The 42,702-nt window shown below is 67.9% G+C and carries 39 protein-coding genes and 1 pseudogene; 27 read left to right on the top strand and 13 right to left on the bottom strand.

Going from position 1 to position 42,702, the window contains the following annotated elements:
* The 7 genes and pseudogenes from ACFDR9_RS11200 to ACFDR9_RS11170 all read left to right on the top strand — a co-directional run.
* Positions 1-872: pseudogene (locus ACFDR9_RS11200) on the top strand (RNB domain-containing ribonuclease); the annotation flags it as partial.
* A gap of 102 nt (positions 873-974) precedes the next feature.
* Entirely contained in the window at positions 975-1,862 is an 888-nt protein-coding gene (locus ACFDR9_RS11195) for a TonB family protein (protein WP_409031050.1), read from the top strand.
* Positions 1,859-2,689: a shikimate dehydrogenase gene (gene aroE, locus ACFDR9_RS11190; RefSeq protein ID WP_017877322.1), complete on the top strand. Its 831-nt coding sequence runs from the start codon at positions 1,859-1,861 to the stop codon at positions 2,687-2,689. Before ACFDR9_RS11195 ends, aroE begins: the two co-directional genes overlap by 4 nt.
* Positions 2,686-3,408 carry a monofunctional biosynthetic peptidoglycan transglycosylase gene (gene mtgA, locus ACFDR9_RS11185; RefSeq protein WP_017877321.1) on the top strand — a complete coding sequence of 241 codons (723 nt, stop codon included), beginning with the start codon at positions 2,686-2,688 and terminating at the stop codon, positions 3,406-3,408. Before aroE ends, mtgA begins: the two co-directional genes overlap by 4 nt.
* Before the next feature lie 100 nt (positions 3,409-3,508).
* Positions 3,509-3,910, top strand: a complete 402-nt coding sequence (locus ACFDR9_RS11180) for a DUF4124 domain-containing protein (protein WP_409031049.1) — start codon at positions 3,509-3,511, stop codon at positions 3,908-3,910.
* A gap of 143 nt (positions 3,911-4,053) precedes the next feature.
* Positions 4,054-5,022 carry a magnesium/cobalt transporter CorA gene (gene corA, locus ACFDR9_RS11175; protein ID WP_409031048.1) on the top strand — a complete coding sequence of 323 codons (969 nt, stop codon included), beginning with the start codon at positions 4,054-4,056 and terminating at the stop codon, positions 5,020-5,022.
* Between the two features lie 322 nt (positions 5,023-5,344).
* Positions 5,345-5,707: a hypothetical protein gene (locus tag ACFDR9_RS11170; protein WP_017877318.1), complete on the top strand. Its 363-nt coding sequence runs from the start codon at positions 5,345-5,347 to the stop codon at positions 5,705-5,707.
* A 15-nt stretch (positions 5,708-5,722) separates the two neighbouring features.
* Here ACFDR9_RS11170 and ACFDR9_RS11165 read toward each other — a convergent pair whose 3' ends face one another.
* The 8 genes from ACFDR9_RS11165 to ACFDR9_RS11130 all read right to left on the bottom strand — a co-directional run bounded on the left by ACFDR9_RS11165 (position 5,723) and on the right by ACFDR9_RS11130 (position 15,283).
* On the bottom strand, positions 5,723-6,994 hold the full coding sequence (locus ACFDR9_RS11165) for an NRAMP family divalent metal transporter (protein ID WP_051068380.1): 1,272 nt from the start codon (positions 6,992-6,994) through the stop codon (positions 5,723-5,725).
* A gap of 304 nt (positions 6,995-7,298) precedes the next feature.
* Entirely contained in the window at positions 7,299-8,030 is a 732-nt protein-coding gene (locus tag ACFDR9_RS11160) for an SDR family oxidoreductase (RefSeq protein WP_409031047.1), read from the bottom strand.
* A 10-nt stretch (positions 8,031-8,040) separates the two neighbouring features.
* Complete coding sequence (locus tag ACFDR9_RS11155) at positions 8,041-9,618, bottom strand: FGGY-family carbohydrate kinase (RefSeq protein WP_409031046.1); 1,578 nt, start codon at positions 9,616-9,618, stop codon at positions 8,041-8,043.
* A gap of 2 nt (positions 9,619-9,620) precedes the next feature.
* The gene (locus ACFDR9_RS11150) at positions 9,621-10,718 is read right to left on the bottom strand and encodes an erythritol/L-threitol dehydrogenase (protein ID WP_017877314.1); all 1,098 of its coding nucleotides are present in this window, start codon (positions 10,716-10,718) and stop codon (positions 9,621-9,623) included.
* A gap of 83 nt (positions 10,719-10,801) precedes the next feature.
* On the bottom strand, positions 10,802-11,794 hold the full coding sequence (locus tag ACFDR9_RS11145; protein ID WP_409031045.1) for an ABC transporter permease: 993 nt from the start codon (positions 11,792-11,794) through the stop codon (positions 10,802-10,804).
* Positions 11,772-13,271, bottom strand: a complete 1,500-nt coding sequence (locus ACFDR9_RS11140) for a sugar ABC transporter ATP-binding protein (RefSeq protein ID WP_409031044.1) — start codon at positions 13,269-13,271, stop codon at positions 11,772-11,774. The genes ACFDR9_RS11145 and ACFDR9_RS11140 overlap by 23 nt, the downstream gene beginning before the upstream one ends.
* 60 nt (positions 13,272-13,331) lie before the next feature.
* The gene (locus ACFDR9_RS11135; protein WP_017877311.1) at positions 13,332-14,255 is read right to left on the bottom strand and encodes a substrate-binding domain-containing protein; all 924 of its coding nucleotides are present in this window, start codon (positions 14,253-14,255) and stop codon (positions 13,332-13,334) included.
* Between the two features lie 146 nt (positions 14,256-14,401).
* Entirely contained in the window at positions 14,402-15,283 is an 882-nt protein-coding gene (locus ACFDR9_RS11130) for an AraC family transcriptional regulator (protein WP_409031043.1), read from the bottom strand.
* Positions 15,284-15,713: 430 nt separating this feature from the next.
* Between ACFDR9_RS11130 and ACFDR9_RS11125 the strand changes: the two genes are divergently transcribed.
* Together ACFDR9_RS11125 and ACFDR9_RS11120 are read left to right on the top strand one after the other, a co-directional pair.
* Entirely contained in the window at positions 15,714-16,376 is a 663-nt protein-coding gene (locus ACFDR9_RS11125) for an HAD family hydrolase (RefSeq protein ID WP_409031042.1), read from the top strand.
* A 101-nt stretch (positions 16,377-16,477) separates the two neighbouring features.
* Positions 16,478-16,957: a hypothetical protein gene (locus ACFDR9_RS11120; protein WP_409031041.1), complete on the top strand. Its 480-nt coding sequence runs from the start codon at positions 16,478-16,480 to the stop codon at positions 16,955-16,957.
* Between the two features lies 1 nt (position 16,958).
* Here ACFDR9_RS11120 and ACFDR9_RS11115 read toward each other — a convergent pair whose 3' ends face one another.
* A complete protein-coding gene (locus ACFDR9_RS11115) occupies positions 16,959-17,861 on the bottom strand; it encodes a DMT family transporter (protein WP_409031040.1) in 903 nt (300 codons plus the stop codon).
* Between the two features lie 205 nt (positions 17,862-18,066).
* Here ACFDR9_RS11115 and ACFDR9_RS11110 point away from each other — a divergent pair, with 205 nt between their 5' ends.
* The 4 genes from ACFDR9_RS11110 (at position 18,067) to ACFDR9_RS11095 (ending at position 21,270) form a co-directional block, all read left to right on the top strand.
* Entirely contained in the window at positions 18,067-18,852 is a 786-nt protein-coding gene (locus ACFDR9_RS11110) for an AraC family transcriptional regulator (protein WP_409031039.1), read from the top strand.
* Positions 18,853-18,961: 109 nt separating this feature from the next.
* Positions 18,962-19,600, top strand: coding sequence for a glutathione S-transferase family protein (locus tag ACFDR9_RS11105; protein WP_409031038.1), 639 nt, complete (start codon positions 18,962-18,964; stop codon positions 19,598-19,600).
* 180 nt (positions 19,601-19,780) lie between these two features.
* Complete coding sequence (locus ACFDR9_RS11100; RefSeq protein WP_409031037.1) at positions 19,781-20,644, top strand: pyridoxamine 5'-phosphate oxidase family protein; 864 nt, start codon at positions 19,781-19,783, stop codon at positions 20,642-20,644.
* Positions 20,645-20,709: 65 nt separating this feature from the next.
* Complete coding sequence (locus ACFDR9_RS11095; RefSeq protein ID WP_409031036.1) at positions 20,710-21,270, top strand: TetR/AcrR family transcriptional regulator; 561 nt, start codon at positions 20,710-20,712, stop codon at positions 21,268-21,270.
* Positions 21,271-21,381: 111 nt separating this feature from the next.
* Here ACFDR9_RS11095 and hemL read toward each other — a convergent pair whose 3' ends face one another.
* Together hemL and ACFDR9_RS11085 are read right to left on the bottom strand one after the other, a co-directional pair.
* Positions 21,382-22,671, bottom strand: coding sequence for a glutamate-1-semialdehyde 2,1-aminomutase (gene hemL, locus ACFDR9_RS11090; protein ID WP_409031035.1), 1,290 nt, complete (start codon positions 22,669-22,671; stop codon positions 21,382-21,384).
* 52 nt (positions 22,672-22,723) lie between these two features.
* Entirely contained in the window at positions 22,724-23,566 is an 843-nt protein-coding gene (locus ACFDR9_RS11085) for a hydroxymethylpyrimidine/phosphomethylpyrimidine kinase (RefSeq protein ID WP_409031034.1), read from the bottom strand.
* A gap of 96 nt (positions 23,567-23,662) precedes the next feature.
* On the opposite strand from ACFDR9_RS11085, the gene ACFDR9_RS11080 reads away from it, so the two are divergent.
* The 6 genes from ACFDR9_RS11080 (at position 23,663) to ACFDR9_RS11055 (ending at position 33,355) form a co-directional block, all read left to right on the top strand.
* Entirely contained in the window at positions 23,663-23,815 is a 153-nt protein-coding gene (locus tag ACFDR9_RS11080) for a rubredoxin (RefSeq protein ID WP_026133007.1), read from the top strand.
* A gap of 83 nt (positions 23,816-23,898) precedes the next feature.
* A complete protein-coding gene (locus ACFDR9_RS11075) occupies positions 23,899-24,309 on the top strand; it encodes a PleD family two-component system response regulator (protein WP_051068312.1) in 411 nt (136 codons plus the stop codon).
* Positions 24,310-24,396: 87 nt separating this feature from the next.
* Positions 24,397-24,762 carry a response regulator transcription factor gene (locus ACFDR9_RS11070; RefSeq protein ID WP_017877298.1) on the top strand — a complete coding sequence of 122 codons (366 nt, stop codon included), beginning with the start codon at positions 24,397-24,399 and terminating at the stop codon, positions 24,760-24,762.
* 2 nt (positions 24,763-24,764) lie between these two features.
* Positions 24,765-25,325, top strand: coding sequence for a chemotaxis protein CheW (locus tag ACFDR9_RS11065; RefSeq protein ID WP_409031033.1), 561 nt, complete (start codon positions 24,765-24,767; stop codon positions 25,323-25,325).
* An 81-nt stretch (positions 25,326-25,406) separates the two neighbouring features.
* The gene (locus ACFDR9_RS11060) at positions 25,407-27,707 is read left to right on the top strand and encodes a methyl-accepting chemotaxis protein (RefSeq protein ID WP_232429710.1); all 2,301 of its coding nucleotides are present in this window, start codon (positions 25,407-25,409) and stop codon (positions 27,705-27,707) included.
* Positions 27,708-27,742: 35 nt separating this feature from the next.
* On the top strand, positions 27,743-33,355 hold the full coding sequence (locus ACFDR9_RS11055; RefSeq protein ID WP_409031032.1) for an Hpt domain-containing protein: 5,613 nt from the start codon (positions 27,743-27,745) through the stop codon (positions 33,353-33,355).
* A gap of 64 nt (positions 33,356-33,419) precedes the next feature.
* Here ACFDR9_RS11055 and ACFDR9_RS11050 read toward each other — a convergent pair whose 3' ends face one another.
* Positions 33,420-34,889, bottom strand: a complete 1,470-nt coding sequence (locus ACFDR9_RS11050; RefSeq protein WP_409031031.1) for a cryptochrome/photolyase family protein — start codon at positions 34,887-34,889, stop codon at positions 33,420-33,422.
* 191 nt (positions 34,890-35,080) lie between these two features.
* Between ACFDR9_RS11050 and ACFDR9_RS11045 the strand changes: the two genes are divergently transcribed.
* The 6 genes from ACFDR9_RS11045 (at position 35,081) to ACFDR9_RS11020 (ending at position 39,932) form a co-directional block, all read left to right on the top strand.
* A complete protein-coding gene (locus tag ACFDR9_RS11045; RefSeq protein WP_026133006.1) occupies positions 35,081-35,740 on the top strand; it encodes a YqgE/AlgH family protein in 660 nt (219 codons plus the stop codon).
* A gap of 75 nt (positions 35,741-35,815) precedes the next feature.
* Positions 35,816-36,208: a Holliday junction resolvase RuvX gene (ruvX, locus tag ACFDR9_RS11040; RefSeq protein ID WP_026133005.1), complete on the top strand. Its 393-nt coding sequence runs from the start codon at positions 35,816-35,818 to the stop codon at positions 36,206-36,208.
* Positions 36,192-36,710 carry a bifunctional pyr operon transcriptional regulator/uracil phosphoribosyltransferase PyrR gene (gene pyrR / locus ACFDR9_RS11035; protein ID WP_017877291.1) on the top strand — a complete coding sequence of 173 codons (519 nt, stop codon included), beginning with the start codon at positions 36,192-36,194 and terminating at the stop codon, positions 36,708-36,710. Before ruvX ends, pyrR begins: the two co-directional genes overlap by 17 nt.
* A gap of 9 nt (positions 36,711-36,719) precedes the next feature.
* A complete protein-coding gene (locus tag ACFDR9_RS11030) occupies positions 36,720-37,685 on the top strand; it encodes an aspartate carbamoyltransferase catalytic subunit (RefSeq protein ID WP_017877290.1) in 966 nt (321 codons plus the stop codon).
* Complete coding sequence (locus ACFDR9_RS11025; protein WP_017877289.1) at positions 37,682-38,980, top strand: dihydroorotase; 1,299 nt, start codon at positions 37,682-37,684, stop codon at positions 38,978-38,980. The genes ACFDR9_RS11030 and ACFDR9_RS11025 overlap by 4 nt, the downstream gene beginning before the upstream one ends.
* A 184-nt stretch (positions 38,981-39,164) precedes the next feature.
* Positions 39,165-39,932: a lysophospholipid acyltransferase family protein gene (locus tag ACFDR9_RS11020; RefSeq protein ID WP_409031030.1), complete on the top strand. Its 768-nt coding sequence runs from the start codon at positions 39,165-39,167 to the stop codon at positions 39,930-39,932.
* 52 nt (positions 39,933-39,984) lie between these two features.
* Here the strand turns inward: ACFDR9_RS11020 and ACFDR9_RS11015 are convergent, their stop codons facing one another.
* The gene (locus ACFDR9_RS11015) at positions 39,985-40,842 is read right to left on the bottom strand and encodes a symmetrical bis(5'-nucleosyl)-tetraphosphatase (RefSeq protein WP_409031029.1); all 858 of its coding nucleotides are present in this window, start codon (positions 40,840-40,842) and stop codon (positions 39,985-39,987) included.
* Positions 40,843-40,970: 128 nt separating this feature from the next.
* On the opposite strand from ACFDR9_RS11015, the gene rfbB reads away from it, so the two are divergent.
* Together rfbB and rfbA are read left to right on the top strand one after the other, a co-directional pair.
* Positions 40,971-42,047, top strand: a complete 1,077-nt coding sequence (gene rfbB / locus ACFDR9_RS11010) for a dTDP-glucose 4,6-dehydratase (RefSeq protein WP_409031028.1) — start codon at positions 40,971-40,973, stop codon at positions 42,045-42,047.
* A partial coding sequence (gene rfbA, locus ACFDR9_RS11005; RefSeq protein ID WP_409031027.1) for a glucose-1-phosphate thymidylyltransferase RfbA occupies positions 42,044-42,702 on the top strand: 659 nt, incomplete at its 3' end. The genes rfbB and rfbA, both read left to right, overlap by 4 nt.

The following is a 42,702-nucleotide window of genomic DNA, read 5'->3' as shown; positions in this document are numbered from 1 at the left end:
GAAAAAGGCGTGGGGGTTTTGGCCGGAGGCGGGAGAAGAACAACGGGGTAGATTGAACTTTTGGTGTAAAAACCAACGTAGGCGTGGGGGCGCGCCAAAAGCGCGGCGCGCCGCTCGACAAGATCGTCGCCGAACTGATGATTTTCGCCAACAGCAGCTGGGGCAAGCTGATGCACGAGCACGGCGTGCCCGGCATCTACCGCGCCCAGGGCGGCGGCAGCGGCAACGGCTGGGCCGCCAAGATGCAGGTGCGCATGGTCACGCACGCGGCGCCGCACCAGGGCCTGGGCGTCGACCAGTACGCCTGGAGCACCTCGCCGCTGCGCCGCTACACCGACCTGGTCAACCAGTGGCAAATCATCGCCTGCGCCGAGCACGGCGTGACGGCGCCGCTGGTGGCGCCGTTCAAGCCGCGCGACGCCAATCTGTTCGCCATCGTGTCGGCCTTCGACGCCGCCTACGCGGCCTACGGCGATTTCCAGTCGAACATGGAACGCTACTGGTGCCTGCGCTGGCTGGGCCAGGAAACCGCCCGCCAGGTCGAGGCCGTGGTGTTGAAGGACGAGCTGCTGCGCCTGGTCGACATTCCGCTGGTGATCAAGCTGCCGGGCATGCCGCAGGTGGCGCGCGGCGCCTCGGTCACCCTCGACATCCTGCGCTGGGACGAGGTCGACCTGTCGATCGAGGTGCGGCTGCTGGACATCGCGGCGGCGCCGGAGTTGGCGGCGGACGCCGAGCTGGACTATGAGGACGAGGCCGACCAGGACGGCGCCGCCGCCGCCGCCGAAACCTTGCAGGAGGCCGGCCAGGGCGCCGACGCCGACGCCGAACTGGCCAGCGCCGCCGCCGGCACCGAGCCGGCCGTGGAGTAAAGCCGTGGGCGCCGCGAAAAACCCGGAAGGGCGCGGCGCCAATCACGTAGAATCCCCACTATCGCTATTCTTCCGAAGTAACGAACCGATGCCTGCTTGCGCGTGACGTATTTTCAACAAAACCGTTTCCTGATCATCGCCGTCGCGATTTCGCTGCTGGCGCACGGCGCTTTGCTGGGAGTGCGCTTCGTCGCGCCCGCGCCGCCGCCGCTGGCGCCCACCGATCCCGGCTTGGAAGTGATCCTGGTCAACGCCAAGCACAAGAAAAAGCCGCTCAAGGCGGATGCGCTGGCGCAGGCCAACCTGGACGGCGGCGGCCAGGCCGACGCCGGCCGCGCCAAGTCGCCGCTGCCCGACATGCGCAAGATGGAAACCGGCGACAGCGTCAAGTCGAGCAAGCGCAGCATCGCCGATCTGGAGCAGCGCCAGCGCGACCTGATGACGCAGGTGCACCAGCCGACGCCGTACCGGGCCGCCCCGATCACCGAAAAAAACCCGCCCGACCCGACCCCGAAGGGCGCCGACCTGCTTGAAACGAGCAAGGCGATCGCCCGCATGAGCGCCGAAATCAACCAGACCATCGAAGACCAGAACAAGCGCCCGCGCAAGACCTTCATCACGCCCAGCACGCAGGAGGTCGGTTATGCGATGTATTACAAGACCATGCAAAAGCGCGTCGAGGAAATCGGCACGCTCAATTTCCCGCAGCAAAACGGCCGCAAGATGTACGGCGAGCTGGTGGTCTACATCCCGATTTTCCAGGACGGTACGATTTATATGAAGGACGGCGGCGTGCGCATCGAGAAAGGTTCGGGCAACCCGGCGCTCGACGCCGCCGCGCTGGCGATCGTGCGGCGCGCGGCGCCGTTCGGGCGTTTCCCGCCGAATATGTTATCTAGCGACAAGGATGATCTGTGGGTTATCATCACGCGGTTCAAATTTACCCGTGAAGAAAAAATGGAAGCCAATCTGACTGGTAGCGCGCATTGAGCGGCGCCGCCCGCTATGCTGTGTTCGGCAACCCGATCGCGCACAGTAAATCGCCCGAGATCCACGCCGCCTACGCCGCCCAGACCGGCCAGGACATCGCCTACGAGCGCATGCTGGCGCCGCTGGACGGCTTCGCCGCCGCCGCGCGCGCCTTCTTCGCCGCCGGCGGCCAGGGCGCCAACGTGACGGTGCCGTTCAAGCTGGAGGCGTGCAAGCTGGCCACCGCGCTGACGGTGCGGGCGCAGGCGGCCGGCGCCGTCAACACCCTGAGCTTCATCGACAATGAGATCCACGGCGACAACACCGACGGCGACGGCCTGGTCGCCGACATCATGCGCAACGCCGGCGTCGACATCGCCGGCAAGCGCGTGCTGCTGCTGGGCGCGGGCGGGGCCGCGCGCGGCGTCGTGCTGCCGCTGCTGGAGCAGCGCCCGGCGCAATTGCTAATCGCCAACCGCACGCGCGCCACCGCCGACGCGCTGGTGTTGCAGTTCGCGCCGCTGGCCGGCGCCGCCGGGTTGCTGCAAGCCTGCGAATTCGACCAGCCGGACGCGCCCTTCGACCTGATCATCAACGCCACCTCGGCGAGCCTGGGCGGGGAACTGCCGCCGCTGGCGCCGGCGCTGTTCGCCAGCCACACGCTGGCGCTGGACATGATGTACGGCGCCCAGCCGACGGTATTCATGCGATTTGCCGCCGCCCACGGCGCCCAGGTGCGCGACGGCCTGGGCATGCTGGTCGAACAGGCCGCCGAAGCCTTCCTGGTCTGGCGCGGCGTGCGCCCCGACACCGCCGCGGTGCTGGCGCGACTGCGCGCGGCGCTATGAGCAAGGCGCGCAAGACGGCGCCGCGCGGCGGCATCGGCGGGTGGATCAAGTGGATTTTCCTGCTGCCGGTGAGCGCCTTCCTGGTGATCCAGTTGTATTTCCTTTTGCAAATTTGCTGGTGGGTCAAGCACGACCCGGACAGCACCGCCTTCATGCGCGAGCAATTGTCGGTGTTGCAGGAGAAAAACCCGAACGCCGAGCTGAAGCACACCTGGGTGCCGTACCAAGGCATCTCGAACAACCTCAAGCGCGCCATCATCGCCTCGGAGGACGCCAACTTCTCCGGGCACGAAGGGGTCGACTGGGAGGCGCTGCAAAAGGCCTACGAAAAGAATACCCGCAAGCACAAGGTGGTGTCGGGCGGCTCGACGATCACCCAGCAACTGGCGAAGAACCTGTTCCTGTCCGGCTCGCGCAGCTATTTGCGCAAGGGCCAGGAGCTGATCATCACGTTCATGCTGGAAACGCTGATGGACAAGGAACGCATCTTTGAAATCTACCTGAACGTGGTGGAGTTCGGCACCGGCATTTTCGGCGCCGAAGCGGCGTCGCGCCACTACTACAACGTCGGCGCGGCGGGCCTGGGCGCCAGCCAGGCCGCCAAGCTGGCCGTGATGCTGCCCAATCCGCGCTTTTTCGACAAGCACCGCGGGTCCGGCTACCTGGCGCGGCGCACCGGCGTCATCTTGCGCCGCATGGGCTCGGCCGAATTGCCGTAACGCCGGGGCGTTAAGTTAGCGTGGCGTAGGTCGGCGCGCACTTCGCGGCTTGAGTTCCGAGCCCGTTGGTTTTGTTCGTTTCCACCACAAGGAGGTAACAATGCATCATCGACAACGCGGCGCCATCAATTTGTACTGGGTCGCCATCCTCTCCGCCGCGTTCGCGGCCGTCGCCCTGGCGGCGCTATTTTCCATGCGCGCCGAACGCAACCTGTTTGCCGACGGCTGGCACAAGCTGGTCAAGAGCGCCGGCGCCGAAGCCGTCGTGCAAAGTTCGCAACAGGCGTTGGGCGCGCCGGCCGCCGGCGTGCTGCGCAAATGCGTCATCAACGGTAACACCGTGCTGTCCGACGTCGACTGTGCGGCCAACCATCCCGGCAGCGAAGTAGTGGTGGTGCACCGGACCAAGGGCATCGAGTCGCCGAAAGCGCCGGCGGCAGCGGCGCCCGACACGGCGCCCGCCACCATGCAGGACAAAATGATTGAAAAGGCTACCCGCTGAGGCAAAATTTCGCGACCGGACTGGTCGGGAAAAGGGCTTTGCGGGTACACTTGCGCTGTTTTGATTTTGGCGCTGCGATTGGCGGCCGGCGCTAGCACCATCTATACGATATACGACAACCCAACGTCCGGCTGAGAGCGCGCATGATCAATGTCTTTGTTTTACAAAATGGCCGGCTCAACCAGGTGCCGATCGACAGCCGCACCGACTTGGAAAGCGTGGAGCCGGTCTGGGTCGACCTGACCGACCCGAACGACGACGAGCGCGCCTGGGTCAAGGCGATCTACGGCGTCACGCTACCGGGCGAAGACGAAGTCAAGGACATCGAGGCGTCGGCCCGCTATTACGAGGCGGAAAACGGCGACCTGCACCTGCGCACCGACTTCCTGCTGGAAGAGGACGACGGGCCGTCGCGCATCGTCACCGTGGCCTTCATCCTGGCCAAGAAAATGTTGTTCTCGGTGCACACCGACGACCTGCCGGTGTTCCGCCTGGTGCGCATGCGCGCGCGCTCGCGGCCCGGTTCGATCGCCGACTACATGGACGTGCTGCTGGACCTGTACGCCACCGACGCCGAGTATTCGGCCGACGCGCTCGAGGGCATTTACCAGAACCTGGAAGAGGTCAGCGGCCGCGTGCTGCAGGAAGAGTTCACCGACCAGGACGCGGCCGCCGCGCTGAACTCCATCGCCCACGAGGAAGATTTGAACGGGCGCATCCGCCGCAACATGATGGACACGCGCCGCGCCGTCAGCTTCCTGATGCGCGGGCGCCTGCTCAATTCCGAACAATTCGAGGAGGCGCGGCAAATTCTGCGCGACATCGAATCGCTGGACGGCCACACCTCTTTCCTGTTCGATAAGATCAACTTCCTGATGGACGCCACCGTCGGTTTCATCAACATCAACCAGAATAAGATCATCAAGATCTTCTCGGTGGCCAGCGTCGCCTTCCTGCCGCCGACCTTGATCGCCAGCATCTACGGCATGAATTTCAAGGGTTGGTTCCCGGAACTGGACTGGCCGCTCGGCTATCCCTTCGCGCTGGCGCTGATGATCACCAGCGCGATCGCGCCGTTTTGGTACTTCCGCCGCCGCGGCTGGCTCAAATAAGTTCCCGGCGTTCCCGCGAGGACTGATGAAATATGTCATCCGCTGCCATGGATGACTTATTTCGTCACGTCTAGTCATGTTCCGACATTACAAAAAGCAAGCAATCTTGAGCTAGGGCCAGCAAGGTTTATTTGTGTCATGCCTGTTTCGATGCGGGTGACAATTGGAGAGCATAGGTCGGAAAATATGCACGAAACTGTTCCATATTGATACGACGCCGGGTCCGGGTAGCGGCGCCAGAGTTTGTTCTTTTTGCCTTTGCGCCGCGGGTAAAAAGATGGCTGTGACAAAGCGACGCTTTACAGTCCAACAGGGAGTCACCATGTCTCGATTCGTTCCATCCGGCAGCTATCAAAGAACTGCCACCCAGATCAATTCCAACCTGTACGGCAAGGCGCAGCGCCGCGACCAGAGCTGGGTCGCCAGCGGCGCCAACATCACCAACCTGTCGGGCGGCCTGGTCAACCTGGACGGTTCGCTGCAGGCGGAAAACGACGCCGCGCCCAGCGCCGGCTTCGTGCCCAACGGCAGTTACAAACAGACCACCGAAAACGTTTCGGTGGTGCTGTCGGCGTACTGTCAAAAGATCGACGGCAGCTGGCAATGGGCGACGCTCGACATCACCCGCTACATCGCCGGCCACGGCGACATCGCCAACATCGACGGCGACCTGAAGATCCAGTAAGGGCCGCGGCTGCGCCTACATGGTGGCGAACATCGCCACCACCGCCGCCAGCATCACCGCCACGCCGATCCAGCCGATGGCGGTGTGGCGGGCCGTCAGCGTGAAGCGGCCCATGACGCTCTTGTTATGCGCCAGCAGCATCATCACGACCATGATCGGCACCGCGATCACGCCGTTGATCTGGGCCGACCAGATCAACGCCTTGATCGGGTCGATCGGCGCGAAGTTCAGCGCCATGCCGCCTATCGTCGCCAGCGAGATAATGACGTAGAATTCACGCGCCTCCAGCGCCTTCAGGTCCAGCCCGTTGGGCCAGCGGAAGCTTTCCGTGACCGCGTAGGCGGCCGAGCCGGCCAGCACCGGCACCGCCAGCAGGCCGGTGCCCAGGATGCCCATGGCGAAGATGAAGAAGGCGAATTCGCCGGCGATCGGCCGCAGCGCCTCGGCCGCCTGGGCCGAGCTGTCGATGTTGCTGATGCCGTGCACGCCCAGCGTGGCGGCCGCCGTCAGGATGATGAAGTAGGCCACCAGGTTTGAAAACCCCATGCCGATATAAGTGTCGAGTTTGATGCGGCGCAGGTGTTTGCCGGCGTATTCCGGCGCCTTGCGCAGCGGCTGGCCGCCGCCGTCGGCGCGCAACTCCTCGACTTCCTGCGAGGCTTGCCAGAAGAACAGGTAGGGGCTGATGGTGGTGCCGAAGATCGCCACGATCATCGCCACCGACTCCTTGTTCCAGGTGAAGCTGGGCCAGACGGTGTGGCGCGCCACCTCGGTCCAGGGCATTTTGATGGCGAACACCGTGGCGACGTAGGCCAGCAGGCCCAGGGTCAGCCATTTCAGGTAACGCACATAGGTGCGGTAGGGCAGGAAGATTTGCAGGGTCAGGCAGAGGAAGCCGCAGCCGAGCGAATAGAAGTGCGCCGAGCCGACGCCGGTCAGCAGGCGCAGCGCCTGGCCCATCGCGGCGACGTCGGCGGCGATGTTGATGATGTTGGCCACCAGCAGCAGCGAGACGATGCTGTAGAGCAGCCAAGCGGGGAAGGCGCGGCGGATGTTGGCGGCCAGGCCGCGCCCGGTGACCAGGCCGATGCGCGCCGACACCAGTTGGATGCCGACCATCAGCGGGTACGTCAGCACCAGCGTCCACAACATGTTGAAGCCGAACTGGGCGCCGGCTTGGGAATAAGTGGCGATGCCGGACGGGTCGTCGTCGGCGGCGCCGGTGATCAAGCCTGGACCGAGCGCCTGGACGGCCTCGTGGTTGCTGATGCGCTTAAATAATGTCATGTTGGCCAATGCAAAACGGACGGCCAACGTGGCGGTCGGCGCGTTAATTCAAGGAGGAGGGGGGCGGTTTCATGTTGGCGCAGTGTAGCAACTATTGCCGGACGCCGGTGTAACGGAGGTGTAAGCAATTGTTAGTGCCGGTTGGCATGCGTGGCGGCGCCGCGGGGCGTCCAGTTAGCGTGCCGTAGGCCGGATTAGCCGATCGGGCGTCATCCGGCCATGTTGGCCGAAGCGAGGCGCGCCGCTCCGGGCCAACGTTGTCGGCTTATGCCCATTGGGTTAAGCGGGCGATACAATCCGCCGCTTAACGGCAGGTGTAGCCGCCGTCCACCGGCAGGCTGACGCCGCTTATCATCGACGCCGCCTCGCTCAGCAGGAACAGGATGGGCCGCGCCACCTCGTCCGGCCGGGCGAAGCGGCGCAGCGGAATCGCCTGTAGCATGGGCGCGCTCTTGGCCGGGTCGCCCCAGGCCCGCAAGGCCATCGGCGTCAGCGTCACGGTCGGGTTGACGCTGTTGACGCGGATGCCGTGCGGCCCCAATTCCAGGCACATCACGCGGGTGATGGCGTCCAGCGCCGCCTTCGACGCGCAGTACGACAGGTGCTCTTCCAGCGCCACCAGCGCGGCCTGGCTGGAGACGTTGACGATGCTGCCGGCGCGCCGCTCGGCGACCATGCCGGCGGCGACGTGGCGCGCCACCAGCGCCGCGCCGCGCGCGTTGACCGCCATCACGCGGTCGAAGTGCTCGCCGCGCAGTTCCAGGCACGACTCCAGTTGCGCCACGCCGGAGCAGTTGACCAGGCCGTCCAAGCCGCGCACGCCGGCCAGCGCGCGCTCGATGGCGGCGCCGTCGGCGACGTCCAGCGGCAGCGGCTGGCAACCGCTGTCGGCTTGCAGCGCGGCCAGCTTGGCGCGGTCGCGCCCGACCGCGACGACCGCGGCGCCGGCCGCGCGCAGCAGTTGCGCGGTGACCAGGCCGATGCCGCTGGTGGCGCCGGTCACCATGATTTTTTTGCCGCTGAAATCGAATCGCATGTGCTTCCCCTTAAAGTGGCGCAGGCTGTTCGGCGCCCTGCGCCGGCGCCGCCTGCAAACCGTGCATGATCGGTTTCAGCGCCGGATACAGCTCGCGGTACAGCGCGAAGCCGCGGCGGTAGACGGCGCCGGCGGCGGCGTCCGGCACGGCGCGCGGCACCAGCGTAATCCAGCCGCGCCGCGCCGCCCGCGGCGTCACCAGGCCGGTGCCCAGCGCCGCCAGCAGCGCCGCGCCCAGCGCCGCTTCGACGTTTTCGGCGATGGTGTAGACCGGGTAGCCGGTGACGTCGGCGATGATCTGCATCCACAGGTCGGAGTGGGCGGCGCCGCCGACGACGATCAGTTTGTCGTCCAGCGATTGCGCGCCCTTGGCGCCGGCGTCGATGTTGTGCTTGAGCGCGAACGTGACGCCCTCCAGCACCGCCCGGTACAGGTGGGCGCGGCTGTGGTACAGGCTCAGGCCGACGAAGGCGCCGCTGGCCTTGGCGTCCCAGATCGGGCTGCGCTCGCCCATCAGGTAGGGCAGGAACAGCACGCCGTCTGCGCCGGCCGGCACCTTGGCGGCGTTGTCCTCCATCAGCCGGTGCGGATCGGCGTGGCCGAGCGCGCGCGCGGCGTCGACGTCGGCCTGGCAGAACGCGTCGCGGAACCAGCTGACCGAGGCGCCGGCCGCGATGGCGCCGCCGAACACGTACAAGTCCGCGCCGCCGTTGTGCACGTGCGGCATGCTGATCAGGCCGTGGCGCGCGTCGACCCGCTGGTTGATGTAGCCCCAGCACATGCTGGTGCCGATCATCGCCACGTGCTGGCCGGCGCCGCTGACGCCGGCGGCGAAGGTGGCCACCGCCGCGTCGACGCCGCCGGCGACGATCGGCGTGCCGGCCAGCAGGCCGAGGCGCTGCGCCAGTGCCGGCAGCAGGCCGCCGACCACCTCGGACGAGTCGACCAGGCGCGCCGGCATCATGGCGGCCGGAATGCCGAGCCGCTGCAGCATCTCCAGCGACCAGCGGCGCCCGCGCATGTCGTAGACGCCGCCGATATTGCCGGCCGAGCTGTGGTCGACCGCGACCTCGCCGCACAGCAGGTAGTTGATGTAGCTGTTCGGCGGCAGGAACTGGCGGGTGCGGCGCCACACCTCCGGGCGCTGGCGCCGCAGCCACAGCATCTTGGTGTAGCCGTAGTAGCTGTCGACCGAATTGCCGGTGATGTCGTAGAGCCGCTCCAGGTCGAGCGTCTGCCGGATCCATTCGACCTCGGCGGTGGCGCGCCGGTCCATCCAGATCAGGCAGGGGTGCAGCGGACGCATGTCGGCGTCGACCGGAATGCCGGAGCCGCCGTACAGGCTGCTGACGCAGAGCGCCTTGATCTGTTCGGCGCGCAGGCCGCTCTGGCGCACCACCTGCGCCACGCACTCCAGCACCGCCTGGTACCACACGTCCGGCCACTGCTCGGCCCACAGCGGCTGCGGCGTGTCGACCTGGTAGCCCCGCGCGTGCTGGGCGACGATGGCGCCGGCGCAGTCGACCAGCAGCGCCTTGGTGCTCTGGGTGCCGATGTCGACGCCGATGACGTAGTCTTTGCCGTCCATGCTCAGCCCTGGGCCGCGGCCGGTTTCAGCAGCACCTTGATCGAGTCGAGCGAGTTCGCCAGCGCGAACGCCCGTTCCCAGTCGTCCAGCGCGAAGGCGTGCGTGACGATGCCCTTCGAGGTGATCAGGCCGCGCTCGAACAGGTCGATCGCCACCGGGTAGCAGTACGGTCCCAGGTGGGCGCCGCGCACGTCGAGTTCCTTGCGGTCGCCGATGATGGACCAGTCGGCGCTGGTCTCCTTGCCGAACACGCTGAATTCGACGAAGCGGCCCAGCTTGCGGATCAGGTTCAAGCCCTGCGTCACGCCGGCCGGCACGCCGGTCGTCTCGATGTAGACGTCGCAGCCGTAGCCGCCGGTCAGGGCGCGCACGATCGCCATGGCGTCGTCCTTGGCCGGGTTGATGGCGACGTCGGCGCCGAAGGCCAGCGCCAGGTCGAGGCGCTCCTGCACCAGGTCGATGACGACCAGCTTCTTCGGCGTTTTCAACGCGGCGATCTGCACCATCATCAGGCCCAGCGGGCCGGCGCCGGCGATCACCACCACGTCGTCGAGCTGCACCTCGGCGCGGTTCACGGTGTGGATCGCGCAGGCCATCGGTTCGATGATGGCGGCGTCCTCCAGCGAGACGGCGTCGGGGATTTTATGCACCAGCGCGGTCGGCGGAATGCGCATGTAGTCGGCCATGCCGCCGTCGGCGACCTCGCGTTGGAAGCCGAAGATGTTGTGGACTTCGCACATCCAATATTTGCCGGAGGTGCAAAAGCGGCACTTCGCGCACGGCACGATCTGCTCGGCGATGATGCGCTCGCCGACCTGGACGCCGAAATGCCCCTCGGCGCCTTCGCCGGCTTCGACGACGTAGCCGAAGAATTCGTGGCCCGGCACCACCGGCGGCTTGACCCAGCCCGGCTGGCCCTCGCCGCCCCAGAACATGGCGGCGCCGGAATGGCATTTGCAGTCGCTGGCGCAGATGCCGCAGGCGGCGATGCGGATCACCAGCTCGTTGGCGCGCGCCCGCGGGCGCTTGATGGTTTGCAGGCGGTAGTCTTGCGGGCCGTGGCAGACCACGGCCTGCATGTCGATTTCGGTGTATTGCATAAAAACTCCGTTGGATAAAGTGTTGGATAAAACCAAAGGCAAGGGCTGGGGTCGGACCCCGGCTTTTCGCCGTTGGTGTGGTGCTAGCCGCGCTTGCCGCTGTTGCGGCTGATGTAAATGGCCAGCAGGATGATCACGCCCTTGATGATGTTTTGCAGGTAGGGCGAGACGCCCATCATGTTCAGGCCGTTGTTGAGCACGCCCAGCATGACCGCGCCGATCAGGGTGCCGACGATGGAGCCGCGCCCGCCGGTGATGGCGGTGCCGCCCATGACGACGGCGGCGATGGCGTCGAGTTCGAAGCCGACGCCGGCGTTGGGCTGGCCGCTCATCAGGCGCGACGTCAGCACCAGCCCGGCGATGGCCGCCGTGAAGCCGCTGATGGCGTACACCAGCAGCTTGTAGCGCGCCACCCGCACGCCGCTCAGGCGGGTCGCCTCCTCGTTGCCGCCGATGGCGTAGATGTAGCGCCCCGGCGGCGTGTGTTCGAGCAGCACGTAGGCCAGCGCGAACACCAGCAGCATGGTCAGGATCGGCGCCTGCACGCCCAGCACGCTGCCCTTGCCGAAGAACTCGAACCAGGCCGGCAGGTCGTTGATCGGGTAGCCGCCGGTGTACAGCAGGGCCATGCCGCGGGCGATGCCCATCGTTGCCAGCGTGACGATAATCGGCGGCATCTTGGCGTAGGCGACGAAGAAGCCGTTGCCGACGCCGAAGGCGACGCCCACCGCCAGCCCGATCAGGATGGCGGCGCCGGGCGGCACGCCGGCCACCATCAGGCCGGCGCTCAGGGTGCCGGTCAGCGCCATCACCGAGCCGACCGACAGGTCGATGCCGCCACTGATGATGGCGCAGCTCATGCCGACGGCGATGATGGCGTTGATCGAGACCTGGCGCGCGATGTTGACCAGGTTGTCGAGCGACAGGAAGTGCTCGGTGGTGGCGATCATCACCGCGCACACCAGCAGCAAGCCGGCGAAGGGCAGGAAGGCCGCTTGTTTGCCCAGGGCGCGCCACAGCGCGGCGACTGGGGCCGGGGCGGGGGGCGGGGTGTTAGTGTTTACCGGCTGTTGCATGGCGCATTACCTCGCTTGAATTGATGGACTCGGCTGCCAGTACGGTGACGATGGCGCCCTGTTTGAAAACGGCGACGCGGTCGCACATGCCGACGATTTCCGGCAGCTCGGAGGAGATCAGGATGATCGAATAACCCTGCCCGGTGAGCTCGCGCATCAGCCGGTAGATTTCGGCCTTGGCGCCGACGTCGATGCCGCGGGTCGGTTCGTCGAAGATCAGGATCTTGCAGTGGTGGTTGAGCCAGCGCGCGATCACCACCTTCTGCTGGTTGCCGCCGCTGAGCGTGGCGACGCGGCTGTGCGGGCCGGGCGCCTTGATGCCGACCTTGGCGATCATCGCCGTGGTGGTGCGCAGCTCGCGCTCGCGGCTGATCAGGCCGCCCGGCAGCAGGTACTTCCCCAGGTTGTTGATGGAGATGTTGTCCTTGATGCTGAAGTCGGTGATCAGGCCCTCGACCTTGCGGCTTTCCGGCAGCAGGCCGATGCCGTGCTTGAGCGCGTCGGCGGGGTCGCGCAGCGCGACCTTGGCGCCGCCGACCCGCACCTCCTTGTGCCAGGCCGGATGGGCGCCGATCACCGCCAGCGCCAGTTCGCTGCGGCCCGAGCCGACCAGGCCGGCGAAGCCGAGGATTTCGCCCTCGCGCAACGCGAAGCTGTTGGACGGGCCGTCGCGGCGAAGGCGCACGTCGCGCGCCTCCAGCGCCAGCGGCGCGTCCGGCCGCGGCGCCGGCTTCGGCGGAAAGCCGCTTTCCAGTGTACGCCCGACCATCATCTCGACCAGCTGGTCGACGTTGGTCCCGGCCACTTCGGCCATGCCGGCGTAGCGGCCGTCGCGCAGCACGGTGATGCGGTCGCACACCTCGAAAATCTCGTCCATGTGGTGCGAGATGAAAATCATCGCCACGTCCTGCCGTTTTAGCTCGCGCATGATAGCGAACAGCTGCCCGGCCTCGCCCGGCGTCAGCGTGGCGGTCGGCTCGTCGAGGATCAGGATGCGCGCGTTCAACGACAGCGCCTTGCCGATCTCGACGAACTGCTGCTGCGCCACGCTGAGCTGGCAGATCTCGCGCGACAGGTCGATGTCGATGCCCAGGCGCTCGAAGGTGGCGCGCGCCCGGGTCTTCATGCGCGCCTTGTCGAGCAGGCCGAAGCGGTTGCGCAGCTCGCGTCCGAGGAAAATGTTCTCGACCGCGTTCAGATAGGGGACCAGGCTGAATTCCTGGAAGATGATGGCGATGCCGGCGGCGATCGCGTCGTTATAGCTGTGGAAGTCGCGCGCCGTGCCGTCGACGACGATCTCGCCCTCGTCGGGGCGGTGGATGCCGCTGAGGATCTTCATCAGGGTCGACTTGCCGGCGCCGTTCTCGCCCAGCAGGGCGTGGATCTCGCCGCGGCGGATCGACAGGTCGATGCCGCTGAGCGCCTTCACCCCGGGGAAGCCCTTGGATATGTTCTGCAGTGTCAGAATCGTGTTCATTGCATGCCTCTTGCCGTTTTTGAAACAGCGCCCCGGACCGCGGCCGCGGGGCGCCCGGAATTACCAGCTGAAGGTCTTGGCGCCGTCCTTGTCCACCAGCTTGACCTCGACCGGCACGCTGGCCGGCACGTTGGCGCCCCACTTCTTGGCCAGCGCGATGGCCAGCGCCAGGCGCACCTGGTCGCGCGGATACTGGGCGGCGGTGGCGATGAACTTCGAGTTCGGTTTCAGGATGGCCTTGATCGCCTCCGGCGCGCCGTCCACGCTGGTCAGCTTGACGTCCTTGCCGCTGGCCTCGATGGCCGACAGCGCGCCCATCGAACCGCCGTCGTTGACGCTGAAGATGCCCTTCAGCTTGGGGTTCGCCTGCAGGATGTTTTCGGTCACGGTCAGGGCCTGGTCGCGTTCCTGCTTGCCGTTCTGGGTGGTGACGATTTTAATCTCCGGGAACTTGGCCAGCGCGTCCTTGCAGCCGCGCACCCGCTCCAGGATAGGCACCACGGCGATGCCGTCGAGGATGGCGACGTCGCCCTTGCCGCCCAGGTTCTTAGCCAGGAAAGTGCAAGCCATCTGGCCGGCGTCGAAGTTCTTCGAGCCGACGAAGGAAGCCACCGGGCCGTTGGCGTTGGCGTCCACCGCCACCGTGATCACGCCGGCGGCGTGGGCCGACTTCACCGCCGACTGGATGCCGACCGAATCGGTCGGGTTCAGCAGCAGGATGTCGATTTTCTTCTGGATCATGTCCTCGATGTCGCTGGTTTGCTTCGACACGTCGTGGCGGGCGTCGGTGATGACGACGCTGGCGCCCAGCGTGGCGGCGGCTTCCTCCAGCGCCTTTTTCATCGTGATGAAATACGGGTTGTTCAGCTCCTGGAACGACATGCCGATCTTCAGCGGCGCGGCCAGGGCGGGGGCGGGGGCGGACAGTAGCATGGCGCCCAGCGGGCCAGCGGCCAATGCGATCAATTTTTTCGAGTAGAACATGATGTCTCCTTAGTTTTTATAATGGGTGCTTGGGTTTTGACGCTGTTGCGACGGGCAACACTGTGGCGCTGCCCGTAATTCGGGCAGTACGCGGCCTCCTTTTCTGGTGGCGGGGGGCAGGCTGGCGGGGGAGGTGGGCGGGACGGCTAGCCGGTGGCGGCGCTCGCCGTTTTCATCTCGTCGTAGCGGCGGAACTTCGACGGCGGAATGCCTTTTTGCGCCAGGAACTGGCGGTTGAAATTGGACAGGTTGTTGAAGCCGACCTTGTAGCAAATCTCGGTGATACTGAGTTCGCTATTGGTCAGCATTTCGCAGGAAATGCGGATGCGCAGCTGGTTCACGTAATGCACGAACGAGATCCCGGTGTGCTTGCGGAACGAGCGCGAGAACGAGCTGACGTTCTGCCCGGTCAGCTCGGCCAGGTCGGTTTCGCGCAGCTCGGTCGAGAGGTTCTTGCCGATGTAGGCCAGCGCCAGGTTGATCTTCGACGACATATAGCTGTTCGGGTCGGGCAGGTAGTCCGGGCTGGCCAGCGGGCGCCGCCCGGCGTCGTGCAGCAGCAGGTCGAGCAGCGACAGGAACAACAGCACGCGGCGGCAACCCTTGGCCTCCAACAGCGCCAGCATCAGCGGCTTGGCGGCGACGCCGGCGGCGGCCGTGAACAGCAAGCCGCTGCGCGACTCGGCCAGCAGCGCCTCGACCTGCCGCAGCTCGGGGAAGGCGTGGATCGCGTCGGCGATGAATTCGCTGGAAAATTGCAGCACCAGGCAGCGCTGCTGCACCGGGCGGTGGTCGGGCAGCTCGCTGACCCAGTTGTGCGGCAGGTTCGGCCCCGACATCACCAGGTTGCCCGGCTCGAAATCGCCGATGTAGTCGCCGACGAAGAACTTGCCGGTGGTGCTGGTGATCAGCTGGATCTCGTATTCGGGATGGAAGTGCCAGCGCACCGTGCGATAGGGATAGCCATGCGACCAGGCGGTAAAGGACTCGTCGCGCCGTACACAAACCAGTTCGAGATCGGGCTTCATGCATGTCTCCAGTTATGCTTCGCTGACCGCGGCGCTGCTGCCTTGCCGGATCGCGTTGTCATCATTTATGGCTTCATTCTATGTACTTGAGCTGCCTTGCACCACTACATAAGGCGCGGTTAACTGATACTTTTTTTGCATTCCGGCGGTAGATAGGCGGAAAAATGTCAAATTTGGTGCAGCGCGTCATACCTTTCTATGCAACACGTTTGCATCTAGCTCCGACGGAAAAACAAAATAGTATCGAAGATGCGTTCCATTCGACGTGGTGCGCCGGCGCCGGGGCGTCTACGATTACGGCGTCCGGGCCACGCTGGCCGCCGGTCACGCGCGCGCCGCCCCGCGCCGCGCCGACTTAAACAACTGCGATTGGAGATACACATGCGAGCCCCCCATGCCGACTAGCCGCCGTATTGGCCCGATTACCCATTTGGTCAGTGACTGCGACGGCGTTCTGATCGACAGCGAAGCGGTGGCGCTGGACGCGCTGCTGTCGGCGCTGCAACCGCGCTTCGGCGACGGCGAGCGCCTGGTAGGGCTGATCCGGCCGCTGCTGGGCCGCGAACTGGCGCCGCTGCTGGTGGAAGTGTTCGGGGAATGTGGCGCCGACGCCAGCGAAGCCGAGCTGGCCGCCATCCGCGCGCTGGTGGAGGCGCAGTGCGACCTGCGGCTGGCGCTGGTGCCCGGCGTGGCGTCGGCCATGGCGGCGATCGCGCTGCCGAAGGCGGTGGCCAGCAACAGCAGCAGCGCGCGGGTGCACGCGGCGCTGGGCCGCACCGGGCTGGCGCCGCTGTTCGGCGCGCGCATCTACACGCCGGACCTGGTCGGTAGCGCCAAACCGCACCCGGGCGTGTATCTGGCGGCGGCCGGCGGTTTCGACGTCGCGCCGGGCGCCTGCGCGGCGGTCGAGGACAGCGTCACCGGCGTCACCGCGGCGGCGGCGGCCGGCATGTACGTGCTCGGCTTCACCGGCGGCGGCCATATAGTGGCGGGGCAGGCCGCGCGGCTGCGGGCGGCCGGCGCCCACGCCACGTTCGACGCCATGGCGCAGCTACCCGGCCTGATCGACGCGTTGACAAAACCCAGGGCGTAACCCCAGCCCCTGCCTCTGGTTTGTTTTACATTGCCAATTAAACATGTAAAACAACCGGCTTGCTATAAACTTCATCCTTTCCAGTCACCAAGGCCATCCCCATGCCGCACATACCGCCCCTGAACGCGCTGGCCCTGACCCTGCTGGTGCTGGCCCCGGGCGCCGCGCTCGCTTGCGACGCGCTGGTCGGCAGCTACGCGCTTGCCGCCGGCGGCGTCGCCGTCATCAACATCGTCAAAACCCCGACCGGCTACGCGCTGAGCACGCGCGAAGGCGGCCGCGTCGACGGCCCCTGGAAACTGGCCGAGCCATCGATGCGCGCCGGTACCAGCGCGCAGTTGAACGCCGGCGGCGTCGGCGTCGAGATGGACGCGAACTCCTGCGGCCTGTCCGCGCCGGACGGCTTGTTCCTGAAAGTGAAGCCCGGCGCGAAGTACCAGGACAACAGCCGCACCGGTCAGAACCGCATCGAAACCCGCGGCAACGAGACCGGCTACATGATCTACCTGGCCCAGGGCATCGTGGTGGCCGGCGTCGACCTGTTCCCGGTCCCCTTCACCGGCCAGGCGGCGCGGCAATAGCTCAATTGCGGCGCAGATTGACCATCACGATACCGGCCAACACCAGCACGGCGCCGGCGGCGAAGCGCACGCTCAACTGCTCGTCCAGCAGCAGCACGCCGAAGCCGACGCCGAACAGCGGCGTCATGAACGAAAACGCGGAAATGCGCGAGGCCAGATAGCGCCGCAACATCCAGAACCACGCCAGGTAGCTGGCAAAGGCGACGATGACGACCTGGAAAAACATGCTGACCCAAGCCATGGACGTCATCGAAATCGCCTGCACATCGCCGTCGCCGACGGCCACGGCGATCAGAATCACCGCCGCCACCGCCAGTTGATACAACAGCGTGGTGGTGGGCGCCGCCTCCGACAGCGACGAGCGCCGCACGACGATGGTGGTGGCGGCCCAGAACAGGCTGGCCAGCAGCGCGAAACCGTCGCCGATCAGCGTGTCGCTCCAGCCCGTGCCGGCGCCGGTGAAACCATTTGAAAACGCCAGCGCGATGCCGGCGAAAGCGGCGCCGATGCCGGCCCACTGCATGCGCCCCAGACGCTCGCCGGCCACGCCCCAGTTCAGACCGAGCACGGTGAAAATCGGCGCCGCGTATAGGAACACGACGATATGCGAGGCCGAGGTGTAGTTCAGCCCGAGCGAGACGCACAGGAACTCGGCGGCGAACAAGACGCCGGCGGCGATGCCGGGCCAGAAGGTGCCGTCGCGCAGCGAAAAACCGTTACCGCGCCAAAACATCAGCGCGCACACCATCAGCGCCGCGCCGCCGGAACGCAGCCCGGTCTGCAGCATCGGGCTCATGCTGACGGCGGTCGCCTTCACCGCGACCTGCTGCAAGCCCCAGCACATGCACAGCACCAGCATCACCAGCGCGGCGAAGCCGTCGAGCGGTTTGCGCGCGGCGCTCATGCGGTGCGCCCGGTGGCGCCGGCGGCGCGTTCCGCGACGCCGCGCCGTTGATGAAGTGCGAACATAGCTATTCCCTGTTTTATGCCGCGTAATGCTGCGGTGATGCTGCGGTGACGCGCAGTTGCGCCCTTGTGGTCAATTATAGGGGTGGCGGCTTGGGATGGTATAGTTCGAACCAGACAAACAATACGACACTTCGGACAAAATGGCCGTACACCTGCGCCAGCCGCCGTTCAGCGACGAACTGCCCCATCCGGTCTACATCCGCAGCGAAAAGCTGGAAAGCGACAGCACCTATCCGCGCCACAGCCACGGCTGGGGCGAATTCGTCTACTCGTTCAGCGGCGTCATGGAAGTCAAGCTGGCGCAGCGCAGCTACCTGGCGCCGCCGCACTACGGCATCTGGCTGCCGCCCGAGGTCGAGCACACCGGCAGCAACCGCTTCGAAGCGTGGTTTTGCTCGCTGTACCTGTCGCGGGAGCTGTGCGCCGGGCTGCCGGCGGACACCTGCACGCTGGCGGTCGGCCCGGTCATCACATCGATCCTGGCCGATCTGACGGCGCGCAAGGTCGACTACCCGCGCGGCGCCGAGGACGCGCGCCTGATGCAGGTGCTGATCGACCAGCTCGGCCTGGCGCCGCGGCACGACAGCTACCTGCCGATGTCGGACGACCCGACGCTGGGCCAGGTGCTGGCCGAGTTGCGCAAAACCCCCAGCGACAAGCGCTCGCTGGAGGCGTGGGCGCGGGCCGTGCACAGCACCGAGCGCACGTTGTCGCGGCGCTGCCAGCGCGACCTCGGCATGTCCTTCAGTGAATGGCGCCAGCGGCTGCGGTTGGTGAGTGCGCTGCCGATGCTGGACGCCAGGATGCCGGTGCAGTCGGTCGCGCTGGAGCTGGGTTATAGCACCTCGTCGGCCTTTATCGCGATGTTCCACCGCATGCTGGGCATCACGCCGGAAGAGTTTCGCAAGCGCAGCCGCGGCGCTTGAGGGAAGCGACAAGCGGCGGATTTTTTTCGTTGGCGGCGCGATTGTTGTTTACTTCTGTACCGAACGTTCGGTATTATTGATGGGGTCAACTTTATACAGGAAAACCGCCATGCCAACTCCCCAACCCGCTCAAGCCATCCGTCTGTACGGTTTTCGTCTTTCCGGGCACGCGCACCGGGTCCAGTTGTTCCTGTCGCTGCTGGACTTGCCGGTGGAAATGATCTATGTCGATTTGCGCGGCGGCGAGCAGAAGCAGCCGGCGTTCCTGGCCAAGAACCCGTTCGGGCAGGTGCCGGTCATCGAGGACGGCGATGTGACGCTGGCCGACTCGAACGCGATCCTGGTCTACCTGGCCAGCAAGTATGGCGAGCCGCACTGGCTGCCGCGCGACGCCGAGGGCGCCGCCGCCGTGCAGCGCTTCCTGTCGGTGGCGGCCGGGGAAATCGCCCGCGGTCCGGCGCTGGCGCGGGCGGCGGCGCTGTTTGGCGTCCCGTGCGACCGCGCGGCGGCCCAGGCGCTCGCGGTGCGACTGCTGGGGATTTTCGACTCGCATCTGGCCGGGCGCGCCTTCCTGGTCGGCACCCAGCCAAGCATCGCCGACATCGCCTGCTACAGCTACATCGCGCACGCGCCCGAAGGCGGCATTCCGCTGGAGCCGTATGCAAACCTGCGTAACTGGTTGAGCAGCGTCGAAGCGCTGCCGGGTTTCGTGCCGATGCAGGCGAGCGCAACCAAAGCCGAGACCTAAGCGTCCTTGCCGGCAACGGAAACATGTTATTGACGAGGAGCTTACGCAATGTCCACGAGTCCAGTTCCCGGGTCGCCGGGTGCGCTATCCCCGTTTCACGCCGGCGAGCGCGCCGTACAGGAGCGGCTTGGCGTGCGCGCCAAACTTGAGGCGCACGCTAGTTCGCTCATCCGCGCGGAAATGCCGGATCAACATCGCGAATTCTTCGCGCAATTGCCTTTCGTCCTGGTCGGCAGCGTCGACCGCGCCGGGCAACCTTGGGCCTCGGTGCTGGTCGGGCGGCCGGGATTCATCGTCGCGCCGGACCCGACGCACCTGTCGATTAGCGCCCGTCCCTTGTTCGCCGACCCGTTGGCCGGGGCGCTGTCGCCCGGCGCGCCGCTGGGCCTGCTGGGCGTCGAGCCGCACACCAGGCGGCGCAACCGGGCCAACGTGACGGTGGAGCGGCTGACGGAAGCCGGGTTCGCGGCGCGCCTCGACCAGAGCTTCGGCAACTGCCCGAAGTATATCCAGGCGCGCCAGCCGGCGCTGCTTGACGCCGCGGCGGGGCGGGGCGAGCGCCGGGTACGCCGCGGCGAGGGTCTCGACGGCGATATGCGGCGGCTGATCGGCGCGGCCGACACCTATTTCATCGCCAGCGCGTTTGCCGGCGACGCCGGGCAGCCGGCCGGCGTCGACGTGTCGCACCGCGGCGGCAAGCCGGGTTTTGTGCGGATCGACGACGAGCGGACCTTGTCGGCGCCTGAGTTTTCCGGGAATTTCTTCTTCAATACGACCGGCAACCTGATGCTCGATCCGCGCGCCGGCTTGCTCTTCATCGATTTCGCCAGCGGCGACCTGCTGTACCTGGCGGTGAGGGCGCGCATCGTCTGGGACGGCGCCGAGGTTGACGCCTTCGTCGGCGCGCAGCGCCTGTTCCGCTTCGACATCGAGCGGGCCATGTTGGTGGAAAATTCCCTGCCTTTGCGCTGGGGCGAGGCGCAGATGTCGCCTTTGTTGGAGAAGACCGGATCATGGCCGCAGTCCGGCGCCGCGACGGACTAGTAAACCTTGCGGTTTCCCGGCACGGCGTTTAAATTGGGCGACTAACACGCAACCGCCTCGCTCCCATGTCCACTGCCGCCCTTCCGCGCGATGAAATCGTCTTGCGCATCCTCGCCGCCTTCCGCCAATACGGCTATGAGGGCGCCAGCCTGGGGCGTCTGTCGAGCGCCACCGGGCTGGGCCGCTCCAGTCTGTACCACCATTTTCCGAAGGGGAAGGAGGACATGGCCAACGCGGCGATGTCGGCGGTCAGCGCGTGGTTTGGCGAAAACGTCCTCGCCACGCTGGCGGGAGAGGAGCCGGCGGCGCGCCGGCTGGAACGTTTTGCCGCCAAGCTCGCCGAGTTTTACCGCCAGGGTGAATCGTCCTGCCTGACCGACGTGTTCACCATCGGCGAGGCCGGCGCGGTTTTCCAGCAGCGCATCGGCGAACGGATGAAGCTGCTCATTGGCGCGCTGGCGAAGACGGCGCAGGGGGCCGGCGTGGCGCCGGGCGAGGCGCTGCGGCGCGCCGAGGACGCCGTGGTCAGCATCCAGGGTTCGCTGATCGTCGCGCGCGCGCTGGGCGACACCGCGCCGTTTCTGCGCGCGATGCAGCAGTTGCCGCGGCGCTTGCTGGGGGAGTGAATTTGGCGGTTGCGCCGCCGGTTTTGACTGGCGCGGCGGCGCTGTCGGGCCGGCGATGTCGGCTTGCGCGCCGCGCGCTAACCCGACCTGCAAAGGCGCGGCGGTGCGCCTTTACGCCAGCTTGGCGAAGACGCGCCGCGCCGCCTCGATGGTGGCGTCGATGACGGCGTCGTCGTGCTGCGCCGAGACGAAGCCCGCCTCGAACGCCGCCGGCGCGAAGTACACGCCCTCGTCGAGCATGGCGTGGAAGAAGGCGTTGAATTTGCCGCGGTCGCCCGCCATCATTTCGGCGTAGCTGGTCGGCACCGTTTCGCTGAAGTAGATGCCGAACATGCCGCCGATGGCGTCGGCGCAGAAGGTCACGCCGGCTTCCTTGGCCGCCGCCGTCAGGCCGCGCGCCAGTTTTTGCGCGGTCGCGCCGAGCGCCTCGTAGAAGCCGGGCGCCTGGATCAGTTTCAGGGTCGTCATGCCGGCCGCCACCGCCACCGGGTTGCCCGACAGCGTGCCGGCCTGGTAGACCGCGCCCAGCGGCGCCATGTGCTGCATCAGCGCCGCGCTGCCGCCAAACGCCGCCACCGGCAGGCCGCCGCCGATGACCTTGCCCAGCGCCGTCAGGTCCGGCCGGATGTTGTACAGCGCCTGGGCGCCGCCCAGCGCGACGCGGAAGCCGCACATCACCTCGTCGAAGATCAGGATCGCGCCGTGCTCGCTGCACAGCGCGCGCATCGCCTGCAGGAACGCCGGCGTGGCCTTGATCAGGTTCATGTTGCCGGCCACCGGCTCGACGATCACGCAGGCGATCTCGGCGCCAAAGCTGTCGAAGGCGTCCTGCAGTTGTTCGACGCTGTTGTAGTCCAGCACCAGGGTGTGCTTGACGAAGTCCTCCGGCACGCCGGCCGAGGTCGGGTTGCCGAAGGTCAGCAGGCCGCTGCCGGCCTTGACCAGCAGCGAGTCGGCGTGGCCGTGGTAGCAGCCCTCGAACTTGACAATCTTGTCGCGCCCGGTGGCGCCGCGCGCCAGGCGCAGCGCGCTCATGGTCGCCTCGGTGCCCGACGAGACCAGGCGCACCTGCTCGATCGACGGCACCAGCTTGTGGATTTCCTCGGCCATCTCGATTTCACCCTCGGTCGGCGCGCCGAACGACAGGCCGCGCGCGGCCGCCCGCTGCACCGCCTCGACCACCTCGGGGTGGGCGTGGCCGACGATGGCCGGACCCCAGGAACCGATGTAGTCGATGTAGCGCTTGCCGTCGGCGTCCCAGAAATAAGGGCCTTCGGCGCGCGTGATGAAGCGCGGCGTGCCGCCGACCGAACGGAAGGCGCGCACCGGCGAGTTGACGCCGCCCGGTGTGGTTTTCTGGGCGCGGGCGAACAGGATGTCGTTTTTCGAGATGTTTGTCATGGTCGGGTTTTCCGAAAGTGAGTCGTTGAGCTGGATGGTCGTCGGGCTTGCTTTACGCGGCCAGGCCGAGCTGGCGGAACAGCCGGTTCGGCACCAGCTTGCCCATGCCGAAGCGCTGCGCGTGCGCCAGCGCGCCGGCGGTGTAGTCCTGCGCCGCCCGCAGCGCCAGCGCGGCGTCGCCGCCGCCGTCGCCCTGGCGCGCCATCAGCGCCGTCAGCGCCGCCGACAGCGTCGCGCCGGCGCCGCTGAAGCTGCCGGCCAGCGGCTGCCAGGGGTCGTGCCGCACCACGCCGTCGCTGCCGAACAGGGTGTTGGCGCGCAGCGCGTGCTCGCCCTGGCCCGGGTTCGGGGTGCCGGTGACGAGCACGAATTCGCAGCCCAAAGCCAGCAGGTAGTCGACGTCGGCGCGCAGCGTGTCGGCCGGGTCCGGGTCGCGCCAGGTTTCGGCCAGGCGTTCCAGTTCCACCTGCGACAGCAGCAGCACCGTCGTCTGCGGCACCAGCAACTGGCGCAGCGCGGTCAGCATTTCCTCGCCGTCGATGCCCTGTTCCGGCAGCGCCGAGGTGAACGGGTCGAGGATCAGCGGCACGTCCGGGTAGTCGGAGACGATTTCGGCGATCGCGGTGATGTGCTCGACGCCGAACGGCGCGCCGATCTTGATGGCCGCCACGGCCATGTCTTCGAGCAGCACGCGGGCCTGGTCGGAGACCCAGTCCGGGTCGACCTCCTGGATGTCTTCGACGCGCGCGGTGTCGCCGATCAGCAACGCGGTGCTGACCGTCAGGCCGTGGCAGCCGAAGGCGGAAAATACGGCCAGGTCGGCCTGGATGCCGATCGCGCCGACTGGATCGGACACGCCGAAGCTTAATATGAGGGGAGAAGTTTGGTTTTGCACGGCGGGTAGATTAAGATACCTAATTCAGCATTTTACTTGATTGAAGGGTGGCAGAACGTGAGTAGTAACGAAACAACGCAGCAATTCCAAACGTGGATGTGTCTTATTTGCGGCTGGGTTTATGACGAGGCGGCCGGTTTGCCGGACGAGGATATCGCGCCGGGCACGCGCTGGGCCGACGTGCCGATGAACTGGACCTGCCCGGAATGCGGCGCGCGCAAGGACGATTTCGAGATGGTGGTGATTTAGTTAATCTTGCCGCGGATCGGGAAAGGCGCCGGGTTTGCCCGCGCCTATGCTATCGTGTGGCTTCATGCCCCCAGTGAGCAAAAATGACGACAACGCCGCAGTCCACAGCCGTGCCGCAGGCCGGCTTGAAAATCATGGTGATCGACGATAGCAGCACGATCCGCCGCTCGGCCGAGATTTTCCTCAGCCAGGCCGGCTACCAGGTGGTGCTCGCCGAGGACGGCTTCGACGCGCTGGCGAAGATCAACGACCACCATCCGGCGCTGATCTTTTGCGACATCCTGATGCCGCGCCTGGACGGTTACCAGACCTGCGCGCTGATCAAGAAGAGCGCGAAATTCCACGCCACGCCGGTGCTGATGCTGTCCTCGAAGGACGGCTTGTTCGACCGCGCGCGCGGCGCGATGGTCGGTTCGGCCGCCTACCTGACCAAACCGTTTACCAAGGACAGCCTGCTGGCGGCCGTGCGCGAGCACAGCGCCGCGGCGGGCTAGAATGCGGCGCCGCGACCCCGGCTGGGGGCCGGGCGCGGCGCCGCACGTTTCGCACTTACACATACCAATAAAGCAGCAGGGGCGCACATGGCCATACATACAATTCTCATCGTCGACGACTCGCCCACCGAGCGCTACTACCTGACCGACATCCTGGTGCGCAACGGCTACGCCGTGACCACCGCCGACAACGGCGAGGAGGCGCTGCTGCAGATCAAGTTGCAAAAGCCGCAGCTGATCCTGATGGACGTCGTGATGCCCGGCGCCAACGGCTTCCAGGTCACGCGCTCGATCGCCCGCGACCCGGAGCTGGCGGACGTGCCGATCATCATTTGCTCGAGCAAGAGCCAGGAAACCGACCGTATCTGGGGCATGCGCCAGGGCGCGCGCGACTACCTGGTCAAGCCGGTCGACCCGGCCGAGCTGCTGGCCAAAATCGCCGCGCTCGGCTAGCGATGGCGCCGCCCGGCCACCAGCCCCCCCCGGCCGCGCCCGACGGCGCCGAGCGCCGCAGCCGGCTGCGCCAGTACCAGGTGCAGCTGCTCGAACGCATGCAGGCGGCCAAGAGCGGCGCGGTCGACCGCAGCAAGCAGCTCGGCGTGCTGGTCGGCGCGCGCCACTGCCTGCTCGACCTGACCCAGGTCGGCGAGATCGTCGCGCTGGCGCCGATCGGCGCGGTGCCGCTGGCGCGCGACTGGTACCTGGGCCTGTGCAACCTGCGCGGCAACCTGACCGGCGTCGTCGACCTGGCGCGCTACCGCGGCGAGGCGGCCTGCGCCGGCGGGCCGGACAGCCGCGTCGTCACGTTCGCGCCGGCGCTGGGCTTCAACTGCGCGCTGCTGGCCGAGCGCGTGCTGGGGCTGCGCCAGAGCGGCCAGATGCAGGCGCAGCCGGACGCCGCCGCCGCGCCGGCGTGGGCGGCGCGGCACTTCGTCGACGCCGACGGCCAGGCTTGGAGCATGCTCGACCTGGCCCTGCTGGTGCGCGAGGCGCGCTTTTTACAGGTCGGTTTTTAAGATGACGAGCGCCGGCCGCCCGCCTTGGCGGCGCGGCCGGGCCACGAATACGCAGCGCACACGCAGCAATTGGGAGATGGAATGGGATTGATATCAGCGATGTTCTCCAGGGCCAGGCCGGAGCCGGTTGACGAGCCGTCGGCGAACTCGGAGTTCGCCGACGCCGGCCCCGGCGCGCCGCCCCGGCCCGCCGCGGCGCCGGCCGCCGACGAGGCGCCGCTGCGCCTGCGCGACGCGCTCGGCAGCAAGAACCGCCGCGGGGCGCAGCGCGAGAGCAGCCGCGACAGCGACTTCCGCCTGCCGCTGGTCGGCCACCTGCCGCTGCAAAAGCAGCTCAGCGTGCTGTCGACGGTGCTGGCGCTGAGCCTGGCCACCAGCCTGCTGTTCGTCGCGCTGAACATCCGCCACAGCGCGGCGCTGTCGACCCAGACGCAAATCGCCAGCGACGCGCTGATGCACTCGCAGCGCGTCGGCAAGGCCGCGCCCAACGCGGTGCAGGGCAACGCCGAGGCCTTCCGCCAGCTCGAGCAGAGCCGCGCCGAATTGAGCCAGGACTTGGCGCTGATGGCCGGCGGCGGCAACTACCAGGGCCGCAACGTCGGCCAGGCCAGCGCCGCGCTGGCGCCGATGGTGGCCGACGCGCAAAAGAAATGGGCCAGCAGCGACAAGGCGGCGCAGGTGATCCTGCGCACCAAGGCCGAGCTGAGCGCCTTCGACCTGACGCTCGAGCAGTTGAACACGCTCTCGCCGGTGCTGCTCGACCAGAGCGAGGAGATCGTCGCGCTGAAGGTGCAGCGCGGCGCCAGCGCGCGCGAGATGGCGGTGCTGGGGCGCCTGATGATGCTGACCCAGCGCATGAGCCGCAACGCCAGCGAATTCCTCAGCTCCGGCGGCATCAGCTCGGAGACCGCGTTCCAGCTGGGCGGCGACACCACCTACTTCCGCGCCGCCATCGACGCCTTTTTGAACGGCAACGAGGCGCTGCAGGTCGGCGCCAGCCGCGACCCCGAGCTGCGCGACATGCTCAACGTGCTAAAAACCCGCTTCGACACCTACCAAAAGCTGGTCGCCTCGATCCTCGACAAGCTCGACAAGTACACCGCCGCCAAGGCGGCCGAGCAGCTGATCTTCAGCGAGAACGAGGGCGTGCGCCAGCGCCTGGCGCTGCTGCAGCAAACCTACCACAGCGACCAGGATTCGCTCGGCAAGGAATTTTGGGTGATGATCGCCTCGGCGCTGCTGACGCTGGTCGCGGCGGCCGGCATCGGCCGCGTGCTGCTGCAGGATTCCAGCAACCGCACCCGCGGCGCCGAGCGCCGGCGCCAGGACGCCGAGGCGCAGCGCCTGCTGTCGCAGCGCAAGGAGGAGCAGGCCAAGGCCACCAACGACCAGAACCAGGCGGCCATTTTGCGCCTGATGAACGAGTTGCAGGAGGTCGCCGACGGCGACCTGACGGTGCAGGCCACGGTGTCCGAGGACATCACCGGCGCCATCGCCGACTCGGTCAACTACACGGTCGAGGAATTGCGCGGCCTGGTCGGGCGCGTCACCGCCACCGCCGAGCAGGTCACGCGCGCCTCGACCCACGCCAACAGCATCTCCAGCGGCCTGCTGAGCGCTTCGCAGCAGCAATCGCGCGAAATCCAGGACGCCAGCGCCACCGTCGTCAAGATGGCCAACGAGATCACCGACGTGTCGAAGTCGGCCAGCGAGTCGGCCGACGTGGCGCGCCAGTCGCTGGCGGCGGCGCGGCAGGGTTCGACGGCGGTGGAAAACGCCATCAAGGGCATGCACGAGATCCGCGAGCAGATCCAGGAAACCTCGAAGCGCATCAAGCGCCTGGGCGAGTCGTCGCAGGAAATCGGCGAAATCACCGAACTCATTTCCGACATCACCGAGCAAACCAACGTGCTGGCGCTGAACGCGGCGATCCAGGCCGCCTCGGCCGGCGAGGCCGGGCGCGGCTTCTCGGTGGTGGCCGAGGAGGTGCAGCGGCTGGCCGAGCGCTCGGCGGCGGCGGCCAAGCAGATCGGCGCGCTGGTGCGCACCATCCAGACCGACACCCACGACGCGGTGGCGGCGATGGAAAAGTCGACCCAGGGCGTGGTCGAGGGCGCGCGCCTGTCCGACGCGGCCGGCGCGGCGCTGTCGGACATCAGCCAGGTGTCGAACCGGCTGGCCGAGCTGATCCAGGGGATTTCCTACGCCACCGGGCTGCAGGCCACCTCGGCCAACGGCGTCGCGCTGAACATCCAGCACATCCTGGCGGTGACCGAACAGACCCAGGACGGCACCCAGCAGACCGCGCAGTCGATCCACAAGCTGTCGGTGCTGGCGCAGGAATTGAAAAATTCGGTGTCGCGTTTCCGCGTCGTCGCCTGACATGGCGCGGCCCCCATTGAATTGCCGAGGCAAGCATGAGCACAACTGATTTTTCGCCCGCGCCTGGCGCGCCCCACCCGGCCCCGGCCGGCTTCGACGCCGGCCCGCTGTCGTGGGTGATGGCGGAGGTGCGCGAAGCGCTGGGGCGCTCGCGCACCGCGCTGTTCGAGGCCGGCGGGCGCCAGTTGGAGGAGCGCGCCACCGCGCTGCAGCACGCCAAGTCGCACCTGCACCAGGCCCACGGCGCGCTGCTGATGGTCGACGTCGACGGCGTCGGCCTGCTGACCCAGGCGGCCGAGCAGGCGCTCGAGCGCTTCAAGCTCGGCAGCCTGGAATACAACGTCGACAACGCCCAGGCGGTGGCCGAGCTGTACCAGGGCGTCATCGAATACCTCGACGAGCTGCTGGCCGGCGCGCCGGCGCAACCGGCGCGGCTGTTCCCCTACTACCGCGCGCTGCAGACGCTGCTGGGGGCCGAACGCAGCCACCCGGCCGACCTGTTCTTCCCGCCGCCGCCGGGGGCGGTCAGCATCCGCGCCGCCGCCGAGCCGGCGCCGCAGGACTACCCGGCCTACCGCCAGCGTTTTGAAAAGGCCCTGCTGCCGTTCCTGAAAAGCGCCGCCGGCCCCGAGCAGGACGGCCACGCCAACGCGCTGCGCGAGGCCGTCAAGCTGGTCGCCGACGCCCAGCAGGACGGGCCGGCGCGCACCTTCTGGTGCGTGATGCAGAGTTTCGCCGAGCTGGTCGCCGCCGGCGAGCTGGCCAGCGGCCTGTACGTCAAGCAGTTGTTCGGCCTGATCAACCTGCAGATGCGCCGCCTGACCCAGGGCAGCGCGACCCAGCCCGAGGGCATGCTGCGCGACGCCCTGTTTTTCATCGCCAGCGTGGCGCGGCCGACGCCGGCCGCGCTGCAGATGCGCAAGGCCTACCGGCTCGACGGCCTGGTGCCGCCCGACTACGACGTCAAGCGCTACGGGCGTATCGACGCGGCCGCGCTGGAGCAGGCGCGCCAGGCGCTGGCGCAGGCCAAGGCGGCCTGGGGCAAGCTGGCCGAGGCCGCCGCCGACGCGCACGCGCCGGGCGGCGCCGCCGACCCGGCGCTGGAGGCCGCCTTCGCCCAGGCGCTGGCGCAGGTGGCGCGGCAGGCCGCGCTGTTGAAGGTGCCGGCGCTGGACGCGCTGATGCGCCAGCTCGGCGAGGTGGCCGCCGCGGCCGCGCGCCGCGGCCCCGACCTGGCCCTGGAGATGGCCACCGCGCTGCTGTTCGCCGAGCACGGCCTGGCGCAGATCCGCCGCCTGCCCGACGACTTCGCCGGCAACGCCGCCAGCATCGTCGCGCGGCTGGCCGCGCTGGTGGCCGGCGACGCGCCGCCGGCGCCGTCGCAGTGGCAGGGCGAGATGGCGCGCCGCATCGAGCAGGAGCAAACCGTGGCGGCGCTGGCGGCCGAGATGAAGGCCGGCCTGCGCCAGGTCGAGAAGGTGCTCGACGAATACTACGCCGACCCGGCCAGGCGCCCGGCGCTGGCGCAGGTCGACCCGCTGCTGCACCAGTTGCAGGGCGCCCTGGCGATACTCGACCAGGACCACGCGATGCGCGCCGCGCAGCACGTCCAGCAGGCGGTGCGCCGGCTGGCGCAGGGCCAGGACCAGCCGGGCGGCGCGGCGGGCGCGCTCGACGAGATCGCGCAAAACGTCGGCGCGCTGGGCTTTTTCGTCGATATGCTGGGCCGCAACGCCGAGGCGGCCAAGGGCCGCTTCCACTTCGACCCGGCCAACGGCGCCTTCCGCGCCATCCCGTACGGGAGGATCGCCGCGGCCGAGCCGGTGCCGCTGCTCGACGAGGAGCTGGCCGCGGCGCCGGCGCCGGCGGCGCCGCCCGAGGCGCCCGCGCCGCGGGGCGACGCCGCCGTCGAGGCCGAGCTGCTGGACATTTTCATCGGCGAGGCGCGCGACGCGCTGTCCTTCGTCGAGGGCACGCTGGCGCGCCCGCGCGCGCACAGCGCCGGCGCGGACCAGCTGGCCATGCTGCGGCGCTCCTTCCACACGCTCAAGGGCAGCGGGCGCATGGTCGGCCTGAACCAGTTCGCCGAGGCCGCCGGCGCGGTCGAGCGCGTCATGAACGTCTGGCTGGCCGAGGACCGGGCGCCGAACGACGAGCTGTTCGGCCTGCTGGCGCACAGCTGGAGCCTGTTGAGCGACTGGCTCGCCGAGGTGGCCGACGGCGCCGCCTCGCAGCGCAGCGCGGCGGCGCTGGTGGCGGCCGCCGAGCGGGTCCAGCACGGCGCCGCGTTCGCACCCGACGAGACCGGCGCGCCGATCGGCGGCGTCGACCTCGACGAGGGCGCCGCGGCGGCGCGGCCGCCCGCGCCGGACAGCAACGTCATCGACTTCCCGACGGCGCCGAGCGCGCCGCGCGACGACAACCTGAAGCAGGTTGGCGAACTCGACATCAGCCTGCCGCTGTATAACATCTACGTGGCCGAAACGGACGAGTTGCTGCGCCTGCTCAGCGTCGACTTCAGCGAATGGCGCCACGAACCGCGGCGCGCCGTCAGCGCCGAGGCGCTGCACGCGGCGCACACGCTGACCGGCTCGTCCGGCACCGTCGGCTTCAAGGCGCTGCGCGAGCTGGCCCACGCGCTGGAGCAGGCGCTCGAAGTGGCGGTGCCGCCGGCGCCCGGCTTGAACGAGGCGCAGCGCGCCCTGCTCGACCAGGTCACCCAGCGCGTCGGCAAGATGCTGCAAAGTTTCGCGCTGGGCGAGCTGGCGCCGGAGCAGCCGCAACTGCTGGAGGCGCTGCAACAGCTGCGCGAGCAGTTGTTGCAAGCCCCAGGCACCGAGCAGGCCGCCCACCTCGACCAGATGGACCAGCTGGACCAGCTGGAAGGGCGCCTGAACGCGCTGTTCGCGGCGACCTACGACAGCATCGTCGGCGCCGGCGCGGCCGCGGCGCCGGCACCGGCGCCGGCGCCGGCCGCGCCCGTGGCAACGCCGGCGCCGGCAAGCGAGCCGGCCGCCGCCGCGTTGTCGTCCGCTCCGGCCGAGCCGGCGTCGCAACTCGACGCGCTGTTCGCCGCCGCCTATCAGAGCATCGTCGGCAAGCCGCCGCAGCCCGGCGCCGCCGCCGATACCGCGGCCGACGAGGCGCCGACGGCCAAGCCGGCGCCGCCGCCGGCGCCGGCGTCCGACACCAGCGACGTCGACGATTTGTTCGACGCCATCTTCGACGACGCGCTGGCCGCGCCCTTGCTGACGCAGGCCGAACCGCTTGCCGAACTGGCGCCCGAGCCGCCGGCGCAAGTCGAGGCGGCAGCGCAGCCCGAGTCCGGGCCCGCGGCCGCGCCCGAACTTGGGGCGGAATCCGCGCCGGAGCGCGAAGCGATGATCCAGCCGCTGGCCGCGCCGGCGTTGGTCGAGGAAGTGCTGGTTGTCGCGGCGAGCCCGCGCGACGAACTGGACGTCGACCTGCTGCCGGTGTTCCTGGAGGAGGGCGCCGACCTGCTGCCGCAAATCGGCCAGGCGCTGCGCACCTGGCAGCACAACCCGGACGACCTGGCGCAGGCGCAGATGCTGCTGCGCCTGCTGCACACCGTCAAGGGCAGCGCGCGCATGGCCGGCGCGATGCGCCTGGGCCAGTACGCCCACGAGATTGAAACCCACATCGAGAACATGCTGCACGCGGGCATCGCCACGGCGCACGCCTTCGAGGAGCTGCTGGCCCACTACGACCACGCGCTGCTGCTGTTCGAACAGTTGCAGCAGGCCCCCGGGCAGGCCGCCGGGGCGGGCCAGGCCGGCGCGCCGGGCGAGGCCGCCCCGGCCGCCGACGCCAAGGTGGCGCTGGTGCGGGTGCGCGCCGACATCCTCGACCGCCTGGTGAACCAGGCCGGCGAGGTGTCGATTACCCGCTCCAAGCTGGAAAACGAAGTCAGCTCGCTGCGCTCGTCGCTGCTGGAATTCGCCGACAACCTGACGCGGCTGCGGCGCCAGTTGCGCGAAGTCGAAATGCAGGCCGAGTCGCAGATCGCCTCGCGCATGGCCATTTCCAGCGAGCGCGAGTTCGACCCGCTGGAATTCGACCGCTTCACGCGCCTGCAGGAACTCACGCGCATGATGGCCGAAAGCGTCAACGACGCCGCCTCCTTCCACGACAACCTGACCCGCACCGTCGACAGCGCCGCCGACGACCTGGTGCTGCAGGGGCGCCTGACGCGCGAGCTGCAACGCGACCTGATGCGGGTGCGCATGGTGCCGTTCGCCAGCATCGCCGAGCGCCTGTTCCGCGTCGCGCGGCAGAGCGCGAAAGAGGTCGACAAGCGCGTCAACCTCGACCTGCGCGGCGGCGCGGTGGAAATCGACCGCAGCGTGCTGGAACGCATGGCGGCGCCGTTCGAACACCTGCTGCGCAACGCCATCGCCCACGGCGTCGAGTCGCGCGCCGGGCGGGTCGCCGCCGGCAAGAGCGAGACCGGCGAACTGCTGGTGCAGGTCAGCCAGCAGGGCAACGAGGTGGTGATTGAATTTAGCGACGACGGCGCCGGGCTGGACCTGGCGCGCATCCGCGCCAAGGCGCGCAGCAGCGGTTTGCTGGGGCCGGACGAGGAGGTCGACGACGAGCGGGCCGGCGCGCTGATCTTCCAGCCGGGTTTCTCCACCGCCGACAGCCTGACCGAGTTGGCCGGGCGCGGCGTCGGCATGGACATCGTACGCTCCGAGGCGCTGGCGCTGGGCGGGCGGGTCGACATCCTGTCGCAGCCGGGCGTGGGCGCCTGCTTCACCGTGCATCTGCCGCTGACGCTGGCGGTGACGCAGGTGGTGCTGCTGTCGTGCGGCGGCAAAACCTACGCGCTGCCGTCGCTGCTGGTCGAGCAGGTGCAGCAGTTGAAGGAGGCCGCGCTGGCCGCGGCGCACGCCGCCGGCGCGCTCGAGTCGCAGGGCCAGCAAGTGGCGCTGCACTACCTGTCGCACTTGCTGGGCGAGGACGCGGCGCGCCCGCAGCTGCAGCGTTCCAGCCCGGTGCTGATGCTGCGCAACGGCAACGACCGGCTGGCGCTGCAAGTCGACGAGGTGCTGGGCAACCGCGAGGTCGTCATCAAGAACGTCGGGCCGCAACTGGCGCGCATGGCCGGCATCGCCGGCGCCACCGTGCTTGGTTCGGGCGACATCGTGTTGATCCTGAACCCGGTGGCGCTGGCGCAGCATCTCGCACTGCACCCGGAGCTGCGCGCCCACCATCCCGGCGCCGCCGCCGGGCGGGCCGACGGCGGCGCGCCGCTGCCGCGCGACACGCTGATCATGGTGGTCGACGATTCGTTGACGGTGCGCCGCGTCACCCAGCGCCTGCTGGAACGCGAAGGCTACCAGGTGGCGCTGGCCAAGGACGGCGTCGACGCGCTCGAACAACTGCAGGGCGTGACGCCGGCGCTGATGCTGGTCGACATTGAAATGCCGCGCATGGACGGCTTCGACCTGACCCGCAACGTGCGCGGCGACGCCCGCACGCGCGCCATCCCGATCATCATGATCACCTCGCGCAGCGCCGACAAGCACCGCAACTACGCGATGGAGCTGGGCGTCAACGCCTACTTCGGCAAACCGTTCCAGGAGCCGCTGCTGCTGGCGGCCATCAGCGGTTTGCTGGCGCCGTAAGAAGCAGCGGCGTAACCCGGCCGGCGTCGGCGCAGGCGCGCCGGTCGGGTCGCGCCCCGTGGGCTCATCCGACCGGCGCGATTACCTTCACCACCGCGTAGCGCTCCAGCGTGGTCTTGCGCGCGACGTCGTGCTGCACGATCGGTTCGGGGTAGTCGCGCCCCAGCCGGATGTTTTTTTGCTCCAGCAGCATCCGCGGCACCAGCCAGGGCGCGTGGATTTCCTTGTCGTGCAGCGCTTTCAGTTGCGGCAGGTAGCGCCGGATGAAGCGGCCGGCCGCGTCGAACTTCTCCGACTGCGTGACCGGGTTGAAGATGCGGAAGTAGGGCTGGGCGTCGCAGCCCGACGAGGCGGCCCACTGCCAGCCGCCGTTGTTGGAGGCCAGGTCGAAGTCGTTCAGGTGCAGCGCGAAGTAGGCTTCGCCGCGGCGCCAGTCGATGCCCAGGTCCTTGATCAGGAAGCAGGCCGTGACCATGCGCAGGCGGTTGTGCATGTAGCCGCTCTGGTTCAGCTGCGCCATCGCCGCGTCCACCAGCGGGTAGCCGGTGCGGCCCTCGCACCAGGCGGCGAAGTCCTGCTCGGCCCGCGGCCCGCTTTCCCATTCGATGGCGTCGTAGGCCGGCTTGAAGGCGCGCTGCGCCACGTGCGGATGGTGGAACAGGATCGTGGCGTAGAACTCGCGCCAGATCAGCTCGGCGAGCCAGACCGGCGCGCCCTCGCCGCCGACGCCGCGGTCGATCAACTCGAGCACGGTGCGCACCAGGTGGCGCACCGACAGCGTGCCGAAGCGCAGGTGCAGCGACAGGTAGGACGGCCCCTTGACGGCCGGGAAGTCGCGCGCCGCGGCGTAGTTGGCCAGGCGCGGCAGGAAGTCCTCGATCAGCGCGGCGGCGCCCGACATGCCGGTGGGGATCGCCAGCTCGGCCAGGTTGCTCGGCTCGAAGCCCAGCTCGGCCAGCGTCGGCAGCGCCGCCTCCGGCATGGCCGGCGCGGCCAGGCGCGCCGCCAGCGGCTCGACCGACAGCGGCGCCGTGCAGTCCGGGTCGGCGCGCAGCTTTTTCAGCCAGGCGTTCTTGTACGGCGTGAACACCGAGAAGGTTTTGCCGGACAGCGTAGACACTTCGCTCTTTTCAAACACCACCTGGTCCTTAAAGCTGAACCACAGGCGGGCGTCGGCCGCCAGCGCCTGCGCCACGGCGGCGTCGCGCGCGATCGCCTGCGGCTCGTAGTCGTGGTTGGCGAACACCGCGTCGACGCCCAGTTCGGCCGCCAGTTGCGGGATCGCGGCGGCGGCGTCGGCATGTCGCACGATCAGCTCGCCGCCCAGTTGGCGCAGCTCGGCGGCCAGTTCGGCCACGCTGGCGTGGATGAAGTCGACGCGCCGGTCGCGCCGCGGCAGGCCGGCCAGGATCGCCGTGTCGTAGACGAAGACGCAGTAGACGGCTTTGCTTTGCCGTAAGGCATGGTACAGGGCGGCATGGTCGAAGACGCGTAAGTCGCGGCGCAACCAGACCAGGGATTTATCGAGTGTCATTTGCGTGTTCACGGTCAAGGTACCAAGCGGTTTTCATGCCTACCATCGGATGATGCCGAGGCACGCGGCGGCGCATACGCCGCCGCCGCGCCAATTCAGTGTAAACTGTAGGCAGTTGCGCGGCATGTCGCCGGCGTCGACGATCTTACCAGCAAAGCAGGATTAGCCAGCCAGCAGAGAGAGCAACGCGTATGAAAAAGAGCAAAATCGGCAAATCTCTACCTGTGCACGGATCGTTACAGGATCCCTCCGACCTTTTGGAGCCCGGCGGCGGCGGGGGCGCCCTCGCGCTGAATTTGGCGAACCATTTTCTAATCGCGATGCCGGCGATGCAAGACCCTATCTTCGGCGGCACCGTCGTGTATGTCTGCGAACACAATGAAAACGGCGTGCTCGGCGTGGTCATCAACAAGCCCACCGACATGACGATGCAGGTGCTGTTCGAGCGCATCGACCTCAAGCTCGGCGCCGGCATGGACACGCCGATGGTCAACGAGCCGATCATGTTCGGCGGGCCGGTGCAGGACGACCGCGGCTTCGTGCTGCACACGCCGGGGGGGCGCTATTCGTCGTCGCTAACGGTGACGGACGAGGTGGCCTTCACGACGTCGATCGACGTGCTCGAGGCGGTCGCCAACGGCGCCGGCCCGCAGCGCCTGCTGGTGTCGATCGGTTACGCCGGCTGGAGCCCCGGCCAGCTGGAGGACGAGATCGGCCGCAACGGCTGGCTCACCGTCGGCGCCGACGCCGACATCCTGTTCGACCTGCCGATCGAGGACCGCTACGTCGCCGCCATCAAGCTGCTCGGCATCGACCCCTTGATGCTCGCCTCCGAGGCCGGGCATGCTTGACCTCGACCTCGACCTCGACGTCGGCCTCGACGTCGGCTTGTCCGTCGGCGCGGGCGCGCCCCTGTGAGCGCGGTGATCGACACCGTGCTCGGCTTCGACTTCGGCATCAAACGCATCGGCGTGGCGATCGGCAATACGATGATCCGCCAGGCCCAGCCCCTGTCCGTCATCGCCGCCATCGCCAACGAGCCGCGTTTCGCCGCCATCGCCGCCCTGGTCGACGAGTGGCAGCCGAGCCGCATCGTGGTCGGCCTGCCCAGCCATCCCGACGGCGTCGAGCATGAAATGAGCGCGCGCTGCCGCCGCTTCGCCAACCAGATGCACGGCCGCTTCGGCCTGCCGGTGGTGCTGGTCGACGAGCGCTACTCCTCGGCCGTGATCGCCGCCAAACGCGGCGAGGTCATCGACGACCGCGCCGCCGCCATCATTTTGCAACAATACTTTGACGACTATGCCCAATCCAACTAACCCTTCCCAACTCGACGCCGAGGCCCTGTACCAGGTCTTGCTGCAACAGGTACAGAGCGGCCTGTCCGGCGTGGCCGACGTCGCCATCATCGGCATCCACTCCGGCGGCGCCTGGCTGGCCGAGCGCCTCGCGGCCGACCTCGGCTTGCAAGCGCGCCTGGGCGTCATCGACGTCTCGTTCTACCGCGACGACTTCGCCCAAAAGGGCTTGCACGCCGACGTCAAGCCGACGCAAATCGGCTTCGACGTCAACGGCGCCACCATCCTGCTGGTCGACGACGTGCTCTACACCGGGCGCACCACGCGCGCGGCGATCAACGAGCTGTTCGACTACGGCCGCCCGGCGCGCATCATGCTCGCCGCGCTGGTCGACCGCGGCGAGCGCCAGCTGCCGGTGGCGGCCGACTTCGTCGCCGCCAGCGTCGCCATCGAGCCGGGCCGGGCGCTGGTGCTGCAGCGCGCCGACGCCGGACAATTCACGCTAACAATCGACAACGCCTAGACAACCACCATGCTTAATCCGCAACTGAACAAACACGGCGAGCTGCAGCATCTGCTGACGATCGAGGGCTTGCCGAAGACCATCGTCAACCACATCCTCGACACCGCCTCGTCCTTCGTCGGCGTCTCCGACCGGGACGTCAAGAAGGTGCCGCTGATGCGCGGCAAAAGCGTCTTCAACCTGTTTTTTGAAAACTCGACGCGCACCCGCACCACCTTCGAAATCGCCTCGAAACGGCTGTCGGCCGACGTCATCAACCTGAACATCCAGGCCTCGTCGGCGAGCAAGGGCGAGTCCCTGCTCGACACCATCGACAACCTGTCGGCCATGCACGCCGACATGTTCGTGGTGCGCCACGCCCAGTCCGGCGCGCCCTACCTGATCGCCAAGCACCTGCACGACACGCGGCAGAACCACGTCCACGTCGTCAACGCCGGCGACGGCCGCCACGCGCACCCGACCCAGGGGCTGCTCGACATGTACACGATCCGCCACTATAAAAAGGACTTCACCAAGCTGACGGTGGCCATCGTCGGCGACATCCTGCACAGCCGGGTGGCGCGTTCCGACATCCACGCGCTGACCACGCTGGGCGTGCCGGAAGTGCGGGCGATCGGCCCGCACACGCTGCTGCCGGGCGGCCTGGAGCAGATGGGCGTGCGCGTCTTCACCGACATGAACGAGGGCTTGAAGGGCGTCGACGTGATCATCATGCTGCGCCTGCAAAACGAGCGCATGAACGGCGCGCTGCTGCCGTCGGCGCAAGAGTACTTCAAGAACTACGGCCTGACGCCGGAGCGGCTGGCGCTGGCCAGGCCGGATGCGATCGTCATGCATCCGGGGCCGATGAACCGCGGCGTCGAAATCGACTCGGCGGTGGCGGACGGTCCGCAAGCGGTGATTCTGCCGCAGGTGACATTCGGCATCGCGGTGCGGATGGCAGTGATGAGCATTTTGGCGGGAAATCAAGGATGAACTTACATATCAAGAACGGCCACCTGATCGACCCGGCCAACGGCGTCGACAGCCTGCAAGACCTCTTCATCGCCGACGGCGCCGTGCTGGCCGTGGGCGCCATGCCGGCCGGCTTCGTTGCCGGGCGCGTCATCGACGCCAGCGGCCTGGTGGTCGCGCCCGGCCTGGTCGACCTGTCGGTGCGCCTGCGCGAGCCCGGCTACGAATACAAGGCCACGCTGGAGTCCGAACTGCGGGCGGCGATGCAGGGCGGCGTCACGCGCCTGGTCTGCCCGCCCGACACCGACCCGGTGCTCGACGAGCCGGGCCTGGTGGAAATGCTGAAATACCGCGCCAAGACCATGAACCTGGCCCACGTCCACCCGCTGGGCGCGCTGACCGTCGGCTTGAAGGGCAAGGCGCTCACCGAGATGGCCGAACTGACCGAGGCCGGCTGCATCGGCTTCGCCCAGGCCGAGGAGCCGGTCGAAGACACCACCGTGCTGCTGCGCGCCATGCAGTACGCCAACACCTTCGGCTACACCGTCTGGTTGCGCCCGCAGGACGCGCACATCGGCCGCGGCGGCATCGCCCACGCCGGACCGCTGGCCTCGCGCCTGGGCCTGTCGGGCGTGCCGGTGATGTCCGAAACCATCGCGCTGCACACCATCTTCGAACTGATGCGCGCCACCGGCGCCCGCGTGCACCTGTGCCGCATCTCGTCGGCGGCCGGGCTGGACCTGATCCGCGCGGCCAAGCGCGAAGGCTTGCCGGTCAGCTGCGACGTCGGCGTCCACCACGTCCACCTGACCGACGCCGACATCGGCTTCTTCGACCCGAACGCGCGCGTCACGCCGCCGTTCCGCAGCCAGCGCGACCGCGACGCCATCCGCCTCGGCCTGCTCGACGGCACCGTCGACGCGATCTGCTCGGACCACACCCCGGTCGACGACGACGAGAAGCTGCTGCCGTTCGGCGAAGCCTCGCCGGGCGCCACCGGCCTGGAACTGCTGCTGTCGCTGGCGCTGAAATGGGCCGACGATTACGCCGCCGGCCAGGCCACCGGCGAGCGCCGGCCGATCGCCCGCGCGCTGGCCAAGGTGACGGCTGACGCGGCGCGCGTCGCCGGCATCCCCGGCGGCAACCTGGCGCCGGGCAGCGTCGCCGACGTTTGCCTGTTCGACCCGGCGGCGCGCTGGACCGTGACGGGCGCGGCGCTGGCCAGCCAGGGCAAGCACACCCCCTTCCTCGGATACGAGTTGAGCGGTGTGGTGCGGGCGACCATCGTCGCCGGCCACGTCGCCTACCAGCGCTAGGTCGCGCAACAAGCCTCGGGTCAGGTCTCGATAGGACGGTTTTTGAAGCGAGAAAACCGCCCCAGGTGGACCCGACCCTATTGTTGTCGTGTAAAAACCGTTGTGCCGAGGCCGGTCCTCATGTTTGTTGTGAACCGATGTTGTTGCGCCGCCGTGGCCGTGCTTATTTTTTGTTTGGTGTGATGTGAAACTATTGCTTATTTATCGGCTCGGGCGGGTCGCCGTGCATGTGGCGCTCGGTATGGCGACGTGCGCCGTGGTGTTTCCTTGGCTGGGCGCGCCGGCGCGCAACCGCCGTATCCGTATCTGGTCGCGCCAGTTGATGGCGGTCTGCGGCGTGCGCGTCGAACGCTCGGCCGGCTGGGAGCAGGCGCTGCCGCAGGCAATGGTGGTCGCCAACCATGTCTCGTGGCTGGATATTTTCGTCATCAACGCGGTGCATCCCTGCCGCTTCGTCGCCAAGGCCGAGATCCGCGACTGGCCGCTGCTGGGCTGGCTCAGCGCCAAGGCCGGCACCGTGTACATCGCGCGCGGCAAGCGCCGCGACCTGCGGCATATTTTCAAGGGCCTGGTCGACAAGCTGGTCGACGGCGAGCGCATCGGCTTCTTCCCCGAGGGCACCACGGCGCCGCAGGGGCAGTTGCTGCCGTTCCACGCCAATTTGTTCGAGGCGGCGATCGACGCCAAGGTGCCGGTGCAGCCGCTGGCGCTGTCCTACGTCGACGCCAGCGGCGGCTCGCATCCGTCGGTCGATTTCATCGGCGACATGAATTTCGCGCAGAGCCTGGTGGCCATCCTCAGCGGCCCGGCCGTGACGGCGCGGCTGGTCTGCCTGGCGCCGCTAGACAGCGTCGGCGCGCACCGGCGCGAGCTGGCGCTGGCCGCGCAACTGGCGGTGGCCGGCGCGCTCGGCATCGAGGCCGCCACGACGGCGGCGGCCGAACCGGCCTGAGTGCGGCCCGAGTCCGGCCCGAGTCCGGCCCGAGTTTGACCCAGGCGCGGCTTCAGCGCGGCGGCTCGCCGGCGTGCCGGCGGTAGCTCGGGCAGTCGACCTGCAGCAGCGTGCGGTCCTCCAGGCACACCGCCGACAATTGGCCGCCCCACACGCAGCCGCTGTCGAGGCCGATTAAATTCGGCCGCAGCGTCAGGCCCAGCGCCGACCAGTGGCCGAACACCACGGTGTCGGCGGCGCTGCGCCGGCCCGGCACCTCGAACCACGGCAGCAGGCCCGACTCCGGCGCGGCGCTGCCGCTTTCCTTCATCTTGAAATCCATCACGCCGTCGGCGCTGCAAAAGCGCAGCCGCGTCAGCGCGTTGACGATGCAGCGCAGGCGCGCGTCGCCGCGCAGGCCGTCGTCCCAGGCGGCCGGCGCGTTGCCGTACATGCCGCGCAGGAAGTCGACCCAGTCCGGGCCGCGCAGCGCCGCCTCGACTTCGCCGGCCAGCGCCACGGCGCGCCGCGCGCTCCATTGCGGCAGCACGCCGGCGTGCACCAGCAGGTGGCCCTGGCGCAGCAGCGCCAGCGGGCGCCGGCGCAGCCAGTCGATCAGCGCGTCGCGGTCGGGCGCCCGCAGGATCTCGGCCAGCGTGTCGCTGGCGTGCGCCGGGCGGATGCCGCAGGCCACCGCCAGCAGGTGCAGGTCGTGGTTGCCCAGCACGGCGTCGATCTCGACCTCGCCGTCGCCGCGCTGCGCCAGCGCGTGCACGTGGCGCAGCGTCGCCAGCGATTGCGGGCCGCGGTTGATCAGGTCGCCGGCGAACAGGATGCTGCGCGGACCGGGGCAGGCCAGTTCGATGCGCGCGAGCAGGGCCAGGGTTTGATCGTGGCAACCTTGCAGGTCGCCGATGACGTAGGTTTTCATGGTGATGGCTAATGTCTCTTGTTATTTTGTGGCGCGCCGCGCGCGGCCGGCAATTCTTGTCGCTGCGCGTGCATAAAATCACTTAAAATCGTCCGTATCCTTAATTGACGCTTCGGGCAGGATACTAAATGATTTTTGTAACTGGCGGTGCCGGCTTTATCGGATCGAATTTTGTGCTGGACTGGCTGGGCCAATGCGACGAGCCCGTGCTCAATTTCGACAAGCTCACCTACGCGGGCAATATGCACAACCTGGCCGCGCTGAAGGACGACGCGCGCCACCTGTTCGTGCGCGGCGATATCTGCGATGGCGAGCAAGTGCTGGCGCTGCTGCGCCAGCACCGGCCGCGGGCGGTCCTGCATTTCGCCGCCGAGAGCCACGTCGACCGCTCGATCCACGCGCCGGGCGACTTCATCAACACCAACATCAACGGCACCTTCAGCCTGCTGGAGGCGACGCGCGCCTACTGGAGCGAGCTGGACGCCGACGCCAAGGCGGCGTTCCGCTTCCTGCACGTGTCCACCGACGAGGTCTACGGTACCCTCGGGCCGGACGACGCGCCGTTTTCCGAAACCACCGCCTACGCGCCGAACAGCCCGTATTCGGCCTCGAAGGCGGCGTCGGACCACCTGGTGCGCTCCTACCACCACACCTACGGCCTGCCGACGCTGACCACCAACTGCTCGAACAACTACGGCCCCTACCATTTCCCGGAAAAGCTGATTCCATTGGTGATCGCCAACGCCCTCGCCGGCAAGCCGCTGCCGATCTACGGCGACGGCCAGCAGGTGCGCGACTGGCTGTATGTGAGCGACCACTGCGCGGCGATCCGCCGGGTGCTCGACGCCGGCCGCCTGGGCGAAACCTACAACGTGGGCGGCTGGAATGAAATGGCCAACCTCGACGTGGTGCGCGCGCTGTGCACCATTCTCGACCGCCTGGCGCCCAAGGCCGGCGCGCCCGTCAGCTACCTGGAGCAGCTGACGTATGTGGCGGACCGCCCCGGCCACGACCGCCGCTACGCCATCGACGCCGGCAAGATCGAGCGCGAACTGGGTTGGAAACCGGCCGAAACCTTCGACAGCGGCATCTTTAAAACGGTGCAGTGGTACCTGAGCAACCAGGCCTGGGTCGCCGACGTGCAGTCGGGCGCCTACGCCAACTGGGTCGAGCAAAACTATCTGAACCGGGAGGCCGCAGCATGACGCGCCATCCGACCAACCGCAAAGGCATCATCCTGGCCGGCGGCTCCGGCACGCGCCTGTATCCGGTGACGATGTGCGTCTCCAAGCAATTGCTGCCGATCTACGACAAACCGATGATTTACTATCCGCTCAGCACGCTAATGCTGGCCGGCATACGCGACATCCTGATCATATCGACGCCGCAGGACACGCCGCGCTTCCGCGAACTGCTGGGCGACGGCAGCCAGTGGGGCGTCAGCTTGAGCTACGCGGTGCAGCCCTCGCCGGACGGCCTGGCGCAGGCCTTCATCATCGGCCGCGCCTTCGTCGGCGACGCGCCGTCGGCGCTGATCCTGGGCGACAACATCTATTACGGCAACGAACTGGACGCGCTGCTGGGCCAGGCCAACGGCCGCACCGACGGCGCCACCGTGTTCGCCTACCACGTGCAGGACCCGGAACGCTACGGCGTGGTCGACTTCGACGCCAACCGGCGCGCCGTCAGCATCGAGGAAAAACCGGCGCGGCCGAAATCGAACTACGCCGTCACCGGCCTGTATTTCTACGACAAGCAGGTGTGTGACATCGCCGCCGACATCGCCCCGTCGGCGCGCGGCGAGCTGGAAATCACCGACGTCAACCGGATGTATCTGGAGGCGCAGCAATTGAACGTCGA

Source organism: Janthinobacterium sp. CG_23.3 (assembly GCF_046115965.1).
GTDB lineage: Bacteria > Pseudomonadota > Gammaproteobacteria > Burkholderiales > Burkholderiaceae_D > Janthinobacterium.
This window is presented reverse-complemented; position numbering and strand designations above follow the sequence as displayed.

What these genes read in the sequence shown, in the direction of transcription:
- ACFDR9_RS11030 (WP_017877290.1), top strand. Translation starts at nt 36,720, where the DNA reads ATGCTTAATCCGCAACTGAACAAACACGGCGAGCTGCAGCATCTGCTG.
- ACFDR9_RS11075 (WP_051068312.1), top strand. Translation starts at nt 23,899, where the DNA reads ATGACGACAACGCCGCAGTCCACAGCCGTGCCGCAGGCCGGCTTGAAA.
- ACFDR9_RS11015 (WP_409031029.1), bottom strand. Translation starts at nt 40,842, where the DNA reads ATGAAAACCTACGTCATCGGCGACCTGCAAGGTTGCCACGATCAAACC.
- ACFDR9_RS11025 (WP_017877289.1), top strand. Translation starts at nt 37,682, where the DNA reads ATGAACTTACATATCAAGAACGGCCACCTGATCGACCCGGCCAACGGC.
- ACFDR9_RS11070 (WP_017877298.1), top strand. Translation starts at nt 24,397, where the DNA reads ATGGCCATACATACAATTCTCATCGTCGACGACTCGCCCACCGAGCGC.
- rfbB (WP_409031028.1), top strand. Translation starts at nt 40,971, where the DNA reads ATGATTTTTGTAACTGGCGGTGCCGGCTTTATCGGATCGAATTTTGTG.
- ACFDR9_RS11045 (WP_026133006.1), top strand. Translation starts at nt 35,081, where the DNA reads ATGAAAAAGAGCAAAATCGGCAAATCTCTACCTGTGCACGGATCGTTA.
- ACFDR9_RS11145 (WP_409031045.1), bottom strand. Translation starts at nt 11,794, where the DNA reads ATGCAACAGCCGGTAAACACTAACACCCCGCCCCCCGCCCCGGCCCCA.
- ACFDR9_RS11060 (WP_232429710.1), top strand. Translation starts at nt 25,407, where the DNA reads ATGGGATTGATATCAGCGATGTTCTCCAGGGCCAGGCCGGAGCCGGTT.
- ACFDR9_RS11170 (WP_017877318.1), top strand. Translation starts at nt 5,345, where the DNA reads ATGTCTCGATTCGTTCCATCCGGCAGCTATCAAAGAACTGCCACCCAG.
- mtgA (WP_017877321.1), top strand. Translation starts at nt 2,686, where the DNA reads ATGAGCAAGGCGCGCAAGACGGCGCCGCGCGGCGGCATCGGCGGGTGG.
- ACFDR9_RS11100 (WP_409031037.1), top strand. Translation starts at nt 19,781, where the DNA reads ATGCCGGATCAACATCGCGAATTCTTCGCGCAATTGCCTTTCGTCCTG.
- ACFDR9_RS11110 (WP_409031039.1), top strand. Translation starts at nt 18,067, where the DNA reads ATGGCCGTACACCTGCGCCAGCCGCCGTTCAGCGACGAACTGCCCCAT.
- ACFDR9_RS11155 (WP_409031046.1), bottom strand. Translation starts at nt 9,618, where the DNA reads ATGGACGGCAAAGACTACGTCATCGGCGTCGACATCGGCACCCAGAGC.
- ACFDR9_RS11115 (WP_409031040.1), bottom strand. Translation starts at nt 17,861, where the DNA reads ATGAGCGCCGCGCGCAAACCGCTCGACGGCTTCGCCGCGCTGGTGATG.
- hemL (WP_409031035.1), bottom strand. Translation starts at nt 22,671, where the DNA reads ATGACAAACATCTCGAAAAACGACATCCTGTTCGCCCGCGCCCAGAAA.
- ACFDR9_RS11120 (WP_409031041.1), top strand. Translation starts at nt 16,478, where the DNA reads ATGCCGCACATACCGCCCCTGAACGCGCTGGCCCTGACCCTGCTGGTG.
- ACFDR9_RS11135 (WP_017877311.1), bottom strand. Translation starts at nt 14,255, where the DNA reads ATGTTCTACTCGAAAAAATTGATCGCATTGGCCGCTGGCCCGCTGGGC.
- ACFDR9_RS11150 (WP_017877314.1), bottom strand. Translation starts at nt 10,718, where the DNA reads ATGCAATACACCGAAATCGACATGCAGGCCGTGGTCTGCCACGGCCCG.
- corA (WP_409031048.1), top strand. Translation starts at nt 4,054, where the DNA reads ATGATCAATGTCTTTGTTTTACAAAATGGCCGGCTCAACCAGGTGCCG.
- ACFDR9_RS11180 (WP_409031049.1), top strand. Translation starts at nt 3,509, where the DNA reads ATGCATCATCGACAACGCGGCGCCATCAATTTGTACTGGGTCGCCATC.
- ACFDR9_RS11140 (WP_409031044.1), bottom strand. Translation starts at nt 13,271, where the DNA reads ATGAACACGATTCTGACACTGCAGAACATATCCAAGGGCTTCCCCGGG.
- ACFDR9_RS11130 (WP_409031043.1), bottom strand. Translation starts at nt 15,283, where the DNA reads ATGAAGCCCGATCTCGAACTGGTTTGTGTACGGCGCGACGAGTCCTTT.
- ACFDR9_RS11080 (WP_026133007.1), top strand. Translation starts at nt 23,663, where the DNA reads ATGTGTCTTATTTGCGGCTGGGTTTATGACGAGGCGGCCGGTTTGCCG.
- ACFDR9_RS11105 (WP_409031038.1), top strand. Translation starts at nt 18,962, where the DNA reads ATGCCAACTCCCCAACCCGCTCAAGCCATCCGTCTGTACGGTTTTCGT.
- pyrR (WP_017877291.1), top strand. Translation starts at nt 36,192, where the DNA reads ATGCCCAATCCAACTAACCCTTCCCAACTCGACGCCGAGGCCCTGTAC.
- ACFDR9_RS11065 (WP_409031033.1), top strand. Translation starts at nt 24,765, where the DNA reads ATGGCGCCGCCCGGCCACCAGCCCCCCCCGGCCGCGCCCGACGGCGCC.
- ACFDR9_RS11050 (WP_409031031.1), bottom strand. Translation starts at nt 34,889, where the DNA reads ATGACACTCGATAAATCCCTGGTCTGGTTGCGCCGCGACTTACGCGTC.
- ACFDR9_RS11165 (WP_051068380.1), bottom strand. Translation starts at nt 6,994, where the DNA reads ATGACATTATTTAAGCGCATCAGCAACCACGAGGCCGTCCAGGCGCTC.
- ACFDR9_RS11055 (WP_409031032.1), top strand. Translation starts at nt 27,743, where the DNA reads ATGAGCACAACTGATTTTTCGCCCGCGCCTGGCGCGCCCCACCCGGCC.
- ACFDR9_RS11095 (WP_409031036.1), top strand. Translation starts at nt 20,710, where the DNA reads ATGTCCACTGCCGCCCTTCCGCGCGATGAAATCGTCTTGCGCATCCTC.
- ACFDR9_RS11160 (WP_409031047.1), bottom strand. Translation starts at nt 8,030, where the DNA reads ATGCGATTCGATTTCAGCGGCAAAAAAATCATGGTGACCGGCGCCACC.